This window comes from Hydrogenophaga borbori (assembly GCF_003417535.1).
Lineage (GTDB): Bacteria > Pseudomonadota > Gammaproteobacteria > Burkholderiales > Burkholderiaceae_C > Hydrogenophaga > Hydrogenophaga borbori.
The window spans coordinates 1-56,552 of record NZ_QVLS01000012.1 but is presented as its reverse complement, the minus strand read 5'-3'; the positions used below and the strand labels follow the sequence as shown (position 1 = coordinate 56,552).

At 69.9% G+C, this 56,552-nt stretch carries 50 protein-coding genes (1 of these 50 running past the window's edge); 32 read left to right on the top strand and 18 right to left on the bottom strand.

Annotated features, from left to right (window positions below):
• The 9 genes from DY262_RS17535 to DY262_RS17495 all read left to right on the top strand — a co-directional run.
• On the top strand, positions 1-443 hold the 3' portion of the coding sequence (locus DY262_RS17535) for an ABC transporter ATP-binding protein (protein WP_116960393.1). The gene continues 400 nt to the left of window position 1, outside the view; 443 of the gene's 843 nt are visible here — the last part of the coding sequence; its start codon lies off the left edge, out of view; it ends in the stop codon at positions 441-443.
• 26 nt (positions 444-469) lie between these two features.
• Positions 470-2,971 (top strand): nitrite reductase large subunit NirB, encoded by a 2,502-nt coding sequence (gene nirB, locus DY262_RS17530; RefSeq protein WP_245981080.1) that lies wholly within the window; start codon positions 470-472, stop codon positions 2,969-2,971.
• Positions 2,968-3,363, top strand: a complete 396-nt coding sequence (gene nirD, locus DY262_RS17525; protein ID WP_116960392.1) for a nitrite reductase small subunit NirD — start codon at positions 2,968-2,970, stop codon at positions 3,361-3,363. The genes nirB and nirD overlap by 4 nt, the downstream gene beginning before the upstream one ends.
• Positions 3,360-6,149 (top strand): nitrate reductase, encoded by a 2,790-nt coding sequence (locus tag DY262_RS17520; RefSeq protein ID WP_116960391.1) that lies wholly within the window; start codon positions 3,360-3,362, stop codon positions 6,147-6,149. The genes nirD and DY262_RS17520 overlap by 4 nt, the downstream gene beginning before the upstream one ends.
• A gap of 70 nt (positions 6,150-6,219) precedes the next feature.
• Entirely contained in the window at positions 6,220-7,137 is a 918-nt protein-coding gene (gene ybiB / locus DY262_RS17515) for a DNA-binding protein YbiB (RefSeq protein WP_116960390.1), read from the top strand.
• Complete coding sequence (gene cobA / locus DY262_RS17510) at positions 7,118-7,906, top strand: uroporphyrinogen-III C-methyltransferase (protein ID WP_116960389.1); 789 nt, start codon at positions 7,118-7,120, stop codon at positions 7,904-7,906. The genes ybiB and cobA overlap by 20 nt, the downstream gene beginning before the upstream one ends.
• A gap of 40 nt (positions 7,907-7,946) precedes the next feature.
• Positions 7,947-9,149: a BaiN/RdsA family NAD(P)/FAD-dependent oxidoreductase gene (locus DY262_RS17505; protein ID WP_425459304.1), complete on the top strand. Its 1,203-nt coding sequence runs from the start codon at positions 7,947-7,949 to the stop codon at positions 9,147-9,149.
• A 173-nt stretch (positions 9,150-9,322) separates the two neighbouring features.
• Positions 9,323-9,535, top strand: a complete 213-nt coding sequence (gene rpsU, locus DY262_RS17500) for a 30S ribosomal protein S21 (protein WP_009520186.1) — start codon at positions 9,323-9,325, stop codon at positions 9,533-9,535.
• Between the two features lie 116 nt (positions 9,536-9,651).
• A complete protein-coding gene (locus tag DY262_RS17495; RefSeq protein WP_116960387.1) occupies positions 9,652-10,098 on the top strand; it encodes a GatB/YqeY domain-containing protein in 447 nt (148 codons plus the stop codon).
• A 94-nt stretch (positions 10,099-10,192) separates the two neighbouring features.
• Here DY262_RS17495 and pmbA read toward each other — a convergent pair whose 3' ends face one another.
• Positions 10,193-11,599 carry a metalloprotease PmbA gene (pmbA, locus tag DY262_RS17490; RefSeq protein ID WP_116960386.1) on the bottom strand — a complete coding sequence of 469 codons (1,407 nt, stop codon included), beginning with the start codon at positions 11,597-11,599 and terminating at the stop codon, positions 10,193-10,195.
• 68 nt (positions 11,600-11,667) lie between these two features.
• Here pmbA and yjgA point away from each other — a divergent pair, with 68 nt between their 5' ends.
• The 3 genes from yjgA to DY262_RS17475 are packed head-to-tail and all read left to right on the top strand — an operon-like array spanning position 11,668 to position 13,399.
• Positions 11,668-12,300: a ribosome biogenesis factor YjgA gene (gene yjgA / locus DY262_RS17485; protein ID WP_116960385.1), complete on the top strand. Its 633-nt coding sequence runs from the start codon at positions 11,668-11,670 to the stop codon at positions 12,298-12,300.
• Positions 12,297-12,899, top strand: coding sequence for a molybdopterin adenylyltransferase (gene mog, locus DY262_RS17480; RefSeq protein WP_116960384.1), 603 nt, complete (start codon positions 12,297-12,299; stop codon positions 12,897-12,899). Before yjgA ends, mog begins: the two co-directional genes overlap by 4 nt.
• 23 nt (positions 12,900-12,922) lie before the next feature.
• On the top strand, positions 12,923-13,399 hold the full coding sequence (locus tag DY262_RS17475) for an FKBP-type peptidyl-prolyl cis-trans isomerase (protein ID WP_070397617.1): 477 nt from the start codon (positions 12,923-12,925) through the stop codon (positions 13,397-13,399).
• A 95-nt stretch (positions 13,400-13,494) separates the two neighbouring features.
• Here DY262_RS17475 and cysE read toward each other — a convergent pair whose 3' ends face one another.
• Positions 13,495-14,268: a serine O-acetyltransferase gene (gene cysE / locus DY262_RS17470; protein ID WP_116960383.1), complete on the bottom strand. Its 774-nt coding sequence runs from the start codon at positions 14,266-14,268 to the stop codon at positions 13,495-13,497.
• 28 nt (positions 14,269-14,296) lie between these two features.
• Entirely contained in the window at positions 14,297-15,031 is a 735-nt protein-coding gene (locus DY262_RS17465) for an RNA methyltransferase (protein ID WP_116960382.1), read from the bottom strand.
• 127 nt (positions 15,032-15,158) lie between these two features.
• On the opposite strand from DY262_RS17465, the gene DY262_RS17460 reads away from it, so the two are divergent.
• Positions 15,159-16,091, top strand: coding sequence for an inositol monophosphatase family protein (locus tag DY262_RS17460; RefSeq protein ID WP_116960381.1), 933 nt, complete (start codon positions 15,159-15,161; stop codon positions 16,089-16,091).
• A gap of 3 nt (positions 16,092-16,094) precedes the next feature.
• Here DY262_RS17460 and DY262_RS17455 read toward each other — a convergent pair whose 3' ends face one another.
• Together DY262_RS17455 and DY262_RS17450 are read right to left on the bottom strand one after the other, a co-directional pair.
• Positions 16,095-19,358 (bottom strand): PAS domain-containing protein, encoded by a 3,264-nt coding sequence (locus DY262_RS17455; protein ID WP_116960380.1) that lies wholly within the window; start codon positions 19,356-19,358, stop codon positions 16,095-16,097.
• Between the two features lie 10 nt (positions 19,359-19,368).
• Positions 19,369-20,169, bottom strand: coding sequence for a phosphodiesterase (locus DY262_RS17450; protein ID WP_116960379.1), 801 nt, complete (start codon positions 20,167-20,169; stop codon positions 19,369-19,371).
• Positions 20,170-20,479: 310 nt separating this feature from the next.
• Here DY262_RS17450 and DY262_RS17445 point away from each other — a divergent pair, with 310 nt between their 5' ends.
• The 7 genes from DY262_RS17445 (at position 20,480) to DY262_RS17415 (ending at position 28,281) form a co-directional block, all read left to right on the top strand.
• Positions 20,480-20,953, top strand: coding sequence for a type IV pilin protein (locus DY262_RS17445; protein ID WP_425459303.1), 474 nt, complete (start codon positions 20,480-20,482; stop codon positions 20,951-20,953).
• A 14-nt stretch (positions 20,954-20,967) separates the two neighbouring features.
• On the top strand, positions 20,968-21,474 hold the full coding sequence (locus DY262_RS17440; protein ID WP_116960377.1) for a GspH/FimT family pseudopilin: 507 nt from the start codon (positions 20,968-20,970) through the stop codon (positions 21,472-21,474).
• A 1-nt stretch (position 21,475) separates the two neighbouring features.
• Positions 21,476-21,922 carry a type IV pilus modification protein PilV gene (gene pilV, locus DY262_RS17435; protein WP_116960376.1) on the top strand — a complete coding sequence of 149 codons (447 nt, stop codon included), beginning with the start codon at positions 21,476-21,478 and terminating at the stop codon, positions 21,920-21,922.
• Positions 21,913-23,160, top strand: coding sequence for a PilW family protein (locus DY262_RS17430; protein WP_425459302.1), 1,248 nt, complete (start codon positions 21,913-21,915; stop codon positions 23,158-23,160). Before pilV ends, DY262_RS17430 begins: the two co-directional genes overlap by 10 nt.
• On the top strand, positions 23,160-23,765 hold the full coding sequence (locus tag DY262_RS17425) for a hypothetical protein (protein ID WP_116960374.1): 606 nt from the start codon (positions 23,160-23,162) through the stop codon (positions 23,763-23,765). Before DY262_RS17430 ends, DY262_RS17425 begins: the two co-directional genes overlap by 1 nt.
• A gap of 22 nt (positions 23,766-23,787) precedes the next feature.
• Complete coding sequence (locus DY262_RS17420; RefSeq protein ID WP_116960373.1) at positions 23,788-27,237, top strand: pilus assembly protein; 3,450 nt, start codon at positions 23,788-23,790, stop codon at positions 27,235-27,237.
• Between the two features lie 291 nt (positions 27,238-27,528).
• A complete protein-coding gene (locus DY262_RS17415) occupies positions 27,529-28,281 on the top strand; it encodes a tyrosine-protein phosphatase (protein WP_116960497.1) in 753 nt (250 codons plus the stop codon).
• A 14-nt stretch (positions 28,282-28,295) separates the two neighbouring features.
• Here DY262_RS17415 and DY262_RS17410 read toward each other — a convergent pair whose 3' ends face one another.
• Positions 28,296-29,339 (bottom strand): GlxA family transcriptional regulator, encoded by a 1,044-nt coding sequence (locus DY262_RS17410; RefSeq protein ID WP_116960372.1) that lies wholly within the window; start codon positions 29,337-29,339, stop codon positions 28,296-28,298.
• Positions 29,340-29,443: 104 nt separating this feature from the next.
• Between DY262_RS17410 and DY262_RS17405 the strand changes: the two genes are divergently transcribed.
• Positions 29,444-30,586, top strand: coding sequence for a DJ-1/PfpI family protein (locus tag DY262_RS17405; RefSeq protein ID WP_116960371.1), 1,143 nt, complete (start codon positions 29,444-29,446; stop codon positions 30,584-30,586).
• A 24-nt stretch (positions 30,587-30,610) separates the two neighbouring features.
• On the opposite strand, the gene DY262_RS17400 is transcribed toward DY262_RS17405, so the two are convergent.
• The 3 genes from DY262_RS17400 to DY262_RS17390 are packed head-to-tail and all read right to left on the bottom strand — an operon-like array spanning position 30,611 to position 33,596.
• On the bottom strand, positions 30,611-31,588 hold the full coding sequence (locus DY262_RS17400) for a lysylphosphatidylglycerol synthase domain-containing protein (protein ID WP_116960370.1): 978 nt from the start codon (positions 31,586-31,588) through the stop codon (positions 30,611-30,613).
• Positions 31,585-32,838: a cardiolipin synthase ClsB gene (gene clsB, locus DY262_RS17395; protein ID WP_116960369.1), complete on the bottom strand. Its 1,254-nt coding sequence runs from the start codon at positions 32,836-32,838 to the stop codon at positions 31,585-31,587. The genes DY262_RS17400 and clsB overlap by 4 nt, the downstream gene beginning before the upstream one ends.
• Entirely contained in the window at positions 32,835-33,596 is a 762-nt protein-coding gene (locus DY262_RS17390) for an endonuclease/exonuclease/phosphatase family protein (protein WP_116960368.1), read from the bottom strand. Before DY262_RS17390 ends, clsB begins: the two co-directional genes overlap by 4 nt.
• Positions 33,597-33,903: 307 nt before the next feature.
• Here DY262_RS17390 and mutS point away from each other — a divergent pair, with 307 nt between their 5' ends.
• From mutS to DY262_RS17370, 4 genes are read left to right on the top strand one after another with little or no spacing between them, the layout of a single operon-like run.
• Entirely contained in the window at positions 33,904-36,516 is a 2,613-nt protein-coding gene (gene mutS, locus DY262_RS17385; RefSeq protein WP_116960367.1) for a DNA mismatch repair protein MutS, read from the top strand.
• Positions 36,513-37,340 carry a proteasome-type protease gene (locus DY262_RS17380; RefSeq protein ID WP_116960366.1) on the top strand — a complete coding sequence of 276 codons (828 nt, stop codon included), beginning with the start codon at positions 36,513-36,515 and terminating at the stop codon, positions 37,338-37,340. The genes mutS and DY262_RS17380 overlap by 4 nt, the downstream gene beginning before the upstream one ends.
• A 21-nt stretch (positions 37,341-37,361) precedes the next feature.
• Positions 37,362-38,192, top strand: coding sequence for an alpha/beta fold hydrolase (locus DY262_RS17375; RefSeq protein WP_116960365.1), 831 nt, complete (start codon positions 37,362-37,364; stop codon positions 38,190-38,192).
• Between the two features lie 58 nt (positions 38,193-38,250).
• Positions 38,251-40,209, top strand: coding sequence for a PAS domain S-box protein (locus DY262_RS17370; RefSeq protein ID WP_181936551.1), 1,959 nt, complete (start codon positions 38,251-38,253; stop codon positions 40,207-40,209).
• Between the two features lies 1 nt (position 40,210).
• Here the strand turns inward: DY262_RS17370 and DY262_RS17365 are convergent, their stop codons facing one another.
• The gene (locus DY262_RS17365; RefSeq protein ID WP_116960363.1) at positions 40,211-41,044 is read right to left on the bottom strand and encodes an undecaprenyl-diphosphate phosphatase; all 834 of its coding nucleotides are present in this window, start codon (positions 41,042-41,044) and stop codon (positions 40,211-40,213) included.
• 127 nt (positions 41,045-41,171) lie between these two features.
• Here DY262_RS17365 and DY262_RS17360 point away from each other — a divergent pair, with 127 nt between their 5' ends.
• Entirely contained in the window at positions 41,172-42,566 is a 1,395-nt protein-coding gene (locus DY262_RS17360) for a TAXI family TRAP transporter solute-binding subunit (RefSeq protein WP_245981074.1), read from the top strand.
• Here the strand turns inward: DY262_RS17360 and DY262_RS17355 are convergent.
• From DY262_RS17355 to ettA, 3 genes are all read right to left on the bottom strand, one after another.
• A complete protein-coding gene (locus DY262_RS17355) occupies positions 42,563-44,626 on the bottom strand; it encodes a DUF1631 family protein (RefSeq protein WP_181936550.1) in 2,064 nt (687 codons plus the stop codon). The two genes, DY262_RS17360 and DY262_RS17355, sit on opposite strands and share 4 nt — an antisense overlap.
• A gap of 90 nt (positions 44,627-44,716) precedes the next feature.
• Positions 44,717-45,277: a DUF1415 domain-containing protein gene (locus DY262_RS17350; protein WP_116960361.1), complete on the bottom strand. Its 561-nt coding sequence runs from the start codon at positions 45,275-45,277 to the stop codon at positions 44,717-44,719.
• A complete protein-coding gene (ettA, locus tag DY262_RS17345) occupies positions 45,274-46,935 on the bottom strand; it encodes an energy-dependent translational throttle protein EttA (protein ID WP_070397598.1) in 1,662 nt (553 codons plus the stop codon). The genes DY262_RS17350 and ettA overlap by 4 nt, the downstream gene beginning before the upstream one ends.
• 249 nt (positions 46,936-47,184) lie before the next feature.
• On the opposite strand from ettA, the gene DY262_RS17340 reads away from it, so the two are divergent.
• On the top strand, positions 47,185-48,933 hold the full coding sequence (locus tag DY262_RS17340) for a DEAD/DEAH box helicase (RefSeq protein WP_116960360.1): 1,749 nt from the start codon (positions 47,185-47,187) through the stop codon (positions 48,931-48,933).
• A 128-nt stretch (positions 48,934-49,061) separates the two neighbouring features.
• Here DY262_RS17340 and DY262_RS17335 read toward each other — a convergent pair whose 3' ends face one another.
• Positions 49,062-49,445, bottom strand: a complete 384-nt coding sequence (locus tag DY262_RS17335; protein ID WP_070397596.1) for a cupin domain-containing protein — start codon at positions 49,443-49,445, stop codon at positions 49,062-49,064.
• Positions 49,446-49,537: 92 nt separating this feature from the next.
• Here DY262_RS17335 and DY262_RS17330 point away from each other — a divergent pair, with 92 nt between their 5' ends.
• The 5 genes from DY262_RS17330 to DY262_RS17310 are packed head-to-tail and all read left to right on the top strand — an operon-like array spanning position 49,538 to position 53,698.
• Entirely contained in the window at positions 49,538-50,209 is a 672-nt protein-coding gene (locus DY262_RS17330; protein WP_116960359.1) for a response regulator, read from the top strand.
• The gene (locus DY262_RS17325) at positions 50,206-51,549 is read left to right on the top strand and encodes a sensor histidine kinase (protein WP_116960358.1); all 1,344 of its coding nucleotides are present in this window, start codon (positions 50,206-50,208) and stop codon (positions 51,547-51,549) included. Before DY262_RS17330 ends, DY262_RS17325 begins: the two co-directional genes overlap by 4 nt.
• Before the next feature lie 53 nt (positions 51,550-51,602).
• Positions 51,603-52,535, top strand: coding sequence for a LysR family transcriptional regulator (locus tag DY262_RS17320; RefSeq protein WP_116960357.1), 933 nt, complete (start codon positions 51,603-51,605; stop codon positions 52,533-52,535).
• A gap of 16 nt (positions 52,536-52,551) precedes the next feature.
• Complete coding sequence (locus tag DY262_RS17315) at positions 52,552-53,334, top strand: SDR family NAD(P)-dependent oxidoreductase (protein ID WP_116960356.1); 783 nt, start codon at positions 52,552-52,554, stop codon at positions 53,332-53,334.
• 40 nt (positions 53,335-53,374) lie between these two features.
• Positions 53,375-53,698, top strand: a complete 324-nt coding sequence (locus DY262_RS17310) for a hypothetical protein (RefSeq protein WP_116960355.1) — start codon at positions 53,375-53,377, stop codon at positions 53,696-53,698.
• Between the two features lie 22 nt (positions 53,699-53,720).
• On the opposite strand, the gene DY262_RS17305 is transcribed toward DY262_RS17310, so the two are convergent.
• From DY262_RS17305 to DY262_RS21845, 4 genes are all read right to left on the bottom strand, one after another.
• On the bottom strand, positions 53,721-53,903 hold the full coding sequence (locus DY262_RS17305) for a hypothetical protein (protein ID WP_116960354.1): 183 nt from the start codon (positions 53,901-53,903) through the stop codon (positions 53,721-53,723).
• A gap of 19 nt (positions 53,904-53,922) precedes the next feature.
• The gene (locus DY262_RS21650) at positions 53,923-54,258 is read right to left on the bottom strand and encodes a hypothetical protein (RefSeq protein WP_147326265.1); all 336 of its coding nucleotides are present in this window, start codon (positions 54,256-54,258) and stop codon (positions 53,923-53,925) included.
• A gap of 18 nt (positions 54,259-54,276) precedes the next feature.
• A complete protein-coding gene (locus DY262_RS21645) occupies positions 54,277-54,924 on the bottom strand; it encodes a hypothetical protein (RefSeq protein ID WP_147326264.1) in 648 nt (215 codons plus the stop codon).
• 1 nt (position 54,925) lies between these two features.
• On the bottom strand, positions 54,926-56,552 hold a 1,627-nt coding region (locus DY262_RS21845), incomplete at its 5' end, for a hypothetical protein (protein WP_181936549.1).

The following is a 56,552-nucleotide window of genomic DNA, read 5'->3' as shown; positions in this document are numbered from 1 at the left end:
TGCACCGCCTGCCGGCCGAGATATCGGGCGGCATGAAGCAGCGCGTGGGCATCGCGCGCGCCCTGGCCATGCAGCCCAAGGTGCTGCTGCTCGACGAGCCTTTCGGCGCGCTGGACGCGCTCACGCGCGCGCACCTGCAGGACGAGGTGATGCGCATCCAGGGCGAGCTGCGCAACACGGTGATGATGATCACGCACGACGTGGACGAGGCCGTGCTGCTGTCCGACCGCATCGTGATGATGACCAACGGCCCGGCGGCCACCATCGGCGACATCCTGGACATCGAGCTGGAACGCCCGCGCGATCGCCTCGCGCTGTCCGACGACGCCCGCTACAACCACTACCGCCACGAGGTGCTGAGCTTCCTGCACGAGAAGCAGCGCAAGGTGGAGCCGCTGTCGCGCGGCGCCAAGGCCCGGGCGTCCGAAGCGCTCAGCGCCTGAACGCACCACCAGCCAAGGAGAACCCCATGGACATGCGCGCCCAGCCGCGGCAAAGGATGAAACTGGTGATGGTGGGCAACGGCATGGCCGGCGTGCGCACGCTGGAGGAGCTGCTCAAGCTCGCCCCCGACCTCTACGACATCACGGTGTTCGGCGCCGAGCCGCACCCGAACTACAACCGCATCCTGCTCTCGCCGGTGCTCGCGGGCGAGCAGACGCTGGAGCAGATCGTGCTCAACGATTGGGCCTGGTACCGGGACAACGGCGTCACCCTGCACGCGGGCTGCCAGGTGACCGAAGTGGACCGCGTCAAGCGCCGGGTGCACGCGCGCAACGCCGCGGGCGAAACGCTCAGCGCGCCCTACGACCGCCTGATCCTGGCCACCGGCTCCAAGCCCTTCATCCTGCCCCTCCCGGGCAAGGAGCTCGAGGGCGTGCTGGCCTACCGCGACATCGCCGACACCCAGGCCATGATCGACGCCGCCGCGAAGTACCGGCACGCGGTGGTCATCGGCGGCGGCCTGCTGGGCCTGGAGGCCGCCAACGGGCTGATGAAGCGCGGCATGGCCGTGAGCGTGGTGCATGTGGCGCCCTGGCTCATGGAACGCCAGCTCGACGAGGAGGCCGGCCGCCTGCTGCAGCAATCGCTGCAATCGCGCGGCATGGACTTCCTCATCGGCGCGCAGACGCAGGCGCTCGTCGGCGACCGCGACGGCGGCGCGGGCGGCCGCGTGAAGGCCGTGCGCTTCCAGGACGGCCGCGAGGTCCCCGCCGATCTGGTGGTCATGGCCGTGGGCATCCGCCCCAACACCGCGCTGGCCGAGTCCATGAAGCTGCACGTCGAGCGCGGCATCGTCGTCGGCGACACCCTGCAGACCGTCACCGACCCGCGCATCTACGCCGTGGGCGAGTGCGCCGCGCACCGCGGCATCGCCTACGGGCTGGTGGCGCCGCTGTTCGAGCAGGGCAAGGTGCTGGCCACGCACCTGGCCGAGTTCGGCATCGGCCGCTACACCGGCTCGCTCACCTCCACCAAGCTCAAGGTCACGGGCATCGACCTGTTCTCGGCCGGCCAGTTCATGGGCGGCGAGGGCACCGAGGAGATCGTCATGAGCGACCCCGGCGGCGGCGTCTACAAAAAGCTGGTGATCCGGGACGACAAACTGGTGGGCGCCTGCCTGTACGGCGACACCGTGGACGGCAGCTGGTACTTCAAGCTGCTGCGCGAGGGCCGCAGCGTGGCCGACATCCGCGACAAACTGATGTTCGGCGAATCCAACATCGGCGACACCGGGCACGAAGGCCACCACAAGGCCGCCGCCATGCCGGACACGGCCGAGGTCTGCGGCTGCAACGGCGTCAGCAAGGGCGCCATCTGCAAGGCCATCAAGGACAAGGGCCTGTTCACGCTGGACGAGGTGCGCCGGCACACCAAGGCCAGCGCCAGCTGCGGCTCCTGCACCGGCCTGGTGGAGCAGATCCTGATGGCCACCGCCGGCGGCGACTACTCGGCCGCGCCGAAGCTCAAGGCCCTGTGCGGCTGCACCGAGCACGGCCACCAGGCGGTGCGCGAGGCCATCCGCCACCACAAGTACCTCAGCACCGCCGAGGTCTTCGCCGGCCTGGGCTGGCGCACGCCCAACGGTTGCGCCACCTGCCGCCCGGCCGTGAACTACTACCTCATCAGCACCTGGCCCAAAGAAGCCCGGGACGACCCGCAGAGCCGCTTCATCAACGAGCGCAGCCACGCCAACATCCAGAAGGACGGCACCTACAGCGTGATCCCGCGCATGTGGGGCGGCGAGACCACGGCGGCCGAGCTGCGCCGCATCGCCGACGTGGTGGACAAGTACCGGATCCCCACCGTCAAGGTCACGGGCGGCCAGCGCATCGACCTGCTCGGCGTGAAAAAGGAAGACCTGCCATCGGTCTGGCGCGACCTGGCCATGCCCAGCGGCCACGCCTACGCCAAGGCGCTGCGCACCGTGAAGACCTGCGTGGGCAGCGAGTGGTGCCGCATGGGCACGCAGGACAGCACGCAGATGGGCAAGGACCTGGAGCGCGCCATGTGGCGCATGTACGCGCCGCACAAGGTGAAGTTCGCCGTCAGCGGCTGCCCGCGCAACTGCGCCGAGGCCGGCATCAAGGACGTGGGCATCATCGGCGTGGACTCGGGCTGGGAGATGGTCATCGCCGGCAACGGCGGCATCAAGACCGAGGTGGCGCAGTTCCTGGTCAAGCTCAAGACCGCCGAGGAGGTGCTGGAGTACACCGGCGCCTTCATGCAGCTCTACCGCCTGGAAGGTTGGTACCTGGAGCGCACCGTGCACTACGTGGCGCGCGTGGGCATCGACCACGTCAGGCGGCGCATCCTCGACGACGCCGAGGGCCGCAAAGCGCTGTGGGCCGAGCTGCAGGCCGCGCTCGACGGCGAGCCCGACCCCTGGTTCGAGCACGAGAAGGCCGCGCTGGACACGCGCCAGTTCATTCCCATTCAGCCCCTGACCGTGGAAGGAAGCGCCGCATGAGCCTGCACACCCAATGGACACCGGTGTGCCGTGTCGAGGACATCCCCGTGCTGGGCTCGCGCACCGTGCGCCGCCCCGTGGGCCTGGACGTGGCCGTGTTCCGCGACGCCGCGGGCGGCGTGTTCGCCCTGCTCGACCGCTGCCCCCACAAGGGCGGGCCGCTGAGCCAGGGCATCGTGTTCGACCAGCGCGTGGCCTGCCCGCTGCACAACTGGACCATCGGCCTGGCCGACGGCTGCGCCCAGGCGCCCGATGAAGGCTGCACGCCCCGCTTCGCGGTGCGCGTGGCCGACGGCCTGGTGCACCTGGATGCGCGCGAACTCGCCACGCACGCCACCGACCCCACCCGGCCCGTGGCCGGCCCGCCAACGCGGCGCCGCGAGAGCGCATGACCGACACCCGCTCCACCTGCCCCTACTGCGGCGTGGGCTGCGGGGTGCTCATCGAGAGCGAAGGCGATCGCATCACCGGCGTGCGCGGCGACCCCGAGCACCCGGCCAACGCCGGACGCCTGTGCAGCAAGGGCCAGACCCTTCACCTCACCGCCGCTCCCCACGTGGCGCGCCAGACGCGCCTGCTGCACCCCCAGGTGCGGGCCGCGCGCGGCGCCGCGCCGCAGCGCACCACCTGGGACGAGGCCCTGGACCTGGCCGCGCGCCGCTTCAACGGCGCCATCGCCACGCACGGCCCCGACGCGGTGGGCTTCTACATCAGCGGCCAGTTGCTCACGGAGGACTACTACGCCTTCAACAAGCTCGCCAAGGGGCTGATCGGCACCAACAACATCGACACCAACTCGCGCCTGTGCATGAGCAGCGCCGTCGCCGGCTACAAGCTCACGCTGGGCGCCGACGCGCCGCCGGCCTGCTACGAAGACCTGGACCACGCCGGCTGCGTGTTCATCGCCGGCAGCAACACCGCCTACGCGCACCCGGTGCTGTTCCGCCGCCTGGAAGACGCACGCCGCGCGCGCCCCGGCATGAAGCTGATCGTGGCCGACCCGCGCCGCACCGACACCGCCGAGGCCGCCGACCTGCACCTGCCGCTGCAGCCCGGCAGCGACACCCTGCTGTTCCACGGCCTGCTGCACCTCATGCTGCGGGAAGGCTGGACCGACACCGCCTACATCGCGGCCCACACGCGCGGCTTCGAGGCCCTGGAGGCGCTGGTGCGCGACTGCACGCCGGCGCGCGTGGCCCAGGCCTGCGGCCTGGAGGTGCACGACCTGGTCACCGCCGCGCGCTGGTTCGCCACCGGCGCCAGCGGCGACCCGAAGGCGCGCGGCGCCACGCTCAGCCTGTACTGCCAGGGCCTCAACCAGAGCAGCAGCGGCACCGCCAAGAACGCCGGCCTGATCAACCTGCACCTGGCCACCGGCCAGATCGGCCGCCCGGGCGCCGGACCGTTCAGCCTGACGGGCCAGCCCAACGCCATGGGCGGGCGCGAGGTGGGCGGCCTGGCCAACCTGCTCTCGGCGCACCGCGACCTGGCCGACCCCGCGCACCGCGCCGAGGTGGCCGCGCTGTGGGGCATTCCCTCGGTGCCGGAAAAACCCGGGCTCAGCGCCGTGGAGCTGTTCGAGGCCGCCGCCGACGGCACCGTGAAAGCCCTGTGGATCGCCTGCACCAACCCGGCGCAGTCCATGCCCGACCAACGCACCGTGCGCCGCGCCTTGCAGCGCGCCGAGTTCGTGGTGCTGCAGGAGGCCTTCGCCACCACCGCCACCGCCGGCTTCGCCGACCTGCTGCTGCCCGCCACCACCTGGGGCGAGAAGGACGGCACCGTCACCAACAGCGAGCGGCGCATCAGCCGCGTGCGCGCGGCCGTGCCGCCGCCCGGCGAGGCGCGGCACGACTGGCGCATCGTGGTGGACTTCGCCCGCCGCCTGCGCCCCGGCCATGCGCTCTTTCCCCACGAGACGCCCGAAGCCCTGTGGCGGGAGCACCGCGAGTCCACGCGCGGGCGCGACCTGGACATCACCGGACTGAGCTACGCCAAGCTCGACCGCGACGGCCCCCAGCAGTGGCCGCTGCGCGAAGGCGACACGCAAGGAAAGGCGCGCCTCTACGGCGACGGCGTCTTTCCCACCCCCGACGGCCGCGCCCGCTTCGCCGCCCTGCCCCACCGGCCGCTGGCCGAGCCGCGCGAACCGCGTTACCCCTTCTCGCTCACCACCGGCCGCCTGCGCGACCAGTGGCACGGCATGGGCCGCACCGGCACCCTGGGCCGCCTGTTCGGCCACGTGGCCGAGCCGGCCGTGCAGCTGAACGCCGGCGACATGCAGCGCCTGGCCTTGCGCGACGGCGAGCTGGTGCACGTCACCAGCCGGCGCGGCAGCCTCGTGCTGCCCGCCCAGGCCAGCGGGCAGGTCGCGCCGGCCCAGGCCTTCATCGCCATGCACTGGGGCCCCGAGTACCTGGGCGGGCGCGGCAGCGGTGGCGAGCCGCTGGCCGGTGTCAACGCCCTCACCACCTCGGCCCGCTGCCCCGGCTCCCAACAACCCGAACTCAAGCACGCGGCGGTGAAGGTGCTCAAGGCCGACCTGCCCTGGACCCTGCTGGCCCTGGCCTGGCTGCCCGAGGAGCGCGCCCTGGCCACTCAGGCCGCGCTGCGCGCCCTGATGGCCGAGTTCCCGTTCGCCAGCTGCGTGCCCTTTGGCCGCGAGCGCACCGGCCTGCTGTTTCGCGCCGCCGCGCACGAGCCGGCGCCGCCCGCGCTGCTGGACCGCCTGGAAACCCTGCTGGGCCTGGACACGCCCGAGGCCCTGCGCTACGCCGACCGCCGCCTGGGCCAGCGCCGCTCCGCGCGCCTGCGCCGCACGGACGGCCACGGCGCGCGGCTGGACGCCGTGCTGCTGGCCGGCGACACCCGCGCCGAGGCCTGGCTCAGGCCCCTGCTGCAGGACGACCGGCCCGCCGACGCCTACGGCCGCCGCCTGCTGATGCCCGGCGGCCAGGCCCCGGTGGCCGAGGCCCCGCGCGGGCGGCAGGTCTGCACCTGCCTCAACGTCAGCGACAGCGCCATCCGCGCCTGCCTGGCGCGCATGAGCGACACCCTGGGCAACGACGAGGAACGCCTGGCCCAGCTGCAGACCCAACTGCGCTGCGGCACCCAATGCGGCTCCTGCGTGCCCGAGCTGCGCCGACTGGTGCGCGGGCGCGACACCGCGCCGGCCTGAATCCTGCTCTGGGTACGCAAGGCCTCCATATAACGACAAGTCATCAAGCCTGCCAGACAATCCCCCGACCATGGGCATCAGCCAGTACATCAAGGAGATCGGCCGCGGCAAGGACGGCGCGCGGGCGCTGACGCGCGCGCAGGCCGCCGACCTGATGGGCCAGGTGCTCGACGGCGCCGTGAGCGACCTCGAACTGGGCGGCTTCTGCCTGGCCATGCGCATCAAGGGTGAAACGCCCGAGGAGATGGCCGGCTTCCTGGACGCCACGCACGCGCGGCTGCGCCGCGTGCCGGGGAACGGCCGGCCCATCGTGGTGCTGCCCAGCTACAACGGCGCGCGCAAGCTGCCGCTGCTCACACCGCTGCTGGCCCTGCTGCTGGCGCGCCGGGGCGCGGCGGTGCTGGTGCACGGCACCGCCACCGAAGACCGGCGGGTCACCGCCGAAGCGGTCTTCGCCGCGCTGGGCGTGGCGCCGGGCGCGCCGGCCCAGGCCATCGCGCCCGGCGGCTGCGCCTTCGTGCCCACCGAGGCGCTGCTGCCCGGCCTCAAGCGCCTGCTGGACGTGCGCCGCAGCGTGGGCCTGCGCAACCCGGGCCACAGCCTGGTCAAGCTCATGAACCCGGTGGACGGGCCCGCGCTGATCGTGGGCAGCCACACCCACCCCGAGTACGCCGTCAGCATGGCCGCCACCTTCGCGCTCACCGGCGCGCACGCGCTGCTGCTGCGCGGCACCGAGGGTGAGCCCGTGGCCGACGCCCGACGCCAGCCGCGCATCGAGGCGTTGCGCGACGGCCAGCGCATCGAGCGCATCGCCGCCCAGGACGGCCCGCTCGCCCAACTGCCCGAGCTGCCGGCCATCGAGCCGGCCGCCACCGCCGCCTACACCCGCGCCGTGCTCGACGGCCAGGCCCCCCTGCCCGCGCCCATCGCGCGCCAGGCCGACTGCATCCTTGCCGAGATCCACGCCGATGAACACACCACCGCCTGATTTCCTGCCCGGCACCGTCACGCTCGTGGGCGCCGGCCCGGGCGACCCGGAGCTGCTCACGCTCAAGGCCGTGCGCGCCATCGGCGCGGCCACCGTGCTGCTGGTGGACGACCTCGTCAACGAAGCGGTGCTGGCGCACGCCAGCCCGCAGGCGCGCATCGTGCGCGTGGGCAAGCGCGGCGGCTGCCGCAGCACGCCGCAGGCCTTCATCGACAAGCTCATGCTGATGGCCGCGCGCGAGGGCGAGGTGGTGGTTCGCCTCAAGGGCGGAGACCCCTTCGTCTTCGGCCGTGGCGGCGAGGAGATCGAGCACCTGCAGGCCGAGGGCATCGCGGTGCGGGTGGTCAATGGCATCACCTCGGGGCTGGCGGCCGTCACCGCTCTGGGCGTGCCGCTCACGCACCGCGATCACGCCCACGGCGTGGTCTTCATCACCGGTCACGCCAAGCCTGGAGACGCCGGCACCGATTGGCCCGCCCTGGCCGCCACCGCGCGCGACGCCAAGCTCACCCTGGTCATCTACATGGGCGTGAGCGGCGCGGCGCAGATCGAGCAAGGCCTGCTCGCCGGCCTGCCCGGCGACACGCCGCTGGCGGTGGTGCAGCACGCCAGCCTGCCGCAGCAGCGCCACGCGATCGGCACGCTGGACGACCTGTGCGGCTGCCTGCGGCGCGAGGGCCTGGGCAGCCCCTCGGTGATCGTGGTGGGCGACGTGCTGCGCGGCCTGGCTTCGCTGGCGCGACCCGAGCCGGCCAGCCGCGCCGCCTGACGCGCGGGAAGCGCCGCGCGCGCTGGCTACACTGCCGCGCGTGCAAACCTTCGACGCCATCATCGTCGGCGCCGGCGCCGCCGGCCTGTTCTGCGCCGGCATCGCCGGCCAGCGCGGGCGGCGCGTGCTGCTGATCGACCACAGCCCCAAGATCGCCGAGAAGATCCGCATCTCCGGCGGCGGGCGCGCCAACTTCACCAACCGCGACCTCGACCCGCGCGCGCCGCAGAAGCACTTCGTGGGCGAGAACCCGAACTTCTGCCGCTCGGCGCTCTCGCGCTACACGCCCACCGACTTCATCGGCCTCCTGCAGCGCCACGGCGTCGCCTGGCACGAAAAGCACAAGGGCCAGCTGTTCTGCGACCGCTCGGCCGACGACCTGATCCAGGCGCTGCTGCGCGAGTGCGAGGCCGGCGGCGTCGACCGCTGGCAGCCCTGCGCCGTGCGGGCCGTGCGGCAGGACGGCGACGGCGCCTACGCGCTGGACACCGACCGCGGCCCGGTGCGCGCCCCCAAGCTGGTGGTGGCCACCGGCGGCCTGCCCGTCCCGCAGATCGGCGCCAGCGACTTCGGCCTGCGCCTGGCGGCGCAGTTCGGGCTGCGCGTGATCGAACCGCGCCCCGCCCTGGTGCCGCTGACCTTCGACGGCGCCGCCTGGACACCCTACGCGGGCCTGGCCGGGCTCGCGCTGCCGGTGCGCATCGAGACCGGCGGCAAGAAGGACCGCATGGCCTTCGACGAAGACCTGCTCTTCACCCACCGCGGCCTGTCGGGCCCGGCGGTGCTGCAGATCTCCAGCTACTGGCAGGCCGGCGCGCCGATCCGCCTGAACCTGGCGCCCGACACCGACCTGGGCGCGGCCCTGGGCGATGCCAAGCGCCGATCGCGCAAGCTGCTGGCCAACGAACTGGCCCAGTGGGTGCCCGCCCGCCTGGCCGACGCCTGGGCCGCCCAGGACGGCGACTGGCAGCGCCCCGTGATGGAAACCGCCGACCGCGCCCTGGCCCGCCTGGCCGAGCGCCTGCAGCGCTGGGAACTGGTGCCCACCGGCACCGAGGGCTGGCGCAAGGCCGAGGTCATGCGCGGCGGGGTCGACACCCGCGAGCTGTCCCAGCAGACCCTGGAATCGCGCCAGGCCGGGCTGTTCTTCATCGGCGAGGTGGTGGACGTGACCGGCTGGCTCGGCGGCTACAACTTCCAGTGGGCCTGGGCCTCGGCCCACGCCTGCGCCCAGGCGCTGTGAACCGGCGGCGGACGGCCGGTAGGCAACGCGGCAGAAACGTCTATAATCGCGGGCTTTGCTGGCAAATTCCCGTCGGCCAATACTAGTTTCAGACGGGACACCTCGCAGCCAAGAAGGCCGGGCCTGATCTTCCCCGCCATCCTCTGGCCGCACATTCAGGAATCGATCGATACATGACCACCATCCGTGTCAAAGACAACGAGCCCTTCGACGTGGCTCTGCGTCGCTTCAAGCGCACCATTGAAAAACTCGGCCTGCTGACCGACCTCCGCGCCCGCGAGTTCTACGAGAAGCCCACCGCCGAGCGCAAGCGCAAGAAAGCCGCCGCGGTCAAGCGCCACTTCAAGCGCGTTCGTTCCATGCAGCTGCCCAAGAAGCTGTACTGAACGAAGCCGGTCCGTCCGGCACCGAAAGCCCGCTCCAGGACGCTAGAGCGGGCTTTTTCGTTTTCCTTCCCTCTTTCCTGCGCCGCGCCTGCCCGCAGCGCCACCGGAGCGACACCATGAGCCTCAAAGCCCGCATCACCGACGACATGAAAGCCGCCATGCGCGCCAAGGAAACCGAGCGCCTGGCCACCATCCGCCTGCTGACGGCGGCGATCAAGCAGAAGGAGGTGGACGAGCGCATTGAACTCGACGACGCCGCCGTGGTGGGCGTGATCGACAAGATGGTCAAGCAGCGCAAGGACTCCATCGCCGCCTTCGAACAGGGCCATCGCCCCGACCTGGCGGCCAAGGAAGCCGCCGAGCTGACCGTGCTGCAGGCCTACCTGCCCGAGCGCCTGTCGGCCGAGGCCGTGGCGGCCGAGGTGAAGGCCATCGTGGCGGAACTGGGCGCCAAGGGACCGGGCGACATGGGCAAGGTCATGGGCGCGGTGAAAACGCGCCTGGCGGGCAAGGCCGACATGGGACAGGTCTCGGCGGCGGTGAAGGCGGCGCTGGCCGGTTGACCGCCGCCCGCCAGGATTCGGCCAGGAACGGCCGGGCGATGGCCGCCGAGAACAGGGCGTGGGTGGGCGGCGGGCCGACACCCGCCGGGAAGCGTCAACTGCCGGCGACCTTCATGCGGTTCACCAGCACCGATCCCACCGTCTTGGCGCCGTAGTTGTAGGCGTCCGCGCCCACGGCCTCCACGCCCATGAGCATGTCCTTGAGGTTGCCGGCGATGGTGATCTCCTGCACCGGGTAGGCGATCACGCCGTCCTCGACCCAGTAGCCCGCGGCGCCGCGCGAGTAGTCGCCCGTGACCGGGTTGACGCCCTGGCCCATGAGTTCGGTGACGAACAGGCCACGGCCCAGCTTCCTGAGCATCGCGTCGAGGTCGTCGCCCGCCTTCGTGCGACGGCTGGTCAGCGTGAGGTTGTGCGACCCGCCCGCGTTGCCGGTGGTGCGCATGCCCAGCTTGCGAGCCGAGTAGGTGGACAGGAAGTAGCCCTGCACCACGCCGCCCTCCACCACGCGGCGCGGCGCGGTGCGCACGCCCTCGTCGTCGAACGGCGAGCTGCCCTTGCCGCCGCGCACGAAGGGGTCCTCGTCGATGTCCAGGTGAGCGGCCATGGCCGGCTTGCCCAGGCTGTCGGCCAGGAAGCTGGTCTTGCGGTACAGCGCGCCGCCGCTGGTGGCCTGCACGTAGGCGCCCAGCAGGCCGGCGGCCAGGGGCGATTCGAACAGCACCGGGCACTCGGTGGTGGCGATCTTTCGCGCGCGCAGTCGGGAGAGCGCGCGCTCGGCGGCGTAGCGGCCCACGGCCTCGGGCGTGGCCAGATCCTGCGGCGCGCGCATGGAGCTGTACCAGTAGTCGCGCTGCATCTGCGCGCCCTTGCCGGCGATGGGCGCCACCGACAGGCTGTGGCGCGAGCTGGCGTAACCGCCGCTGAAGGTGCCGTCGCCGCCGCGCTCGCCGCCGCGCAGGTGCGCGCCGAAGAAGTGCGACTGCTGCGCCGAGACGCTGGCGCCTTCGCTGTTGGTGATTTTCTTGCTGGTGGCAAAGGCCGCGGCCTCGCAGGCCAGGGCCAGCTCGGCCGCCTGCTCCGAGGTGATGGCCCAGGGATGGAAGAGGTCCAGGTCGCGCGCGCGGTCGGCCTGCGAGGCCACGTCCTGCGCGTCGGGCAGGCCCGCCACGGGGTCTTCGGCGGTGAAGCGGGCGATGTCGTAGGCGGCCTGCACGGTCTGGCGCACGGCGGCGGCGGAGAAGTCGGAGGTGCTGGCGTTGCCGCGGCGGCGGCCCAGGTAAACCGTGACGCCCAGGGACTTGTCGCGGTTGCGTTCGACGTTTTCCAGCTCGCCCTTGCGCACCGACACGCTCAGGCCAGCGCCCTCGGAGACTTCGGCCGCGGCGTCGGCCGCGCCCAGGGATTTGGCGTGGCCCAGGGCCAGATCGACCAGTTCCTCGAACTGGTGGCGGCTGTACTGGAATCCGGGCAAGGGGGTGTTCGAGGCGGTCTTGGACATGGCGGCCGCTATGATACGGGCCCCTTTGCGAGGCGTCCGCCGCCCCGCACAAGCCCCATCCCTTCCCCATGTCGCGCAAACCCACCCGAGGCTATTTCGTTCGCGGCCACTTCGTTGCCGAGGGCAGCGAGCTCGACCAGGAGCTCAAGCGCGACGCCAAGGGCGGCGAGCTGAGCAAGACCGACCTGAAGAAGCTCAGCGATCGCCTGCAGAACCTGGGCGAGCAACTGCTCACGCTGCGCGGCGACCTGTTCAATCGCCTGGGCCTGGACGACCGCCTGGTCGATTCGCTGGCCGAGGCGCGGCGCATCACCAACTTCGAGGGCCGGCGCCGGCAGATGCAGTACATCGGCAAGCTCATGCGCAAGCTGCCCGACGAGACCATCGCCGCCATCGAGGCCGCCATCGAGGAGCAGCAGCGGCCCTCCGCCGAGGCCACGTTGCAGCTGCACCAGGCCGAACAGTGGCGCGACCGCCTGATCGCCGACGACGGCGCCCTCTCCGACTGGCTGGCCCAGGACGCCGGGGCCGACGTGCAGCAGCTGCGCACCCTCATCCGTCAGGCCCGCAAGGACGCGCAGGCCGTGAAGGAACGGCCCGGCGAGGCGCCACGCCACGGCAAGGCCTACCGAGAAATCTTCCAACACGTCAAGGCCGCGCTGGCGCGCGGCGAAGGCGACGAACCCGGCGACCCAGCATGAGCGAACCCTCTCCCGCGCACGACCCGGTGCGCATCGGCATCGTCTCCATCAGCGACCGCGCCAGCAGCGGCGTCTACCAGGACCAGGGCCTGCCCGCGCTGCAGGACTGGCTGACGCGCGCGCTGAAGAATCCCATCACCTTCGAGGCTCGCCTCATCCCCGACGAACAGGCGCGCATCAGCGAGACGCTCATCGAGCTGGTGGACCTGGGCTGCGCGCTGGTGCTCACCACCGGCGGCACCGGCCCGGCCAAGCGCGACGTGACGCCCGAGGCCACGCTGGCCGTGGCGCACAAGGAAATGCCGGGCTTCGGCGAACAGATGCGCCAGGTGAGCCTGGCCTTCGTGCCCACGGCCATCCTCTCGCGCCAGGTGGCGGTGATCCGCGACGAAACGCTGATCATCAATCTGCCCGGCCAGCCCAAGGCCATCGCCGAAACACTGGAAGGCGCGAAGAACGCCGACGGCTCGGTGCGCGTCAACGGCATCTTCTCGGCCGTGCCCTATTGCATCGACCTCATCGGCGGTCCCTACATCGAAACGCACGACGAAGTGATCAAGGCCTGGCGCCCGAAGAACGCGGCACGCCCCACCCGCTGAAGCCACCACCCGAGGAACCCGCCATGAAAATCGAAAAAGACACCGTTGTCACCGTCACCGCGCGCATCCAGAACGCCCAGGGCAAGGTGCTGGACGAAGGCAAGACCGCGCGCGCCTACCTGCACGGCGGCTACGGCAACACGCTGCACGGCATCGAGGTGGCGCTGGAGGGGCAGGAGAAGGGCTTCGGCACCACCGTCACCCTGCAGCCTTCGCTGGCCTTCGGCGAACGCGACGAGTCCCTGGTCACCAGCATCCCGAAGACGCAGTTCCCGCCCGGCATCAAGGTCGGCGGCCAGCTGGAAGGCTCCGACGAGCAGGGCCGCCGCCACCTCTTCACCGTGAAGAAGATCAAGGGCGACACCGTGCACCTCGACGGCAACCACCCGCTCGCGGGCGAAGACCTGACCATCACTCTGAAGGTGCTGGACGTGCGCGCAGCCTCGCCGGAGGAAATCCAGCACGGCCACGCGCACGGCGCGCACGGTCACCACCACTGACCCGCCCTTCGCCGGCCTGACGGCCGGCGGCCCCGCGGGGGGACGGCGCCTGCGCCCCGGCAAAGCCGGTGCCGCGGCACCGCTGGGTCAGGATTTCACTTGCCCACCAGCTGGTTGAGCTTGTCGGCCTGGAAGTGCTCTTCGCGCTGGGCGTCCTGGGGCACGCAATCGCGCTCGCGCGCCTCGGCCAGTTTCTCGATGGCCTGCCACAGCAGCGCGATCTGGTGTTCCTGGCTGGCGGTGCTGTCGATCAGGCTGCGCATGGCCTGTGACAGCGGGTCGTCTTCCTGCGTGATGCCGTAGGCCGAGAACTTGGGCTTGGCGTCTTCGGTCACGTCGGCGCTCTCGCCCTTCTTGCTGGGGATGATGCGGGCCGGAATGCCCACGGCCGTGGCACCCGCGGGCACGGGCTTGATCACCACCGCGTTGCTGCCGATCTTGGCGCCGTCGCCCACCTCGAAGCCGCCCAGCACCTTGGCGCCCGCACTCACGACCACGTCGCGGCCCAGCGTGGGGTGTCGCTTGGTGCCCTTGTAGAGCGAGGTGCCACCCAGGGTGACGCCCTGGTAGATGGTGCAGCCGTCGCCGATCTCGGCCGTCTCGCCCACGACCGTGCCCATGGCGTGGTCGAAGAACACCCGCTCGCCGATCTTCGCGCCCGGGTGGATTTCGATGCCGGTGAAGAAGCGGCCCAGGTGCGAGATGAAGCGCCCCAGCCACTTGAAGCCACGGTTCCAGCAGCCATGCGCCAGGCGGTGCAGCACCACGGCGTGCAGGCCCGGGTAACACGTCAGCACCTCGAAGGCGCTGCGCGCGGCCGGGTCGCGCTCAAGGATGCATTGGACGTCGGAGCGGAGGCGGTCGAACATGAGACGGGCTGTAACAGGGCCGTGCAGTCTAGCGTTTCGCGCGCTCGGCGGTCTGCAGCATGGCGCGGGCAACACCGCGAAGAATGTGGACTTCTTCGTCGGTGGGTTGCGCGCGGTTGAAGAGTTGTTGCAGGCGCGGCATCAGCTTCTTGGGCGCGGCCGGGTCCAGGAAGTCCACCGCCACCAGGGCCTGCTGCAGGTGCTCGAGCATGCCAGCCACGGCCGCCGCGTCGGCCCCCGGGCGCGCGGCCACGGGCGAGTCGACCGCGAAGCCCCCCAGGGCCTGGCGCCAGTCGTAGGCGATGAGCTGCACCGCGGCCGCCAGGTTAAGCGAGCCATAGCCCGGCGCGGTGGGAATGGACAGGGCCGCGTGGCAGCGGTAGACGTCCTCGTTGGCCATGCCGAAGCGCTCGCTGCCGAACAGGAAGGCCACGCCGGACGGCGGCGCGGTCTCGGCCAGCAGGGCGGCGAAGTGTTCGCGCGGGGCCCGCGTGGGCGGGCCGAAGTCGCGCGGCGTCATGGCGGTGGCGCACAGGTGGGTGATGCCGTCCAGGGCCTCGTCCAAGCTGTCCACCACGCGCGTCTTGGCCAGCACGTCGGTGGCGCCGCTGGCGCGCTGGATCGTCTCCTCCTTGCGCAGCACGTTGGGCCAGCGCGGGCGCACCAGCACCAATTCGTCGAAGCCCATGACCTTGAGGGCGCGCGCGGCGCCGCCGACGTTGCCGGCGTGGCTGGTTTCGATCAAGACGAAGCGGGTTTTCATGCGGGGAACGGCGTTGTGCGCCGGCCTAGTAAAATCGCCCGCCATTGTCGCCGCCCGCATCGCCGGGCCCGGCGCGCCCCCACCCCCTGCTCTTCACCGTTGCGCCGAGGCGCGAAGGTCACAATCCATGTCGTCCAGCTACCACCCCATGCTCAACGTGGCCATCAAGGCCGCGCGCGCCGCCGGCGCCATCATCAACCGCGCCGCGCTCGACGTCGAAGCCGTGCGGGTGACGGCCAAGCAGACCAACGATTTCGTCACCGAGATCGACCACGCGGCCGAAGCCGCGATCATCGAGACCCTGAAAACCGCCTACCCCGGCCACGGGATCTGGGCCGAGGAGTCGGGCCAGCAGCCCGGCAAGGGCCGCGAGAAGGACCATGTGTGGATCATCGATCCGCTGGACGGCACCACCAACTTCATCCACGGCTTTCCGGTCTACTGCGTGAGCATCGCGCTCATGGTGGGCAACCGCATCGAGCAGGCCGTGGTGTACGACCCCACCCGAAACGACCTGTTCTGCGCCACGCGCGGGCGCGGCGCCTACCTGAACGAGCGCCGCATCCGCGTGGCCAAGCGCACCTCGCTGCGCGACTGCCTGCTGTCCACGGGCTTCCCGTTCCGCCCGGGCGACGCCTTCCAGACCTACATGCAGATGCTGGGCGAGGTCATGCCCAAGGCGGCCGGCGTGCGCCGCCCGGGTTCGGCCGCGCTGGACCTGGCCTACGTGGCCGCCGGCTTTTCCGATGGCTTCTTCGAGATGGGCCTGTCGCCCTGGGACGTGGCGGCAGGCGCGCTGCTGGTGACCGAGGCCGGCGGCCTGATCGGCAACTTCACCGGCGAGCCGGACTTCCTGGAACAGAAGGAATGCCTGGCGGCCAACCCCCGCATCTACGGCCAGCTGGTGACCCTGACGGGCAAGTACAGCAAGTTCGCCAGCGCGGGCGACAAGGCCGCGGTGCGCCAGGCCCGTGCGGCGGCGCGCAAGACGGTGGGCAAGCCCGCCGCGGCCGAGGCGGACGTGGCGCCGGACACCGAGGACCCGGCCGAGCGCGAGTAAGCCTCAGGCCCTGGGCAGGCTGAACCAGAAGGTGGCGCCCTGCCCCGGCGCCGACTCGGCCCAGACGCGGCCGCCGTGCCGCTCGACGATGCGCTGGACGATGGCCAGCCCGACCCCCATGCCCGGCACCTCGCTGTTGGCGTGCAGGCGCTGGAACAGGCCGAACAGCTTGGCCGCGCGCGCCATGTCGAAGCCCATGCCGTTGTCGCGCACGAAGTAGGCGTGCAGGGCGGGGTCATGGCCCAGCCACACCCGCGGCTCGGCTTGCTGGCGCGAGTACTTCATGGCGTTGTCCACCAGGTTGCTCAGCACCTGGCGCAGGAGCGTGGCATCCCCCAGGGCCTCGGGCAGCTCGCCCACCTCGATGCGCAGTTGCGGCACCTGCGGCCCCAGCGACTCGGCCACGGCGTGCGCCAGCGCGGTCATGTCCACCGGCCGGGGCTCCAGCTCCACCTGCACCACGCGCAACAGCTCCAGCATGTCGGTGATCATCTGCCCCATGTTGCGCGCCGAGCGCGAAATGCGCAGGAACATCTCGCGCCCGCTCTCGCTCAGTCGCTGCGACTCCTCCTCGGCCAGGATCTGCGCGAAGCCGTTCACCGAACGCAGCGGCGCGCGCAGGTCGTGCGCGATGGAGTACGAAATGGCCTCCATGTCGCGCATGGAGCGCTCCAGTTCGGCGGTGCGCTCGCGCACGCGTTGCTCCAGGCCGGCGTTGAGGGCGCGGATCTGCTCCTGCGCGGCCACGCGCTCGCTGATGTCCAGGTGCGTGCCCGACATGTAGAGCGCGCGGTCCTCGGCGTCGCGCTGGTGCACGCGCCCGCGCGAGTTCACCCAGACCCAGTGGCCGTCCTTGTGGCGCAGGCGCAGGTCGCATTCGTAGTACGGCAAGACCCCCGAGGTGTGGCGCTCGCGCGCCTCGATGGCGCGCGGCAGGTCCTCGGGGTGCACGCGCGATGACCAGGTCGCGTGGTTCACGGGCTCGAGCTCGGCGCGCGTGTAGCCCAGCATCTCGGCCCAGCGGTCGTTGATGCTCATGCTGCCGTCGGCCAGGTTGGTTTCCCAGATGCCGGGCCGCGTGGCCTCCAGCACCCAGGCCAGGCGCTGGCGCTCGCCGCGCAGCGCCTCCTGGGCCTCGATGTAGGAGGTGACGTCGGCGTAGGTGCGCACCAGGCCGCCTTCGGGAAAGCGGAAGGTGTGGATCTCCAGCGTGCGCCCCTCGCGCGTGCGGCGCCAGTACTGCTCGGGCAGGTCGGCGCGCGGGTCGAGCGCCACGTAGCTGCGCGCGCGCGGCTCGACCCAGGTGAACTCGGGCCCGAAATCGCCGCGCCGGGCCTGGTAGGCCACCACATCGTCGTGCAGCGGGCGCTCGCGCATCATCTCGTCGGGCAGGTCCAGCAGCTCCAGGAAGCGCCGGTTGTAGACGCTCACGCGGCCCTCGGTGTCGATCTTCACCAGGCCCTGGGTGATGCTGTCCAGCGTGACCTGCAGCGCGGCACTCTTCTCGGCCAGCAGGGCGCCGGTGGCCTGCAGCTGGGCGCTGGTGCGCAGGCGCTCCCCGTGGTGGCGCCAGGCCAGCACGAGCTGGCGCAGCGCGCCCAGCAGGGGCTGAAGGAAGGCGACGTCGTCGGCGCCGTAGCCGCCGGGCTGGTTGGCCAGGCCCACCATGGCCACCAGGCGGTCGCCCACGGCCAGCGGAATGCCCAGGAAGGCGTTCAGGCTCGGGTGCCCTGCGGGCATGCCGCCCGCGCGCGGGTCGTGGGCCGGGTCGTTGGCGATCACGGTTTCGCCGGTGCGCAGCGCGTGGCCGAACAGGGTGTGCAGGTTGCGGAACTCCATGCCGGCATCCGCATGCGCCGCGAAGGCCAGGCGCGAAGCCTCGTCCCACGAAATGTCGGTCAGGGCGTGGGTGCGCAGGTAGGGCCGGTCCCGCTCGTCGTACTGCACCTCGCCCAGGAAGCCGTAGCCGCTGCCGGTGACGCCAAGGAAGGCGTCGAGCAGGCCCTCGAAGGCGCGGCGCTTGTCCTCGGCCTCGATGAACACCGACTGGGCCTGCGTGATGGCCGAGAGCATGCGGTTGACGCGTTCGCGGCGCAGCGCTTCCTGGCGCGCCTCGGTCACGTCGGTGGCCAGGCCGTGCCAGACCACGCTGCCGTCGGGCTCGCGCTGCGGCGTGCTGTCCAGGCTGAGCCAGCGCAGGCCCAGCGTGGGCAGCAGCACGCGGTAGGTTTCGCGCCAGGGCAGCAGGTGTTGCGCCGAGTAGGCCAGCGTGGCGATCACGCGCGCCCGGTCCTCGGGGTGCAGCACCTGGAACAGCTTGCGCGGCTCGCGCATGAGCGCGGCGGCGTCCTCGTCGAACAGCTCGCGCACCGCCTCGTTGATGTAGCCGAGCGCCGTGCGCCCGTCGGGCGTGAGGCGGGCCTGGTAGAGGATGCCCGGCACGCGCGCGGCGATGTTCTGCAGCAACCGCAGCTGATCGGCCAGCCGTTCGCTGGCCGCGCGCTCGGTGGTGATGTCCTGCACCACGCCGAAGTCGGTCTGCGGGTTGCCCTTGACCAGGGTCTGCCCCATGCGCGTGCGGAACCAGCGCACCTGGCCATCGGGGTGCAGCCAGCGGAAGGCCAGCTCGCGGCCGTCGCTGCGCTCGCGCGCGGCCAGCCAGGCGGCGCGGTCGTCCGGGTGGATGCCGGCGCGCACCTCGGCCCGGGTCAGGCGCTGGCTGCGTGGCCGCCCGGTGATGGCGAACAGGCCCGGCGACCAGAAAACCTCTTCGTCGTCCTCGGCGTTCGTCCAGTGGCCCAGGCGCGCGGTGCTTTCCATCACGCTGTTCAGCTCCACGCGCTGCTGCAGCTCCAGGTTGGTGGCGCGCAGGGCCTGGGCGGTCTGCTCGCGCGCCGCCTCGGCCAGCACCTCGCGGTCGGCCTGGGTGATCTGCACCAGCAGCAGCGCCTCGGGCCGTTCATCCGTCACGGGCAGCAGCACCACGTGCATGCGCACGAGGTGCGGGTCGCCGCCCTTGAAGCGCACCACCGTCGGCGCCAGCGTGCCCGGCACCAGGGCCAGCGCGGCCGTGCGCTCGGCCTCGTCGTTCCAGTGGCCGAGCTCCACCGTGGTGCGCCCTATCGCGTCGCGGCGGGCGATGCCCGACAGCGCCTCCCAGGCCGCGTTGACGTCGATCACCAGGCCGTCGCTCACGCGCGTGACACACGCGGCCACGGGCGAGAGCTGGAACAGCTCCTGGTACGGCAGCGGGGCATCGGCGTCCATGGCGGGCGCCTCAGGCAAAGGGCTGCGTGCCGCCGAAGTCGCCGATCGGCACGGTGTGGCTCACGAGCCGGCCACCGTGCCACAAGTGGAGCTGAAAGGCGGGGGGTTCCATGACGTATCCATCGGCCGACGACTGCAGCAAATTGAGCGCGATCTGGTGCGCCGTGCTGGGGCAGACGCTGGCCACCGTGCCGCCGAAGCGCACCTGGATGCCGCGGTGCAGGTGCCCGCACAGGATGGCCTGCACATGGCCGTGCCGCCGCACGATGGCCTCCAGCGCCTCGGCGCCGTCCAGCAGGCCCATGGCGTCCATGTGACCGATGCCGGTGGCGAACGGCGGGTGGTGCATGGCAACGACGGTGGGTGTCGCGTCCTCGGCCAGGCGCTGGTCGAGCCAGTCGAGCCGGCGCGCACACAAGGCGCCGTGGCCCTGGCGCGGCACCACGGTATCGAGCACCAGCAGGCGCAGCGGGCCCAGGCTGGCCGCGTACTGCCAGAAGCCTGGCAGGCGGGCGGTGTGCGGGCCGGCGCGGCCGCCGAAGGCCTCGGCCAGCGCCTCGCGCTCGTCGTGGTTGCCGGCCACGGGGTACAGGGGCAGGTCGATGGGCGCAAGCAGCTCCAGCAGGTGGGCGTAGGACGCGGCGCCGCCGGTTTCCACCAGATCGCCGGAGAGCAGCAGCGCGTCGGGCCGGGGTTGCAACGCCGCCACGGCCCTCAGGCCGGCGCGCGCCATGGCGTTGGTGTCGACCACGCCGTTGGCCAGTTGGCCCGGCGCGCAGACGTGCAGGTCGGACACCTGGGCGATCAGCATGGGCAGAGCAGCGGGCTCGTGGGTGGGCGGGTGCCGGGCATCCATGCATCATCCACAGGCGTCAGGCGCCCGGCAAGCCTCCGAAACCCGAGGCGTCCCCCTATTGCGGGGGAGGCGCCCAGCCGCCCCCGGCGGCGGGGTGGCCGCTGACGCCTTGGGGCCGCCAGGCGGGGAACGACCAGCGGCCCACAAGGCGGCATGAGGCTGCCGCCATCCGGGGAGCCAAGTCCGCCACTCGTCCGGGTAATCTCGGTACCGCCAATGAGCTAGGCGACCATCTGTAACTGTAAATACTTGTAGGAGTTCCCTCGTGCGCGTCACTTCGCTGTCCCGCCGGCTAGGCCTCGGTCACACGCGGGGTTTCACGTTGATCGAACTCATGATCACCGTGGCGATCGTCGGCATCCTGGGCGCCATCGCTTACCCCTCGTACACCGACTACATCCTGCGCAGCCGGATCGGCGAGGCCACCGGTGACCTCTCGGCCACGCGCGTGCGGCTGGAGCAGTTCTACCAGGACAACCGGAACTACGGTTCCACCGCCGCGGCCTGCGGCGTCGCTCTGCCCAATGCGGCCAACAAGCCCTTCATCTACAGCTGCAATTGGGGTGCCGGCGGCAGCAACCAGAGTTTTCTGCTGCAGGCCACTGGCCGGCCCGGCGGGGCCATGGAGGGCTACGTCTTCACGCTGGACAACAACAACGCTCGCGCTACCACCGCTTTCGTGGGCGCGGCCGGTTTGCCCAGGGCCTGCTGGATTTCCAAGCGGGGGGACACGTGCTGAGACGCAGGGACCGCATGTCGGCCAAGCGCCGCCACCGGGGTTTTACCCTCATCGAATTGCTGATGGTGGTGGTGATTTTTGGCATCGGCGCCTCCCTCGCCGCGCCCAGCTTTGGCACCTTGTTGGGCAACTACCGTGTGCGCGCTGGCTCGGAATCCATCCTGAATGGCCTCTACCTGGCCCGCGCCGAAGCCATCCGCCGCAATTCGCCGGTGAGTTTCACCCTCGGCGCGGCCGGCAGCGGCTGGACCATCGCCCAAGTCGCGCCGGCCACAACGATCCAGACACGCGCAGACGGTGAGTCTCCTGGTGTTGCGACCGCGTCGAGCACGGCCAGCCGCACACTCACGTTTCTGGCCAATGGCATGGTGGACACCACCCCTGCCACACGCCTGGAGCAAGTCACGGTATCCAGCGCGGTGGCGAATACCGAGACACGCCGCATCAATATCTTCGGTGGCGGGCTGATCCGCATGTGCGACCCAGCCGTCGCCACCGCCAACGATCCCCGTCGGTGCTGACATGAAGCGACTCCGCCTATCTCGACAACGGGGCTTCAGCTTGCTGGAAGTGCTGGTTTCGGTGCTGGTTTTTTCGCTGGGCATCCTCGCGCTGGTGTCGCTTCAGGCCGCCTCCCTGCGGATGAGTACCGACGCACGCTACCGTGCCGACGCGGCGTTCCTCGCCGATCAGTTGTTTGCGCGCATGCTCATCTCGTTGCCAGCGGACGCCCCTCAGTTCGCCCACCGCACAGGCGGGACCGCTTGCAATTCCAACGGTGCGGCCGCCACGAACCCTTCGGCGGTGGAATGGCTCGCCGAAGTCAGCGACACCCTGCCAGGCGCCGCGGCCGATCTGCAGCAGATCGAGGTCGCCGCGGGTGGACAGGTCACGGTTCGCTTGTGCTGGCAGCAAGGTGGCGATGCGCCCCGCCAGTTCGTTGTCTCCAACCGGATCCAATGGCAGTGAGACCAGGCCGCATACCTTCATCCCATCACCTCCGCCGGGCTGCGCGCTTGTGCGAGCGAGGAGCGTCGCTGGTTGAATTGATGGTCGCGATGACGATCGGCCTGATCGTGGCGTTGATCGTTGTCGCCACGGTCACTGGCGTCGGCAGCAATCTTCGTAACGTGGGAGCCAACGCCGCGGCTCAAGTGTCGACTCAGGTCGGTCTGGGGCTGATCGACGAGGCGGGACGTTCCGCGGGAGCAGGCTTGTACAGCAACGGCAGCCTCATCTGCCCGACCATCAATGCGTGGTTCAGCGGCGCTACGCGGCTCAATGGCGCCACCTTGATGCCGGCGCGCATCACGGACGGCGGCGCAGACACCGCCTCCGACGTCTTGGTGTTCACTGGCTCCACCGCAGCTGGCCCTCTGTCCAACATGCCTGTGATAGTGAACATGGCCAGCGCCGCCGACACCATCACCGTGAACGACTCGGGCCTGATTGGCGCGAACGACGTGGCGCTCATCGGCGCCCCCGGCCAGAACGTGCCCTGCACCCTCTTTCAGGTAACGGCCGCGCCGGTGGTGATCGCCGCTTGCGCAGGCAATGCCACGAGCTGCAAGCAACTGCCGCGCGGCACAGACCCCAACCTGGGCTACAACCCGCCCGATCTGGCCGTCGCGTTTGCTACGCCCCAGCGCTACGGCTTCACCAATGGGGGTGGCGTGGCCGGCCCCGCCAGCGTGAGTCGCCTCGGTGCTGGGTTCCGGCAAACCGCCTTTCGGATCGAATGCCAGGCGCTGGTGACGTTCAATGCCTTCACGGGCGTTCCCGGCCCTTGCACGTCCAACCCCCTGTCATTCGCCGCCGGCGTCGACGCGCTGGCGTCCGACATCGTGCTCATGCACGCGCAGTACGGCATCAGTGCCACCGGCGCCAGCGACGTGGTGACCGGCTGGGTGGGAGCCAACGCCCCGCCATGGAACAACCCTGGGCCGGCGGACGTCGAGCGTATCAAGGCCATTCGTGTGGTCCTGGTGTCTCGCTCCAAGGAGGCCGCCAGCACGGAGGTCACCGCGGCGACTTGCACCAATGCCGCCGGCGTGGTCAACACTGGCCCATGTTCCTTCCAGGATGCGGCCGCGCCCGTCATCGACCTGTCTGCCACCCCCGTCGCCGGAAGCCTCACCTGGCGCAACTACCGCTACCGCGTGCACCGGGCCGTGATCCCGCTGCGCAACGTGCTCTGGAGCAATTGATGCGCGCGCTCGCTCGACAGCCCCGCGTAGACCAGAGACGCCAGTACGGCAACTCGCTGATCGTCGTTCTGGTGGTGCTGACTTTGCTGGCGCTGGCCGGGTTCGGCGCTATGCGCGCGGCCGACACGGGCAACGTCATTTCGGGCAACTTCGCCTTCCAGCAAGCCTCCACCCATGCTTCGGATCGAGCAGTTACGGATGCCTTGAACAACCTGGCGGGCATTGTGGTCGGAGGCAGCGGCAACGCAGACATCGCCAACCGCTATTCAGCCACACGCAACGTTGCGCTCGATGCCCGCGGTGTGCCGACGGCCATTAACTGGGCGAGCGTGGCCTGCGCGGACGAGACGGGTGCGCTCGTCGCCAACTGCGGCGTCGACGCCGGCAATTTCCGAATCCAGTACTTCATCGAGCGGCTTTGCAACAGCAACCCCAACCTGGCCGATGCCGCCGACATACGCGCTCGCTGCGAATACGAACCCAATGCGGGTGCCGCGGCCGTCGGCACCATCGCGCTGCGCTATCGCGTGATCATTCGCGTACGAGGTCCGCGTGGCACCGAAGGATGGTACGAAGCCCTGATATCGGGCCCCGCCTCCACTTGATTCGATCCCCCAGGGAGCCATCATGAACCGCCCGACCCTATGCCGCCGTCGCTTGCCGGGGCACCATACTTTGGTCGCCTGGACCCATCACCTGGCATTCATGCTGATGGGGAGCGCGTCGCTGTTGTTCTCACTGGGGGCTTCGGCCCAGGCCATCAACGATGTTCCGATGGCCGTGAAGAACAACGTGCCACCGAACTTCATGTTCTTGATCGACAACTCGGGCTCGATGACCAACATCGTGCCCACGGCGCCTTACGACGCCAGCGTCAACTACACCCCCACCAGCAACTGTTCGGGCAATCAGGTATTGGGGGCGGGCGCCGGTGTCGTCATCCAGATCGCCACTGTCAGCGGCGTTCGCCGCTCCTTCATCCGGTACAACGGCACCAACTACCGACATTCGACGCAGACAAGCACCAGCACGTTCGGCAACAACGCCTTTCGCTGCTTCTCCAGGAACGCTGAGTACGACGCCCACCTGCTGGCTTCCAACAACAACAACACCCAGCCGCCCAACTTCCTGCCCTCTAGGTATACCGGCAACTACCTGAATTGGTACTTCGGCACCACCTGCAGCGGTACCCTCCCCTGGAGCGACAGCAAGAAGCCGTTGGGCTCCTGCGGGGGTGCGGTCCAGACCCGCATGGAGATCGCCATCAGTTCGTCCAAGAAGATGGTCGACACGCTGCCGACGCCACCCAGCGCCTCCGCCGACACCGCCACCCGTGTCGGCCTCAGCACGTACTTCAGTGGCAACAACGGCGATGGCGGCACGCTGCTGGTTCCTCTCAAGAACCTGTCATTCAACGACAGCGACAACACCATCACGAACATCGGGCGCACGCCGCTCAAGAATGCGATCGATGCCCTCACACCCGAAGGCAACACCCCACTGGCCGAGAGCCTGGCCGACATCGGGCGTTATCTCGCCACAGGCTACAACGGCAACATTGCCACGGCCAACCAGTCCTCCATCAACATCGACACCTTCTTCAGGCAAGGCGGATCGTCTTCACGCAGTTCCTGTCTGTATTGGCCCAGCACCGGCAACCGCAATGCCTGCAGCAACGGTTCGCTCACGTCGAACAACGCCGCGGAACGGCCGCCCATTACCGAATGGTGTCAACGTTCCTACGTATTCGTGGTGACCGATGGCCGATCCAACCAAGACCTGGCCTTCTCGGGCAACCAGTACCTGCGCGACTACGACCGCGACTGCAGCGGCGCGCTCGCGTCCAACTGCGTGAACAACGGCGCTTCAGGGTCCTATGACCGCAAGATCAACCGCGAGTACGAAGGCGCGGGCTCGGACTACTTCGACGATGTTGCCAAGGCACTGTTTGACATCGACCTGCGGCCGGACATCACCGATCCGCGTCCCGCCTCGGTTCAGCCTCGCAAAAAGAACAATGCACGCACCTACGTCATCGGTTTCGCCGACAGCCAGGTGCAGGACGATCCTTTGCTGATCTCGACCGCCAACCAGGGCGGTGGCAAGTTCATTGGCGCCGCCGACGACGTCGCGCTCGAGGGCGCGCTGCGCGAAGTGGTGACCGACGCCTTCCGGCAGGATGCTGCCTCCGCCGCCGTGGCTGTGGCCAACCCGCAGATCACCATCAGCGACATCAGCTATGCCCCGAGCTACAACTCAGGCACTTGGTACGGTGACGTCGAGGCGTTCAAACTCGATACATCCACCGGCGCCCAGATCAAGCCCGCGATCTGGTCTGCACGCGCCTTGCTCAATGGCCGCTCGCCCAATGCGTCGCTAACCAACGGCCGCAAGATCGCCACCTTCAATGGCACCGTGGGCCGCCCCTTTCAGGCAGGCCAGTTCACCGCCCCCACCTCGCTCACCGCGAACGTCATCAACTACGTGCGTGGCGACCGCTCGCTCGAATCGGCCACCAGTCCCACGGGGCTGCGCGTGCGCGACTGGCTATTGGGCGACATCATCAACGCAGAGCCCGTGGTGATGAACTACACCATCACCAGTGGAGGCTCGACCGAAACCGTCCCCATCGTGTTCCAGGCGGCCAACGACGGGATGCTGCACGCATTCGATGGCCGGGTCGACGCCAGCGTGAGCACCCGCGGTCAGGAACTGTGGGCCTATGTGCCGCGAGCGGTGCATGGCCATCTGGCCGAGCTCGCCGACCCGCTCTACGCGCACCGCTACTACGTGGATGCCACACCAGCGGTGGCACAAGTGACCGGCTTGGGCACCATGACGCGGCTGCTGGTGGGCGGCCTCGGCAAAGGCGGCGGTGCCTACTATGCGCTGGACATCACCAGCTTTCAGGCAGCAGACGAAAGCGCCGTGGCGAGCAAGGTGAAGTGGGAGTTCACCAACCAGAACCTGGGCTACAGCTTCGGCACCCCACTTATCGTGAAGACCACGGCGGGCTGGCGCGTGGTGGTGAGTTCGGGCTACGGCAATGTGACAGGCGGGCCGAATGGCAATGGCGATGGCCGTGGTCGGGTGTGGGTTCTGGATCCGTCCAACGGAGCGATCCTTGCCACCTTCGACACGGGTGTGGGTACAACCGCCAACCCGGCCGGACTCGCGCATCTGTCCAAGCCCGCCAACATCACGCCAGATGCCGACGTACGTTATGTGTATGGCGGTGACTTGCTGGGCAATGTGTGGCGCTTCGACATCGTCGATTTCACCAACTTGCCCGTTAAGGTAGCTGAGTTGCGTGACCCTGCGGGAACTCCTCAACCCATCACCGCCCCCCTCGAAGTCGGTCAGGTGTCGGGGCAGCCGTCCAAGTACTACGTTTACGTTGGCACTGGCCGATATCTGTCGGATACCGATGTGCCCGGCAACGCCGGCGCCACTGCCGTGGCCACGCAGCGCCAATCGATGTACGGCATCATTGACGACACCGCCATCGCCAGCCCGACCACACTCACCAACCTGCGCAACAGCAACCCCTCGACCTGCCCGGCAGGCGGAGGGGATGGGGCCCTGACCTGTCAGCAACTCAGCTTCGACACGACCAGCGGCCGGTACCGCGCCTCGACCAATCCGCTGAGCGCCACCAGCCGAGGCTGGTACCTGGATTTGCCGCCGAGCACGGACACGCGGCTCGCCAATGGCCGGATCATCGGCAAGCCCGCCGTGACCACCGGCGGCACCCTGGCGTTCACGGTGAACGTGCCTACCTCCGCCAAATGCGATCCTGGGGGCTCAAGCTGGTTCTTCCAACTGTCGGCCCAGAATGGCGGCGCCGTGCCCAAGGTAGCCGGTGGCACCGACTACTTCGACGCCGGCATTTTCCTGGGCAACGCACTGGCCAGCCGTGTGGTGGTGATCCAGACCGCGGGCAATGAAGACGGAGACAAGGTGGCGCTGATCCAATTGTCCAACCGCGAGGTCAAGAACTTGCCCATCGGCGAGACCAAGAACCCCGTTGGCGCTCCTGCCACTTGGCGCCGCATCTATTGGCGCCAGCTCAAGTAAACGCGTTCACGGATTCAGCAAGCAGGCCGCCAGTTGGCGGCCTGTCCTTTTTGGCCCTCCCATCTTTTGCCGTGCTTCAAGCCGGTCTCGATCATCCCCGCCCCTTCCATCCCATGAAGCCGCTGCTCCGCGGCCACGGGCTGCGCTGGCGTATCCACCGCGGGGGAACGTGATGCCATGGCCCGTCGCTGCCCACGGAGAAGTGGTGCAGTCGCCCGTCGATGCAGTGCCGCTCCCCCACGAATAACCAGTCCCAACGGTCGCATAATGGCCATCATCCCCGACACCCCCATGACCCCCGACCGCCCCGACACCGCCATCGCGCTGCACGGCGCCTCCAACTTCCGCGACCTCGGCGGCCTGGCCGGCGACGGCGGGCGGCGCGTGCGGCGCGCGCTGGTGTACCGCTCCGACCACCTGGGCCGCCTGAGCGACGAGGACCTGCAGCGCCTGAACGCGCTGGGCGTGTCGCACTGCGTGGATCTGCGCGGCCCCGCCGAATGCCGGGCCCTGCCCAACCGCCTGCCGGGCATCAGCATCGAGCACCTGAGCATCGACCCCACGGTGCTGCGCCGCGTGCGCGAGCGCCAGAAGCAGGGGCAGGCGCTCGGCCGGGCCGAGGCGGTGGCGCTGATGCAGGAGACCTATCAGGACTTTGTGCGCCTGCGCGGCGCCGTCTTCGGCCAATTGCTCGCGCGCATCGCAGGACGCGAGGCACCACTGGTGTTCCACTGCACCGCCGGCAAGGACCGCACCGGCATGGCCGCCGCGCTGCTGCTGGGCGCGCTGGGCGTGCACCGCGACGAGGTGATGGCCGACTACCTGCTCACCAACCGCCTGTACCGGCGCGACACACGCGTGGAAGAGCCCGCGCCGCCCGAGGTGCTGGAGGTGCTGTGGCAGGTGCAGCCCGAATTCCTGCGCACGGCCTGGCGCTGCATCGACGAGGAGTTCGGCGGCCTGGACGCCTACCTGGCCGGGCCGGTGGGGCTGGACGGGGCGGCGCGCGAGCGGCTGCGCGAGCGGCTGCTGGCCGAGGCCTGAAGGGGTACGCGGACTCAGCCGCGCCCCTCGCCCGCGACCGGTTTCGCGCCGCGCCAGGCGCCATGCCGATAGGCCTGCGGCGTGAGGGCGTGCTGGCAGGCAAACGCCCGCTGCAACGCGTCCACCGACCGGAATCCGCTGCGGCTCGCGATGCGTTCCTGGGTCCATTGCGTCTGCACCAGCAGTTGCGCCGCCGCGGCCACGCGGGCCCGCACCACGAAGCGGGCCGGCGTGCAACCGACCTCCGCCGCGAACGCCCGCGCGAAGTGGCGGGCGCTCATGCCCGAGCGGTCAGCCAGCGCCTCCACCGACAAGTCCTCCTGCAGGTGTGTGCCGATCCACGCCACGACCTCGCGCAGGCGCCGGCTGGCCGCCGACTGCGCCTTCAAGGCCGGGCTGAGCTGCGGCTCGCGCGCGCCGCGCAGCAGGGGCAGCGCCAGCGTGCGCGCGATCTCCATCGCCACCGCGTGGCCAAGGTCGTCCTCCACCAAGGCCAGCGCCAGCTCAATGCCCGTGGTGACGCCAGCCGAGGTCCACACCGGCCCATCGCGCACGTAGATGCGTTCGCGCAGCACGCGCGCCTGGGGACGCAGCGCCTGCAGCTGGTCGCAGACGCGCCAGTGGGTGGTGGCCTCGCGGCCGTCGAGCAGGCCGGCGGCGGCCAGCGCGAACGCGCCGCTGCAGACACTGGCGACGCGGCGCGCGCCCCGCGCCTGCCGCGCCAGCCAGGCGCCCACCTGGTGTTCGGCAATGGCCGAGCGGACCGCCGGCTCGTCGCCGCCGCAGACGATCAGCGTGTCGATCGGCATGGGCAAGCGCTCGAATCCCGTGGTGTCGGCCAGGCGCAGGCCGGCATTGGTCAGCACCGTGCGGCCCGAGGGCGATGCGATCTGCAGCCGGTAGCTGCCGGGACGCAGCGCCTCGGCTTTGCTGAACACGCTGGACGGCCCGGCGACGTCGATCGCCTCGACGCCATCGAACACGACGAGCACCAGGTTCCTGGCAGGAATCGCGGCCTCTGTGTCCTTGTCCGTCGCGTGGGAGGTTCGTAGGCTCATGGCATTCAGGAGCTCGAGATGGTCACACCCCTACTCTACTTATCAACGCCGGCCGGCGGGCTCGTGGCCAGGCCGGCCCCAGGCCGCGGTGGCGGCGGCGCGCCATGAAGCACCGGACACTGCTGCGCGCCGTGCTGGCTGTCGGCACCTTGGGCCTGCTGGCCTTCGGGGGCTGGATCGCATCCCTGCCAGCCCCGCCCGCCCCGGCGGCCGCCCCGCCGGTCCCCTCGGCGCAGACCCAGGCCACGCTGGCGGCGCTGGCGCCACCCAAGCGCCCGCGCCCCCTGGTGGCCATCGTCGGTCTCAACGACGCGACCGAGACGACCGACTACCTCATGCCCTACGGCATTCTTCGGCGGTCCGGCGTGGCCGATGTGGTGGCGCTCGCCACCGAGGCCGGTCCGGTGAGGCTCTCCCCCGCGCTGACGGTGGAGGCGGACGCGACGCTTGCGCAGTTCGATGCGCGGCACGCCGATGGCGCCGACTACGTCATCGTGCCCGCGATGAGCCGCGACGACGACCCGAGGGTGCTCGCCTGGATTCGCGCCCAGGCGGCCAAGGGCGCGATCGTCATCGGCGTGTGCGCGGGCGCCAAGGTGGTCGGCGCGGCCGGCCTGCTCGACGGCAAGCGGGCAACGACGCACTGGTACTACCTGGACCAATTGCGCGAGCGAACGCCGTCGATCCGCTACGTGGCGGACCAGCGCTTCGTGGTCGACCAGGGCGTGGCGACCACGACGGGAATCTCGGCCTCCATGCCGATGTCGCTGACGCTGATCGAGGCCATCGCGGGCCGCGACAAGGCCGAGGCCACCGCGCGCGACCTCGGCCTGGCGCAGTGGGACGCGCGCCACCGCAGCGCGGCGTTCCGCTTCACCCGGCCGTTTGCGCTCACGGTCATGGGCAACACCCTCGCCTTCTGGAAGCGCGAAGCGCTGGGCATCGAGCTCGTGCCCGGGGTGGACGAGGTGTCGCTGGCCTTGGTGGCGGACGCCTGGTCGAGAACCTACCGCTCGCGGGCGGTGGCGTTCGCGCCCGCGCCAGGGCCCATCGAAAGCCGCCATGGCCTGCGCATCCGTCCGGATCGCCTGAGCGCGGACTGGCCGGCGCAGCGCTTGCTGCCGGCCATCACCGCCGCTCCCCCAGCGCAGGCCTTGAACGATGCCCTCGCGCGCATCGAGGGCCGCTACGGCGCGAAGACGGCCGAGGTGGTGGCGATGCAACTGGAGCTCCTGCCGTCCCGCTGAGCGCGCTGGCCGACCCACCGGGGCTCAGGGCGGAACGTCCAGCGGTGGCCGCGGCGCGTCGCCGGACCTGGCCGCCGGCCGCCACTCGCTCCACGCATACGCCGGCAGGGCGATCGCCAGCGGCATCAGGTAGTGCGCCGCGCGGTAGGCCAGCACCGCCGCCAGCGCCTCGTTCAGCGGCACCACGCCCGCCAGCGCCGCCGCCACCACCGATTCCAGCACCCCCAGACCCGAGGGCACGTGCGTCAGCGCCCCCGCCACGCCGGCCAGCAGCAGCGCGCCCAACACCAGGGGGTACGGCGCGCGGCCCTGCAGCAGATTCCATAGGCTCAGCGCCATCAGCATCCACACCGTGGCGCCCATTGCCGCCTGCACCAGCGCCACGCGGGCGCCCGCCAGCGGCAGCGTGTGGCCGCGCCAGCGCAGCGCCGTGCGCCGGCCGAACAGGCACAGCGCGTGGTAACCCACGGCCACCAACAGCAGCACGGCGCCCAGCGCGCGCAGCGCGCCCGCGCCCGGGGCCCCTTCGATCCGCAGCGGCGGGGGCGAGCACACCAGCACCGTGCCCAGCACCCAGCACCAGCCGAGCCAGTTGGCGATGAAGCTGTGCGTCACCATCTGTCCCACCGTGCCCGCCGACAGGCCAGCCCGCGTGTACAGGCGCAGCCGCATGCCCACGCCGCCGATCAGCGCGCCGAAGTTGAGGTTGAAGGCGTAGGCGATGGCGGCCACCGTGAGGGTGCGCGCGCGCGTGATGCGCGCGCGCGCCAGCCGGCGCCCGATCAGGTCGTAGCAGGAGAACAGGGTGTGGGCGCACAGGGCCAGCGCCGCGGACACGGACACCACGCCCAGCGGCAGCTCGCGCAGCGAGGCCCACACCCGGGCCCATTCCACCTCGCGCGCCTGTTGCGCCACCAGATAGAGCACCACCGCCGCCAACAGCCAGGGCAGCCAGCGGCGCGCCTGCGGCCACAGGCGCTTGAGGGCCCGGCCCGGGGTCATCGTCCCCCCTGCATGGGGGCGGGCTCCGGTTGAACGGGCACCACGCGTGGCCTCGCATGGTGCGCCCAGCGGGCCCAGGCCGGGAAGCGCCGCAGCGCGTGGAACACCACCAGGCTGCGCAGCACGATCCAGGCGGAGCGCAGCCGGCCCGGTCGCGACAGGCGAACGGGCTCGCAGCTGCGCCGCAGCACCTGGTCCAGCGTGTCGCGCAGCACGGCGGCGAAGGCCTGGTCGCGCACGACCACGTTCGCTTCCAGGTTCAGGCTCAGGCTGGTCGGGTCCAGGTTGCTCGACCCCACCGTGGCCCAGTGGTCGTCGATGACGGCCACCTTGGCGTGCAGCGGGCGCTCGGTGTACTCGTGGATGCGCACCCCCGCGCGCAGCAGGTGTTCGTACAGCAGCATGGTGGCGCGCTGCACCCAGGGCATGTCGGGATTGCCCTGCAGGATGAGGTCCACGCGCACGCCGCGGCGCGCCGCGCGGCGCAGGTCGCGCACCAGGCGGTAGCCCGGGAAGAAGTAGGCGTTGGCGATGAGGATGCGCGAGCGCGCGCTGCGGATGGCGGCCCGGTAATGGCGCTCGATGTCGGTGGTGTGGCGGTCGTTGTCGCGCGTGACGAAGGCGGCCACCGCGCCCTCGTCGGGTCGCGGTGAGTCGTCCGCGTGGCGGCGCTGACGCAAGCGGCGCCAGCGCTGCAGCCACATCTCGCGCGGGGGCTGTGGCGTGTTCAGCTTGGTGCGGCAGTAGGCCTCGATCTGTTCCACCAGCGGCCCTTCCAGGCGCACGGCGTAGTCGAGCTTGGCCTGCGGGTCCAGGCCGATGACGTGGTCGCGCGAGTAGTTGATGCCGCCCACGAAGGCCACGCGCCCGTCGACGACGGCCAGCTTGTTGTGCATGCGCCCCAGCATGTTGATGCGCGCGCCGAAGAGCCGGCGCACCGGCTCGAAGGCGCGCAGCCGCACGCCGGCGTCGAGCAGGCCCTGGGTGAACTCCGCGCCCAGGTCCGGCGACCCCCAGCCATCGACGAGCACATGGACCTCGACGCCGCGTTCGGCGGCGCGCATCAGCGCGGCGCGCAGCTCGCGGCCCACCGAATCGTCAAACCAGATGAAGGTCTCGATCAGCACGGCGTGCTTCGCCGCGTCGATGGCCTGGAACACGCGGGGGTAGTAGTCCTCGCCGCAGCACAGCAGCTCGATGCGATTGCCCGGCAGCCAGCGTGAGTTCATGGAACGGGTGGCCGTGTTCATGCGGCCTCCCCGAGGCGAACCTCCGCCGCCAGCGGCGCGTGGTCGGACAGGCGCGACCAGGGATGGCGCGGCATGGGCAGCGGCCGCACCGAGGCCACGCCACGCACGTATATGCGGTCGAGCCGCAGCAACGGCCAGGCGGCCGGGAAGCTGCACGCGTGCCGGCCCTGGGTCTGGCGGAACACCTCGCTCAGGCCGATGCGCGCGAGCCGCGCGTCCGCGCGCTGGCGCCAGTCGTTGAAGTCGCCCGCCACGATCAGGGGCGCGCCGGGCGGCACCTCGCTGTCGATGACCTCGCGCAGCGCGGCGATCTGCGCCTGGCGATCGCGCTCCAGCAGGCCCAGGTGCACGCACATCAGGTGCAGGGCGGGCAGCGCGCCGTGACTCACCACGCAATGCAGCACACCGCGCTGCGGCATGGTGCGCGGCCCCGAGAGACAGTGGTTGCGGCTCTTGACGATGGGGAAGTGCGAGAGCACGGCGTTGCCGTAGCTGTCGCGCGGCGCCACGGCGTTGCGGCCGTAGGCGTGGTCCTTCCAGATGCTGTCGGCCAGGAACTCGTATTGCGACACCCCGGGGTGCCGCTCATCCGGCTCGCCGCCGCCGCGCACCTCCTGCAGGAAGACCACGTCGCTCTGCACCGCGCGCACGGCTTCGCGCAACTCGTGCAGCACGAAGCGCCTCTTGAAGAAGCTGTACCCCTTGTGGATGTTCACCGTCAGCACACGCAGGCTCCCCCGCTCTCTCTGCACGGGCATTGCACACTCCTTCCAGTCGCGCCCGGCGACGTCTTGTTCGTGAGGCCATCCATGGTGCGCGCGCCGGCCGGGGGCCGGGGCAACCACCGGTAAATGCGCCCCCGGCGCAGCCGGCCGCAGCCTGCCGGCTGATTGACATTTCGGCTGAGGGTGCTAGGCGCCGCATCGGGCGCCGAGGGGACCGCATCGGGCGCCGAGGGGGCCGCGCGGCGCCAGGGGCCCCGGGGCGATCGGCTACAGTGTTCGGCTGTTTTCGCCCGCCTCCCGCTCGCCGACCGTGACCGACTCCCTGGCCGCCCACACCCCCATGATGCAGCAGTACCTGGCCCTCAAGGCCGGGCATCCGCACACGCTGCTCTTCTACCGCATGGGGGACTTCTACGAACTGTTCTACGAGGACGCCGAAAAGGCCGCGCGGCTGCTGGACATCACGCTGACGCAGCGCGGCCAATCGGCCGGCAAGCCGGTGGTCATGGCCGGCGTGCCCTTCCATTCGGTGGACACCTACCTCGCGCGGCTGATCAAGCTCGGCGAGTCGGTCGCCATCTGCGAGCAGGTGGGCGACGTGGCCACGGCCAAGGGGCCGGTGGAGCGCCAGGTGGTGCGCGTGGTCACGCCCGGCACGCTGACCGACGCCGAACTGCTGTCGGACAAGAGCGAGTCCCTGCTGATGGCCGTGCACGCGGGCGCGCGCACGGGCTGCGGCCTGGCCTGGCTGTCGCTCACGCAGGGCATCGTGTTCCTGGCCCAGTGCGCCAGCGACGAACTGGCCGACTGGGTGGCCCGCCTGGCGCCCGGCGAGCTGCTCTACAGCGCCGAGACGACGCCCGCCTTCGAGCAGCGCGTCATGGCCCTGGCCGGGGCGCCCACGCCGCAGGGCGGCAAGCTGGTCACGGTGCTGCGCCCGGCCTGGGCCTTCGACGCCGCGCTGGGCCAGCGCAAGCTGCTCGAGCAGCTGCAGGCCGCCAGCCTGGCCGCCTGGGGCGCCGAGGACCTGGGCGACGCGCACGCCGCCGCCGGCGCCCTGCTCGCCTACGCCGAACACACCCAGGGCCGCGCGCTGGCCCATGTGCGCAGCCTGCAAGTGGCGCGCATCGACGAGCGCATCGACCTGCCACCCAGCACGCGCCGCAACCTCGAGTTGGTGCAGACCTTGCGCGGCGAGAGCAGCCCCACGCTCTTCTCCCTGCTCGACACCTGCGCCAGCGGCATGGGCAGCCGCGCGCTGCGCCAGTGGCTGCTGGAGCCCCGGCGCGACCGCGCCGAGGCGCGCGAACGCCTGGGCGCCATCGGCGTGCTGCGCGCGGGCCCCTGGCAGCGCCTGCGCGAGCGGCTGAAGGGCTGCAGCGACGTCGAGCGCATCACCGCGCGCATCGCGCTGCGACAGGCCAAGCCGCGCGAGCTGGTGGGCCTGGGCCAGACCCTGGGTCGCGCCGGCGAGCTCGCGTCGGCCCTGGCCCCGCTGGGCACCGACGCCCTGCTCGCCCGCCTGGCCACCCATCTGCAGCCGCCCGCCGGCTGCGCCGAGCTGCTGCAGCGCGCCCTGCTGAGCGACCCCTCGGCGCTGGTGCGCGACGGCGGCGTCATCGCCGACGGCTTCGACGCCGAACTCGACGAGCTGCGCGGCTTGCAGCAGAACAGCGACGCCTTCCTCATCGAGTTGGAGGCGCGCGAACGCGCCCGCACCGGCATCGCCAACCTGCGCGTGCAGTTCAACAAGGTGCACGGCTTCTATATCGAGGTCACGCAGGGCCAGCTGGACCGCGTGCCCGACGACTACAAGCGCCGCCAGACGCTCAAGAACGCCGAGCGCTTCATCACGCCCGAGCTCAAGGCCTTCGAGGACAAGGCGCTGTCGGCGCAGGAGCGCGCGCTGGCGCGCGAGAAATGGCTGTACGAAGGCCTGCTCGACAGCCTGCAGGCCTTCATCGACCCGCTCACCACCCTGGCGCGCGCGCTCGCCGCGCTGGACGCGCTGTGCGCGCTCACCGAACGATCGCTCACGCTGAACTGGTGCGCGCCCAGCTTCGGCAGCGAACCGGGCATCGAGATCCGCGGCGGTCGCCACCCGGTGGTGGAAGCCCGCCTGGCCGAGACCGGCGCGGGCGCCTTCATCGCCAACGACACGGTGCTGGGCCCCAAGGCGCGCATGCAGGTCATCACCGGCCCCAACATGGGTGGCAAGAGCACCTACATGCGCCAGGTGGCGGTCATCGCCCTGCTGGCCAGCATGGGCAGCCATGTGCCCGCGCAGTCCTGCCGCCTGGGGCCCATCGACGCCATCCACACCCGCATCGGCGCGGCCGACGACCTGGCCAACGCCCAGTCCACCTTCATGGTGGAGATGACCGAGGCGGCGCAGATCCTGCACACCGCCACGCCCAACAGCCTGGTGCTGATGGACGAGATCGGCCGCGGCACCTCCACCTTCGACGGCCTGGCGCTGGCCGGCGGCATCGCCGCGCACCTGCACGACAAGGCGCGCTGCTTCACGCTGTTCGCCACCCACTACTTCGAACTCACCGAGTTCCCCGCCACGCACCACGCCGCCGTGAACGTGCACGTGAGCGCGGCCGAGGGTGGCAGCAAGGGCATCGTGTTCCTGCACCAGATCGAGCCCGGCCCCGCCAGCCGCAGCTACGGCATCCAGGTGGCCCGGCTGGCGGGCGTGCCCGCCCCGGTGGTGCAGCACGCCCGGCACGCCCTGGCCGCGCTGGAGGCGCACAGCGCCGAACAGCAGACCCAGGTGGACCTGTTCGCGCCGCCACCCGCGGCCGAGGCGCCCGAACCGCACCCGCTGGTGGCCGCCCTGGCCGCCATCGACCCCGACACGCTGAGCCCGCGCGACGCGCTGGACCAGCTCTACCAGCTGAAGAAGCTCGCCCAACACGCCGCCACCGAGGCCGGGAGCCCGTCATGACCTACTGCGTCGCCGTCAAACTCAAGGCCGGCATGGTCTTCCTGTCCGACTCGCGCACCAACGCGGGCCTCGACCAGATCAGCTCGTTCCGCAAGATGATGGTCTACGAGAAGGCCGACGACCGCTTCATGTGCCTGCTGTCGGCGGGCAACCTGAGCATCTCCCAGTCGGTGCGCGAGATGCTGCAGACCGAGCAACTCGACGACCACGAGGGCGGCGAGCCCATCACCATCTGGAACGCGCGCAGCATGTTCGACGCGGCGCGCGTGCTCGGCGCGGCGGTGCGCCACGTGTGGCAGCGCGACGGCGAATCGCTGCAGCGCGCGGGGGTGGACTTCAATGTCTCGCTGATCTTCGGCGGCCAGATCCGCGGCGAGGGCATGCGCCTGTTCCAGGTCTATTCGGCCGGCAACTTCATCGAGGCCACGGCAGAGACGCCCTTCTTCCAGATCGGCGAGTCCAAGTACGGCAAGCCCGTGCTGGACCGCGTGATCACGCCCGAGACGCCGCTGGACGAGGCGGCCAAATGCGCGCTCGTGTCCATGGACTCCACGCTCAAGTCCAACCTGTCGGTGGGCCTGCCGCTGGACATGGCGCTGTACGAGGCCGACACCCTGCGCATCGACAAAATCGTCTGCATCGAAGAGAACAACCCCTACTTCCGCATGGTGCGCAGCACCTGGGGCCGCAAGCTGCGCGAAGCCTTCGACGACATCGAGCACCCCACCTGGGACGGCAGCCAGACCAGTGTGCCGCTGATCTGCGACAGCGAGCGCCTGGGCCCGCTCAAGAAGATCACCAACCCGCGCGAGCGCCTCATCTAAGGCGATGCGAGAGAACCCGGCGTGATCGTCTTCTCCCACGCCAACAGCTTTCCCGCGGGCACCTACCAGGCGCTGTTCCGCTCGCTGCGCGCGCGCGGCCACACCGTGCGCGCGGTGGAGCAGTTCGGCCACGACCCGCGCTACCCGGTCACCAGCAACTGGCCGCACCTGGTGCAGCAGCTCGCCGACTTCGCCGCCGCCGAGGTGGCGCGCACGGGCCAGCCCCCCTGGCTGGTGGGCCATTCGCTCGGCGGCTTCCTCAGCCTCATGTGCGCGGCGCGCCACCCCGAACTGGGCGGCCAGCGCGTGCGCGGCGTGCTGCTGATCGATTCGCCGCTGCTGGGCGGCTGGCGGGCGCGCACGCTGGAGCTGGTCAAGCGCACGCAGCTGGTGGGCTCGGTCTCGCCCGGGCGCATCAGCCGCAAGCGCCGCCAGGCCTGGCCCGACGCGGCCTCCGCGCTGGAGCACCTGCGCCACAAACGCGCCTTCGCGCACTGGGACCCTCAGTGCCTGAGCGACTACATCGAGCACGGCATGCACGACGCCGACACGCCCCAGGGCCCGCAGCGCGTGCTGAATTTCGACCGCGAGGTCGAGACGGCCATCTACAACACACTGCCCCACAACCTGGACCGCCTGCTGCGCCGCCACCCGCTGCGCTGCCCGGTCGGCTTCATCGGCGGCACCCGCTCGCAGGAAATGCAGCAGGTGGGCATGGCCATGACGCGCCGCGTGCTGGGCCGCGGTGGCGAGGCGCGCCAGCGCTTGATCGAAGGCTCGCACCTGTTCCCGATGGAGCGGCCCCAGGAAACGGCCGCCGCCATCGACGAGCTGCTGGCCGCGATGGCCTGAGCGAGGGCGCCGGAGCACCCCCGTATCGCCCCCGATGGTGGAGGCCCCCCATCGATATATGCTCGCCGCCGTGACCACCGACGACGCCCCGCCCGCCGACGCCACCCCCGACACCGCCAGCGCCCGGGCCTTGCGCCGGCTGCGCCTTCTGCTCACCTCCTGGAACCCGCACCGCCACCCCTGGTGGCTGCGCATCGGCGTGGCGGTGCTGCTCACCGCCGCCGCCACCTGGCTGCGCGTGGCACTGGCGCCGGCAGAAAGCGGCGGGCGCTTCGTTACCCTCACGCTGGCGGCCGCGGTCTGCGCGCTCTACGGGGGCTTTCGCATCGGCATGCTCAGCACGCTGCTGGGCATGGCGGCGGTCAACTTCCTCCTGGTGAAGCCTTATTTCAGCTTCGCCATCAGCGACCCCCACGAGGCCTTCTGGCTCAATTTCTGGCACCTGCTCACGCAACTCGTGGTGGTGGGCGCCATCGCGCTGATGCAACGCCAGACGCGCGAGCTCCATGCCAGCATGGAGCAGGCCCGCGCCAGCCACCAGCGCATGCTCGACACCTTCGAGAACAGCGCCACCGGCGTGGTGCACACCCACCCCGACGGCCGCTGGATCCGCATCAACCGCAGCTACTGCGAGCTGCTGGGCTACACGCGCGAGGAACTGGCGCGCACCCACTGGAAGGACTACACCCACCCCGACGACCTGGCGGCCGACCTGGCGCAGATGCAGCGCGTGCTGCGCGGCGAAACCGACCACTACACGATGGAAAAGCGCTACTTCCACAAGCGCGGCCACATCGTCTGGGTGTTGCTGTCGGTCGCCCTGATCCGCAAGGCCGATGGCTCGCCCGATTACGAGATCGCGGTGGTGCAGAACATCACCGAGCGCAAGGCCACCGAGGAGGCCTTGCGCACCAGCGAACGGCTGTTGTCCCAGGCGCAGGAACTGGCCCAGATGGCCGGCTGGCGCTACGACGCGGCGCGGCGCGAGTTCACCTCGCTGGGCAACGCGCACGTGATCATGGGCATTCCACGCTCGGTGTTCAGCGACCTGGACATGGTGGCCGCCACCCACCCCGACGACCGCGAGCGCATGCAGCAGGCCTGGGCCGACGCCTTCCGGCTCGGCCGGCCCTACGACATCCAGTACCAGCTCAACCTCACGGGCGACTGGCGCTGGGTCTCGGTGCGGGCCGAGTTCGAGCGCGACGCCACCGGCCGCGTGACCCACGGCCTGGGCATGTTGCTCGACATCACCGAGCACAAGCGGGCGGAGCTGCAGATCCAGCAGCTCAACGCCTCGCTGGAGGAGCGCATCCGCGAGCGCACCCAGGCCCTGAAAGCCGCGTACGACGAGCTGGAGAGCTACTCCTACGCGGTCGCGCACGACCTGCGCTCGCCGCTGCGCATCATCAACGGCTTCGCCCAGGCCTTGAAGGAAGACAACCCGGCGCTGCCGGCCGAAAGCCACCGCCACCTGGCGCGCATCCGCGAGGCGAGCAAGAAGATGGGCGAGCTCATCGACGGCCTGCTCAAGCTGTCGCAGATGGCGCGCGGCGAACTGCAGCGCGCGCCGGTGGACCTGTCGGCCATCGCCACGCGGCAGCTGCGCGAGCTGGCGGCCACCTCGCCCGAGCGCCAGGTGACGTGGTCGGTGCAGCCGGGCCTGGTGGCCCTGGCCGACGAACCACTGATCGAAGCCCTGCTGCAGAACCTGCTGCACAACGCCTGGAAGTACAGCGCCCAGACCGAGCGGGCGGCCATCCATCTGCACATGCAGGAGCGCGACGGTCGGCGCGAGTTCGTGGTGGCCGACAACGGCGCGGGCTTCGACATGGCGCGCGCGGGCAAGCTGTTCCAGCCCTTCCAGCGGCTGCACCTGCCGCAGGAATTCGCCGGCCTGGGCATCGGCCTGGCCACGGCGCGGCGCATCGTGCTGCGCCACGGCGGCGAGCTGCGCGCCGAGAGCGCGCCGGGCCAGGGCGCGCGCTTCTACTTCACGCTGCAGCCGCAGGCCTGAATCAGGCCGTCCAGTTGATCCAGCCGCCCCAGGCGGTGAGCGCGATCAGCACGCCGAAGGCTATGCGGTACCAGGCGAAGGGCACGAAGGTGTGCGAGGAGACGAAACGCAGCAGCCAGCGCACGCACACCCAGGCCGACAGCCAGGACACGATGAGGCCAGTGGCGAAGAACGGCAGGTCGGCCATGGACAGCAGCTCGCGGTTCTTGTAGAGGTCCAGCGTGGCCGCGCCCAGCAGCACCGGCAGCGCAAGGAAGAAGCTGAACTCGGTCGCCGCGCGCCGGCTGTAACCCACCAGCATGCCCCCGATGATGGTGGCGCCCGAGCGGCTCACGCCCGGCACCAGGGCCGCGCACTGAATCAGGCCGACCTTGAGCGCGTCGCTCCAGCGCACGTCGTCCACGGTGTCCACGCGCACCGGCGCGCCGCGCGCCTGGCGCGCCTCGGCCCAGAGCATGATGAAGCCGCCGACGATGAAGCCGGCCGCCACCACGAAGGGGTGGAACAGCACGCCCTTGATGACACCGATGAACAGGAAACCCAGCACCGCCGCCGGCAGGAAGCCGATCAGCACGTTGGCCGTGAAACGGCGCGCCACCGCGTCGCCCGTGGGCAGGCCGCGCAGGGTGTCGAGGATGCGCTGGGCGTAGACCGAGACGATCGCCAGGATGGCGCCGGTCTGAATGACGACCTCGAAGACCTTGACCTTCTCGCCCGTGAGGCCGAGCAGGTGGCCCGCCAGGATGAGGTGGCCCGTGGAAGAGACGGGCAGAAATTCGGTGAGGCCTTCGACCACGCCCATGAGGGCGGCCTTGATCAGCAGAATCGGGTCCATGCGGTGGGGGTTCGGAGAACGCGGTTGGGCAGCCGGGCATTCTAGGTGGCGCGCCGGCCGCAGCCCGCCGGCGGGAAACAAAGCGCAACCGCCGCCCGCGCGGCCGCGTGCTATGTTCGCGGCCATCATGCCCAAGACCCTGCGCTACACGCTGATTTCGCTCAAGGAGATGCTGCTGTCGGGCAGCCCCATCGTGCTGATCACCATCGCGCTGGTGGCCTTCACCTGGTGGTGGCTCAAGCCCAACCCGCCCACGCGGGTGGTGCTGGCCACCGGGCCGGAGCAAAGCGCCTACGACACCTTTGGCCAGCGCTACGCCGAAGCACTCAAGCGCCACGGCATCACGGTGGAGCTGGTGCGCACCGAAGGCTCGGCCGACAACCTGGACCGGCTGCGCGAAGGCACGGTGGAGCTGGGCTTCGTGCAAGGCGGCACCGCCGACATGGGCTACGACGACGACGAAAGCATCGTCTCCCTGGGCAGCCTGTTCGTGGAGCCGCTCTGGCTGTTCTACCGCGAGGCCGCGGCTCGCAAGCTCGGCCCCAGGGATGGCACGGTGCGCAACCTGGCCGAGCTCAAGGGCTGGCGCGTCAACGTCGGCACGCCGGGCAGCGGCGTGCCGCGCCTGTTCAACCGCCTGCTGGAGGTCAACCGCATCGAACCCGGCCAGATCACGCTGAGCCGGCTGGAGCAGACCCCGGCCACCGTGGCCTTCCTGGACGGCCAGCTCGACGCCGTGGTGTTCGCCTCGGCGCCCGAATCGCTGATGGTGCAGATGCTGCTGCAGACCCCGGGCGTGAAGCTGCTGGACTTCGCCCAGGCCGAGGCCTATTCGCGCCGCTTCGGCTACCTCACGCCGGTGACCATGCCGCAGGGCATGGTGGACCTGGCGCGCAACGTGCCACCGCGCAATGTGCGCCTGGTGGCCTCCACCACCTCGCTGCTGGCGCGCTCGGACACGCACCCCGCCATCCTGCAGCTGTTCGCGCAGACGGCCATGGAGGTGCACAGCGGCGCCGGCTGGTTCAACCGCGCGCGCGAGTACCCCAATCTGGAGCACAGCGAATTCCCCGCGGCGGGCGAGGCCGAGCGCGCCTACAAAGGCGGCCTACCCTTCCTGCAGCGCTACCTGCCGTTCTGGGCGGCCAGCGTCGTCGAGCGCATGTGGCTGGCGCTGGGCCTGATCATCGCGCTGGCGCTGCCGCTCTCGCGCATCGTGCCGCCGCTCTACACCTTTCGCATCCGCTCGCGCGTGTTCCGCTGGTACGCGGAGCTGCGCGAAGTGGAGCAGCGCGCCGAGTCGGGCAGCGCCACGCCCGACGACCTGCTGGAGCAGCTCGACGGCATGGAAGCCAAGGTGGAGAAGGTGGTGGTGCCGCTGTCGTACACCGACGAGCTGTACGCGCTGCGCAACAACATCCACCTGGTGCGCAAGAAACTGCTGCGCCGCCGGGACAGCGGCGGCAGCGACCCCCAGGACGAGGGAACGCCAGCCCGCGCGGCGGCGGATCGCGTCGACTAACGCTTGCCCGAGTTCTTGAGGGCCTGCTGGGCCACCGCGTCCAGCGCCTCGTCGACCACGCTGTGGTCGGCCACCACGCGCAGCTTGTCCTGCTCGATCAGGCGGTCCACGCCGCGGCGCGTCATGGACATGGACTTGCCCGAGGCGGTGCCGAACAGGAACAGCGTGCCGTGCGGGCTGGCCCAGGTGAGCTGCACGCGCAGCGCCTGGCCTTCCTGGTACAGGTCGAACCAGCTGCCCACCGCGAGCGAGGTGGCATCGCGCAACACCATCCCGGCCTTGATGTCGACCCATTCGCGCTGCATGGGCTGCGTGGCCGCGAAGCCGGGCTGCGTGGTCTCGGGCAGCGAGTCGTCGTAGAAGTTGGTGGCCTTCGCCTCGTGCTGGCGCATCCACAGCTCGGCGTCGTCGGGGTTGAACACGCTGGCGTCGACCTCGGTCGGCGCGGGTGCGGCCTCGCTGCTGCGCTGGGTCTTGTAGGCAGCCTCGTGCAGGCCCATGAGGGTCTGGAAGAAGGCCTCGACCTTGTCGCGCGGGTAGTCGATGGCGTCCAGGCCTTCGCGCAGGGTGCGCAGCACCGGCGGGATGATGCGCACCAGGCGCGGCCGGTTCTGGCTGGCCAGCGCCAGCTGGCTGGACCACAGCAGATCGGACAGGATGTCGACGTAGCGCTTGGAGGTGGGGTCGCCGGAGGTGAGCGGCGGGTTGTCGGCCTCGTCGATGCGCGCCTTGGCCACCACCTGCGCCCACACGCCGGTCAGGAAGCGGCGCACCGGGCCCGGCGTCCTGGGGTAATCGGGCCGGGCACGGAATTCGTTGGCGATCTTCTCGGCCAGCAGCTTGCGCTGCTCCACCTTCACCAGGGTCTGCACGGCGCGGCCGCGCGCCTCGCGCTCGCCGCGCGGCACGGCGCGGTCCTCGGACTGGCGCAGCTGGTCGAGCAGCGTGGGGAAGCGATCGGCCAGGTCGGTCTTGCCGGGGCGGCGCAGTTCGTACACCACATGCCGCAGCTCCTGCAGGAAGCCGCTGTAGCCCTCGTCCTGTTCGCTGGTGAAGGCCAGGCTGCGCGCGGTCACGGCATCGAGCAGGCGCCGCGCGGGGTTGTTGCGGTCGGCGAAGAAGCGCGGGTTGCTCGTGGCGAGCTCCAGCAGCGCCGGCTTCATTTCCTGCAGGTGGCCGCGCACCGGCTTGAGCAGGCGCTTGTCGGTGGCGATGCGCTGCATCATCAGCGTCACCACCTCGCCGGCCAGGGCGCGGGTCATGGCGTCGTTGGCGCGGCGCGCGCCCTCGCCGCCTTCGGTGTCGCCCACCAACAGGCGGTGCAGGTGGTCCAGCGTGAGCAGGGCCTCCTGGTCGCTCATCGGGCCTTCGAGCAGGTCCTGGCCCATGAGCTCTTCCTCGACCACGGCGCGCGACTCGGGCGCCATGACGACCGCGTAGCCGGCCGGCTGCACGCCCTGGGCGTTGAGCCAGGCGCTCAGGTGGCGGTAGAGCACGTCGAGCGATTCACCCAGCGGCGTGGCGCCCACGCGCAGCCAGCGGGCGCGCGCGGCGGGCGTCACGTCCAGGCCCTTCAGCGAGGACAGCAGGGTTTCGACGAACACCTGCACGCGCAGCGGGTTGAGCTCGGCGTTGACCACCTTGAAGCCCTGGGCGGTGGACAGGCGCGCGGTGAATTCGTTGAAGGCGTCGTCGGCCGACAGCATGGCCGTCTGCTGGGCGCGGGCGATCTCCACGCGCTCATGCACCTGGTCATCGCCCATGAGTTCGAGTTCGTCCAGGCTGAGCGCGGGCTTGCGCGCCTGCGCGCTCGCGGCCGGGGCCTGCTCCAGCCGGTCGGCCAAGGCGGACAGCCAGTGGCGGGCCACCGCGTCGCGCTGGCGGTGCACCGACTGGTGGGCCTCCAGCAGGGCCTGGCGCTCGTGGACCTGGGTCTGCGCCAGCTCCCGCTCGCGCAGCAGGCCGTGTACGCGGTCGATCCAGGCGGGGATCCATTGCCGGCACTGGTCCAGTGCCTCCTTCAGGCAGAGGTCAAGGGCCGGGAGCGGGGAATTGGGCATGGCAAAAGCATCGACGACGAACGGCGGGGGCATTGTGCCCCGCGAACCATCGTCCCAAAAGGGTGGAAAAGGCCAGCCCGGCCCGGCAATTCAGGCCTTGGTGTCGCCCGGCGCCGACAGCAGCTCGCGCCAGCCCTCAGGCCCGAGGCGGCGCAGGGTTTCCATGTTGCGGGCCACGATGGCGTCCGCGTCGCCGCCCTCGCTGGCCACGGCGCGGGCCACGCTGTCCTCGCGCAGCAGGTGCAGCGTGGGGAACGGCGCGCGGTTGGTGGCGTTCGTGATGTCGTCGGGCTCGGTGCCCTCGAAGCGGTAGTCGGGGTGGAAGCTGGCGACCTGGATCACGCCCTCCAGGTCGTGCTCGGCCACCACCTCGTCGGCAACGCCGAGGAAGTCGTTGAAGACCTCGAAGTCGGGGAACAGCGTGGGGTGGACGATGAGCGTGGTGTCGATCCGCTCGGGCGGCGTGGCCGCGAGCAGCTCGAGCTCGCGGTCCAGGTCGTCGAGCAGCCCGTCGACGTGGCGCGCAGTGCTCACCACGATGCGCACCTGGTTCTTCACCCACACGGCGCGCGCGAACGGGCACAGGTTGAGGCCGATGACGGCCTTCTCGATCCAGTGCCGCGTCGCGGCGACGACCTGCTCTTCGGTCACGCCAGGCTCTTGAAGCGCGGGCGCTTGGGCGCGGCGCCCTCTTCGCCCAGGCGCTGCTTCTTGTCGGCCTCGTACTCCTGGTAGTTGCCGTTGAAGAAGAACCACTGGCTGTCGCCCTCGGCGGCCAGGATGTGCGTACAGATGCGGTCGAGGAACCAGCGGTCGTGGCTCACCACCAGGGCCGAGCCGGCGAACTCCAGCAGTGCCTCTTCCAGCGCGCGCAGGGTTTCCACGTCGAGGTCGTTCGAGGGTTCGTCCAGCAGCAGCACGTTGCCGCCTTCGCTGAGCATCTTGGCCAGGTGCAGCCGGCCGCGCTCGCCGCCCGAGAGGTTCTTCACCAGCTTCTGCTGGTCGCCGCCCGAGAAGTTGAAGCGCCCGCAGTAAGCGCGGCTGGGCATCTGGAACTTGCCCACGGTGATCATGTCCAGGCCGCCGGAGATGTCTTCCCAGACGGTCTTGTCGCCGGCCAGGCCGTCGCGGCTCTGGTCCACGGCGGCGATCTTCACGGTCTGGCCGATCTTGACCTCGCCGCTGTCGGGCTGCTCCTTGCCGGTGATGAGCTTGAACAGCGTGGACTTGCCGGCGCCGTTGGGGCCGATGATGCCGACGATGGCGCCCGCGGGCACCGAGAAGCTCAGGTTGTCGATGAGCAGGCGGTCGCCGTAGCTCTTGCTCACGCCCTTGAACTCGATGACCTCATTGCCCAGGCGGTCGGCCACGGGGATGAAGATCTCGTTGGTCTCGTTGCGCTTCTGGTATTCGACGTCGCTCAGCTCCTCGAAGCGGGCCAGGCGCGCCTTGCTCTTGGCCTGACGGCCCTTGGCGTTGGAGCGCACCCACTTGAGTTCTTCCTTCATGGCCTTGCGGCGCGCGTCCTCGGTGCGCTGTTCCTGCTCGAGGCGGGCTTCCTTCTGCTCCAGCCAGCTGGAGTAGTTGCCCTTGTAGGGAATGCCGTGGCCGCGGTCGAGTTCGAGAATCCACTCGGCGGCGTTGTCGAGGAAGTAGCGGTCGTGGGTGATGGCGACCACGGTGCCGGAGAAGCGCTGCAGGAAGTGCTCCAGCCATTCCACCGACTCGGCGTCCAGGTGGTTGGTGGGCTCGTCGAGCAGCAGCATGTCGGGCTTGGACAGCAGCATGCAGCACAGGGCCACGCGGCGCTTCTCACCACCGGAGAGCAGGCCGATCTTGGCGTCCCAGGGCGGCAGGCGCAGCGCGTCGGCGGCGATCTCGAGCTGGTGCTCGGAGTCGGTGCCGGCGGTGGCGATGATGGCCTCGAGCTGGGCCTGCTCGGCCGCGAGCGCGTCGAAGTCGGCGTTTTCCTCGGCGTAGGCCGCGTACACCTCGTCCAGGCGCTTCTGCGCGGCGCGCACCTCGCCCATGCTGTCTTCCACGGCTTCGCGCACCGTCTGGTCGGGATTGAGCTGGGGCTCCTGGGGCAGGTAGCCGATGCGGATGCCCGGCATCGGGGTCGCTTCGCCTTCGATCTCCTTGTCGAGGCCGGCCATGATCTTGAGCAGCGTGGACTTGCCCGAGCCGTTCAGGCCGAGCACGCCGATCTTGGCGCCCGGGAAAAAGGACAGGGAGATGTCCTTGAGGATCTGTCGCTTGGGCGGCACGATCTTGCCGACCCGGTTCATGGTGAAGACGTACTGAGCCATGGTCTTTCTGTGGGAAATTTGCAGCGCGAGGCGTCGCGCGAAACCACGGATTATCGACCCATGCGACAATACGGCCGTTCGGGCACGTCAGTTGGCCCGACACCAGCTGCCTGCTGGGGCGTGCCTCCCGCGCGGACACCGCCAACTCCCCTTGAAATCCATCGGCCCCGGACTGAGCGGGGCGGCACCCGAGCGGTGCCCCCCGTGTGGCCGATGCCCCAGCGCCCTGGAAGGGCGCAGATTCACATAATGACATTCGAAGAATTGAACCTGGCCCCGGCCATCGTGCAAGCCGTGCACGAGCACGGGTACCACACGCCCACCCCCATCCAGGTGGAGGCCGTTCCGGCCGTGCTGGCGGGCCGCGACCTGCTCGCCGGCGCCCAGACCGGCACCGGCAAGACCGCCGCCTTCACGCTGCCCATGCTGCAGCGCCTCTCCCAGGGCCAGCGCCCGGCCAACCGCTTCGGCGGCATCGGCATCCGCGCCCTGGTGCTCACGCCCACGCGCGAACTCGCCGCCCAGGTCGAGGAATCGGTGCGCGTCTACGGCAAGCACGTGGACCTGTCTTCCACCGTGGTGTTCGGCGGCGTGGGCATGAACCCCCAGATCGATGCCATGAAGCGCGGCGTGGACATCCTGGTGGCCACGCCGGGCCGCCTGCTCGACCTGCAGCAGCAGGGCTTCCTCGACCTGTCGGCCGTGCAGATCCTCGTGCTCGATGAGGCCGACCGCATGCTCGACATGGGCTTCATCCACGACGTGAAGAAGGTGCTGGCCCTGCTGCCCCAGAGCAAGCAGAGCCTGTTGTTCTCCGCCACCTTCAGCGACGAAATCCGCGACCTGGCCCAAGGCCTGCTGAAGGACCCGCAGCACATCCAGGTCACGCCGCGCAACACCACGGTGCAGCGCATCACCCAGGTGATCCACCCGGTGGGCCGGGGCAAGAAGAAGTCGCTGCTGGTGCACATCATCCAGCTGCACAACTGGAGCCAGGTGCTGGTCTTCACCCGCACCAAGTTCGGCGCCAACAACGTGGCCGACTACCTCAACAAGAATGGCATCACGGCCATGGCGCTGCACGGCAACAAGAGCCAGGGCGCGCGCACCCAGGCACTGGCCGGCTTCAAGAGCGGCGAGATCCGTGCCCTGGTGGCCACCGACATCGCCGCGCGCGGCATCGACATCGATGAGCTGCCGCACGTCGTCAACTACGACATCCCCAACATCTGCGAAGACTACGTGCACCGCATCGGCCGCACCGGCCGCGCGGGCCGCGAAGGCCAGGCGGTCAACCTCGTGAGCCTGGACGAAGAAGGTTTCATGATGGAGATCGAGCGCTTCACCAAGCAGCAGATCCCGGTGGAGATGTTCGCCGAGTACATGCCCGAGCCCGGCGAGAAGGCCGAGCCCATCGCCATGGGCCGCCAGACCCTCTGGGGCGGCGCGGGCAAGCCGCCCAGCCGCGACGTGATGGCCGCCGCGGCCAAGGCCGCGCGCCAGGAGATGGTGCAGCGCATCCGCGAGAAGAAGTCCAGCGAAGGTCAGGGCCAGGGCCAAGGCCGCGGTGGCCGCGGCCAGGGCGATGGCCAGCCGCGTGGCCAGGGCCAGGGGCAAAAAGCCAAGGGCCCGCGCCCGCAGGGCAACGGCCAGGGCGGTCAGCACCAAGGCCAGGGTGGCGGCGGTCAGGGCCATGGTCAGCAGCGCCAGCGCCCGCCGCGCGGCGATCGTCCGCCGCGCGCTGAGGGCGAGGAAGGCTACGAGCGCCAGCCGGGCCCCAACGCCCACCTGGGCAGCCTGCGCATCCGCGAGCCGCGCCCGCGCCAGGCCAACCCGAACGGCCAGCCCGACCCGCTGCGCACCGGCATCGACGCCATGCGCACCAGCAACCGGTTCAAAAAGAAGAACAACAACAAGAAGGGTGGCGGTGGCGGCCAGCGCGGCGAAGGCAACGTCGATCCGCTGCGCACCAACTACGGCCGCATCGGCAACAACTAGGCCTCACCCCCGCCGCGCTTCGCGCGCCCCCTCAAGGGGGCGGCACCGGCGGCCCGGCACAGCCGGTTCCGCGGTGTCGCTGGGTTGGAGCACGCGAAACGTGCCCGGTCCGTCTGCCGCGGCCGGCGTCAGGTCTTGACAAAGGCCGTCACCAGCGGCTCATCGCCCAGTTGCCGGCTCCAGTGGCCGTGCACGGCCGGATCGAACGTGGCGCCTGGGGGCAAGGTGTCGGCCGAGTAGAAATGCTCGCCCGGGCCGAACACGCGGCTGCTGCCGTCCTGCAGGCCGATTTCCATGCGTCCGCGCAGCACGATGAGCCACTGCGGCGCGTCCGTGCAATGGAACTGGCTGCGAAACCCCACCGGGCTTTCGCGCAGCACCAGGCCGCTGGCCGGCTGCGGCGCCGACAGGCGGGCGGCGGGCGAGCCGCCGTCCAGCGCCAGCGCTTCTTCGCGAAAGCGCGCGCGGCCGTCGGTGTCGGTGAACAGAATGACGCGGGTGAAGGTGCTCATCGGGACTCCGCAAAGGCCCGGTTTCTACCAGATGCGCCCCCGTCGATTCGGGCCGCGTTTTCGCGCACACTTGGTTCTTTGCCCGCCAAACCATGCGCCTGCTCCTTGCCGAAGACGACACCATGTTGGGCCAGGGCCTTGAAAAAGGCCTGGGCATGGCCGGTTTCACCGTGGATTGGGTGCGCGACGGCCTGGCCGCGCAGGCCGCCTTGCAGGCCGGCGGCCACGAGGTGCTGCTGCTCGACATCGGCCTGCCGCACCAGGATGGCCTGCAGCTGCTGCGCTGGATGCGCGAGCAGCTGCTGGACATCGCGGTGCTGGTGGTGTCGGCGCGCGACGCCGTGAGCGACCGCGTCGCCGGCCTCAACCTGGGCGCCGACGACTACCTCACCAAGCCCTTCGACCTGGACGAACTGGTCGCGCGCGTGCACGCGCTGGCGCGCCGGCGCCATGGCCGCCCGCAGCCCGAGATGCGCCTGGGTGCGCTGGTGCTGAGCCCGCCGCGGCGCGAGGCCACGCTGAACGGCCAGCACCTGGCGCTGTCGCCGCGCGAGTTCGACCTGCTGGCCACCCTGATGGAACGCCCCGGCCACGTGCTCTCGCGCGAACAGCTGGAGCAGCGCATGTACTCCTGGCAGGACGAAGTGCTCAGCAACGCCGTCGAGGTGCACCTGCACCACCTGCGCCGCAAGCTCGGCCCGGCCTGGGTGCGCAACGTGCGCGGCGTGGGCTACAAGCTGGTCGAACCGGTCGACCCCCAATGAGGTCCCTGCGCCAGCGGCTGCTGCTGTGGCAGATCGGCGCGCTGGTGGCCGCCGCCGCGCTGGAAGGCCTCATCACCTACCAGCTGGCCTGGGACGGCTTCAACCGCTCCCGCGACAGCGTGCTGCAATCGATCGCCTACTCGGTGGTCCGCCACGGCCTGCGGCCGCCACCAGGCGCCGCCAGCCCGTCCCCAACCACGGCACCGGACACCCCCGTGGGTCCGGCCCAGGACCTGGGCCACTTCACCACGCAGATCTGGACCGCCCAGGGCCGGCTGGTCTACAGCTCGGTGGTCGGGGGCGGGCCGCCGCTGCAAGCGCCGGGGCTGAACGTGGCGAACTGGAACGGCGAGGACTGGCGGGTCTACACCCTGGCCGAACGCGACCAGATCGTGCAGGTGGCCGTCACCAACGCCGATCGGCTGGCGCGCTTCGGCGAACTCCTGCCCGGCCTGCTCGCGCCGCTGGGCGTCCTGGTGCTGGTGATGTGGCTGCTGATGCAAGCCGCCGTGAACAAGGCCCTGGCGCCGCTGAAGGCCTGGGGCCGCGACCTGCGCCGCCGCGAGGGCGGCGAGCTGCACGCCGTGGGCACCGCGGCGCTGCCCGAGGAGCTGGTGCCGCTGGGCGAAGCGCTCAACCAACTGCTGGCGCGCGTCGAGGCCCTGCTGGGCAGCCAGCGCGCCCTGCTGGCCGACGCGGCGCACGAACTCAACACACCCCTGGCCGCGGTGAAACTGCAGGCCCAGCTGGCGCGGCGCAGCGGCGAGGCCACGCGCACGGCGGCGCTCGACGAACTCGACCGCGGCATCGAACGCGCCACCCACCTGGTGGCGCAGCTGCTGCAGATGGCCCGGCTGGAGCCCGGGGTGCGCGAGCGCGAGCCGCGCCCGCTGCGCCTGGACACGCTGGCCGCCGGGGTGGTGGCCGCGTTCTCGGCGCGCGCCGACCAGCGGGGCATCGACCTGGGCCTGGCGCCCAGCGACGCCGCCTGGGTGGCGGGTGACGAGGAAGACCTGCGCGTGCTGCTGAACAACCTGGTCGACAACGCGCTGCGCCACGCCCCCCGTGGCGGGCGCGTGGACGTGCAGGCACGCACCGAGGGCGGGCGCGTGCGGCTCACGGTGGACGACAACGGCCCCGGCATCCCCGAGGCCGACCGCGAGCGGGCGACGCGCCGTTTCGTGCGCCTGGACGGCTCGACGGCCCCGGGCAGCGGCCTGGGCCTGTCCATCGTCGCGCGCGTCGTGGCGCAGCACGGCGGCGCACTCACCCTCGCCGAGCGCGAGGGCGGTGGACTGAGCGTGCGCGTCGAGCTGCCCGCCGCGCCCGAGTCGCGTTAAACTGTTTCTGTTTTCGCAACAATTAAAGGCCTGTAGGGCCAGACAACGATCCCATGGACCGATTGCATTCCATGCGCGCCTTCCAACGGGTGGTCGACGAAGGCGGCTTCGCGGCCGCCGCGCGCGCACTGGACCTCTCCCCCGCCGTCGTCACGCGCCTGGTGGCCGACCTCGAGGAACACCTGGGCACCCGCCTGCTGCACCGGACCACGCGCCGCGTCTCGCTCACCGAGGCCGGCGAGGTCTACCTGGAGCGCGTGCGCCAGATCCTGCTCGACCTGGAGGAAGCCAGTGCGCTCGTGAGCTCGCAAACGCAGGAGCTGGCCGGCGTGCTGCGCGTGCTGGCGCCGCCCGTGCTGGCCATGCACGTGCTCGCGCCCATGCTCGCGGGCTTTCGCCAGGCCTACCCCAAGATCCGGCTCGACATCGAGGTCGAATCCCACCGCGAGCCACCGGTGGAGGACTACGACATCACCCTCATCGGCGCCGACGCCAGCTTCGACGCCAACGTCATCGCGCGCAAGGTGGTCAGCACCGAAGGCATCCTGCTGGCCTCGCCCGCCTACCTGGCGCGGCGCGGCCACCCCCAGCGCCCGGAAGACCTGGCGCAGCACGACCTGCTGCGGCTCAAGCCGGCGGCCGGGCGCTCGCGCAAATGGCGCCTGCTCAACGCCAACGAAGGCGACCGCGCGGTGGAGGTGGACGCCCAGCCCGTGGTCTGGGCCAACCACAACGACACCCTGATCCACGCCGCGCTGGACGGCGCGGGCATCACCGCCACCTCGGTGGAGCTGGCCGCGCCGCTGCTGGCCGACGGCGACCTGGTGCGCGTGCTCAGCCCCTGGATCACCAACCGCCTGACCATGTACGCCGCCCTGCCCAGCCGCAAGTTCGTGCCCCGGCGCACGCAGGTCTTCCTCGACCACCTCATCGAACAGACGCGCGCGCGCGTCGACCAGGCCCTGGCCACCTGCATGGCCTGCTGATGACGGAGACACACCCATGACCGACCCGAACGCCATCCACTTCGGCCACCACGACCGCGTCGTCATCGTCACCGGCGGCGCCCAGGGCATCGGCGCGGCCTGCGCGCGCCGCTTCGCGCGCGAGGGCGCGCGGGTGGTCATCGCCGACGTGGCGCGCGCGCCCGGCGAAGCGCTGGCGAGCGAACTCAACGGGCGCTTCGTCGCCTGCGACGTGGGCGACAAGGCGCAGGTGGACGGGCTGGTGGCCCAGGTGCTCGACGAGGCCGGCCGCATCGACGTGCTGGTGAACAACGCCGGCATCTTCAAGGCCGCCGACTTCCTGGAGATCAGCGAAGCCGACTTCGACGCCGTGCTGCGGGTCAACCTCAAAGGCGCCTTCCTGGTGGCGCAGGCCGTGGCGCGCGCCATGGTGCGCGGCGGCGTGCGCGGCGCCATCGTGCACATGAGCTCCGTCAACGGCGTCATGGCCATCCCCAGCATCGCCAGCTACAACGTCAGCAAGGGCGGCATCAACCAGCTCACGCGCGTGATGGCGCTGGCCCTGGCCGACCACGGCATCCGCGTGAACGCGGTGGCGCCGGGCACCATCGCCACCGAACTGGCGGCCCAGGCCGTGCTCACCAGCGACGACGCGCGCCGCAAGATCCTCAGCCGAACCCCCATGAAGCGCCTGGGCGAACCCGAGGAAGTGGCCGACGTGGTGGCCTGGCTCGCGAGCGACGCCGCGGGCTACGTGACGGGCGAGATCGTCACGGTGGATGGGGGGCGGATGGCGCTGAACTACACGGTGCCGGTGTAGTGTCTGGCCGTCACAACCGCCCACCCCTGCGAGGTCCCCGATGAAGCGCTTGCCGTTCTTGATCGCCTTGGCCGGCGCCGGCCTCATGGCCACCGTGGGCGCCGCCCCAGCCCAGGCCTCGTCGACCCCACCCAAGCGCACGCCCCCGCCGGCGTCCCGCCAGGCCGCGCCGCCGCCGGCGGCCGAGGCCCCGCGCGGCGACACGCCCGTGCACAAGTTCTTCCAGTCCTGGGGACGCGGCATGGACAAGGCCGGCGAGGCCCTCGACAAGGTGCCCAAGCCCGACAAGCGCTGGCCGGGCAAGGCCAATACCCAGCGCCCCCCGGACACCTCGCCGAAAGGCGATCCGTACAGCAGTCCGTGAAAGGTGCAGCGCGCCCGAGCGCTCAATTGAGGAAAGGGAAGGCCAAATCCACGCCCGCGCGCTCGGCTTCTTCGGCCCAGATGCGCTTGCTGGTGGCCCGTGGGATTTGTAGGGTGGTGTAGAGGAAGGACTCCACTTCGACGCAGTAGTCGTTCTCTTCTTCAGCCCTGCCGGCCTTGTGGGCGGCGAACGAGGCGCGCAGCATCTGGCGCAGATGGAATTCGTCAGACCCCTCGCCGATGCCGCCGACGGCGTTGCCTTGGTATACGCGAGTGAAGATGACAGCGGAATGGGATTGGGTGTCCCCGGTAGATGGTGAAAGAGCTGCCTTCGTACTCTCCGGTGATCGTGCCGTCCTTGAATGGCTTGAATCCTTGGTCCGTTCGCAGATAGATGCCGCGCGGTTCGAACAGCAACACCGGCTTGCCCTTTGCATTCTTGTAGGGCTCTGTATCGCCTGAGGTGATCGCATCGCACCAGTCATCGCCGTCGACGTCCACCCAGGTCACGTCGACGGCGTCCTCCTTGGGCATGGGCGTGAGTGCGTCGATGTGGCGCATTCTGGGCAACCGCCCCAATCACTTTCTGGACCGATCGCAACGCTGGCCCACGGTCGAGTAATAGAAGGCAATGACCGTGTCGCGGGTCGCGTCGTCGGCTTTCTTGAAGGCATCGACTTCGGTGTCCCAGCGGTACACGCTGCTGTATTCAGCACACCCCAGTTTGACCAATTCCTCTCCAAGATCGTTGCCGCTTTTCAGACCAAGTACATAAGGAGCACCACCAGATTTCCCATACACCAGTGATACGTTAGTTAGATCCACTTGGTACGTTGGCCATATCGTCGGTTCAAGCGCACTAATTTCTTCACTCCAAGACTTCTTTCCTCGAAGGGGCGAATTCCAGCGCGTACGCGTGGCTAACATCAACATGTCCTCCAGCCAATACGATGCCATCTGTGAGTTCAACGGATATGGAATGGCCCAGGCAAAATCACACCAACCATCACCGTTGAAGTCTGCCACAAGGGGCTCATACCAATGGGTTCGAATCGCCTCCCTGGATTCTTTTCCACGCTCGGCTTTCAGTGCAGGGCGTTTGATCAAAGACATCCTGCACAGAGGGGCTTCATTGCTCAAATTCAACTTCAAATTCTGCGCATGCGCGGCCACTGTGACCGTTAGGCAGGCGATCATCGATATCGAAAGAATCTGTTTTCTTTTCATATCACTTGAGGTTGAGAGGTTGCATCCGAAGGCCTGCGGTGTTCTTCAATTCGTCGCCACAGCGCAATGATCGCCAGTCGCCTCGTCCAACACTTCGACTAAACTCGTCTGCGTAATTTTTCACCCACGAAGGCAAGTCCATGGCTGGTGCGGTAATGCGGCGAACGTTACCCCAGTTGTGCATTGCAGCCACTCGCTGCGCCAAGTCATCTTCGACCGTCCTTTGACGGATCATGTGTTCATCTGTTCCCGGTGCTTCAGTATTCAGAAATTGCCCTGCAAGCGAGGGCGCCTCCACAATTTTTGATAGATTATTTTTCAGGAAAATTTTTGACACGAAGTTGTACTCATCTTGACTGGAGTACAACCACATCAGCCAAGTGCCAAAACTTGTCTGTCCATCACCATCAACCATTCGAATAACGGCCTCCGAAGCAAAGGCATTTTTTCCTTCAGCCTCCGTCCGAGCCCGGCCTTCAGGAGTGAAGCCCAACATGTCAACATACTCTCGTTGATTCAGTCCTGTGTCGTGCTGAAACTGAGTTTGCTGCCTGGTTGTCAGTGACTCCCAGATGTGTTGGGCCTGTTGAAAACTCAGACCCGTTCCGAAATCCATTCGAACCTTTGAAAATGAGCGCGCCGCCACGGCGGCACGCCCATTCGCGATCCTCACCATATCCAGCATGGTCCCCATGGCCCCATTGGGCAGCCGCACCGGCTGATCCAGGCGCAACTGGTGGCGCTGCTGCGCGTTCAAGTCCTTGGCAACCGTTGTGAGCGTTCTCAGAAACGTCTCCACCACGAACTGCGTGCGGCCATAGCTGGCGTAGTACTCGTGCCCGTTGATCTTGATGGCGGTGTTGCTGCGGCAGCCGTTGTTGGCTGAGCAGTCCTTGTAGATGGCGGACGTCGCGGGAGATTCCTGCAGCTCCGCTGCGGCTTCGTACTTGTTGATGCGCCGCCGCTCCTCGTCGTTGGCATACGCCACGGGCAAGGTCGTGGGGCGGTTGCAGTTGAGGATGCGTTGAGCGTTGGCTTGGGGGCCACTCATGCCCGCCAGCGCGGCTTCCTTGTCGCGATCGACGTGGATGTCCGCCTCCCCTGGCGCGAAGCGAATCGGCGGCAGCAGCGCCGCGCGCGATGGACACGATCGCCCAAAGACCTGCTCCCGATCGGTCTGGATGTAGCTGGCGATCAGCGCCGTGGCGTCGTCGTCGCTCATGTTGTCGATGGTGAATTCGGGGATGCTGATGAGCGCCTCGCCGTAGTGCTGGAAGAAGTCCGCCGCCATGGGGTTGTCCGCGCCGCCCCAGGCGCTGGCGGCTTGCCCGCCGCCCAGGAAGTTGCCTCCGACGTCCACGAGCAAGGCGCTGGCCGCCTGCGCGTACTCATTGCGCTTCTGGCCCAGCGCACTGGCGTCCCCGCCGCCCTGCACGTCGTCGACGATGAAGGCCCAGCGCGCCTTGACGAAGCCCTGGTCGATGCCCAGTGCCTTGCCTTTGGCGTCGGTGGTGATGGCGAAGTAGCGGATGCGCGCCGCGCCATCGGGATCGAAGTACGCGTCGGGGCGCCCGCCCGCGTAGGCGTAGAGGTCCAGCAGCAGGCCCGCGGGCAGATCGTTGATGGCG

Excerpts from the sequence above, each read along its gene's own strand:
- DY262_RS17365 (WP_116960363.1), bottom strand. The coding sequence starts at position 41,044 with ATGGACCCGATTCTGCTGATCAAGGCCGCCCTCATGGGCGTGGTCGAA.
- DY262_RS17405 (WP_116960371.1), top strand. The coding sequence starts at position 29,444 with ATGAAGCACCGGACACTGCTGCGCGCCGTGCTGGCTGTCGGCACCTTG.
- DY262_RS17425 (WP_116960374.1), top strand. The coding sequence starts at position 23,160 with ATGCGCGCGCTCGCTCGACAGCCCCGCGTAGACCAGAGACGCCAGTAC.
- DY262_RS21650 (WP_147326265.1), bottom strand. The coding sequence starts at position 54,258 with ATGCGCCACATCGACGCACTCACGCCCATGCCCAAGGAGGACGCCGTC.
- DY262_RS17390 (WP_116960368.1), bottom strand. The coding sequence starts at position 33,596 with ATGCCCGTGCAGAGAGAGCGGGGGAGCCTGCGTGTGCTGACGGTGAAC.
- DY262_RS17370 (WP_181936551.1), top strand. The coding sequence starts at position 38,251 with ATGCTCGCCGCCGTGACCACCGACGACGCCCCGCCCGCCGACGCCACC.
- DY262_RS17305 (WP_116960354.1), bottom strand. The coding sequence starts at position 53,903 with ATGCTGCGCGCCTCGTTCGCCGCCCACAAGGCCGGCAGGGCTGAAGAA.
- DY262_RS17410 (WP_116960372.1), bottom strand. The coding sequence starts at position 29,339 with ATGAGCCTACGAACCTCCCACGCGACGGACAAGGACACAGAGGCCGCG.
- rpsU (WP_009520186.1), top strand. The coding sequence starts at position 9,323 with ATGACCACCATCCGTGTCAAAGACAACGAGCCCTTCGACGTGGCTCTG.
- DY262_RS21645 (WP_147326264.1), bottom strand. The coding sequence starts at position 54,924 with ATGAAAAGAAAACAGATTCTTTCGATATCGATGATCGCCTGCCTAACG.
- DY262_RS17475 (WP_070397617.1), top strand. The coding sequence starts at position 12,923 with ATGAAAATCGAAAAAGACACCGTTGTCACCGTCACCGCGCGCATCCAG.
- DY262_RS17360 (WP_245981074.1), top strand. The coding sequence starts at position 41,172 with ATGCCCAAGACCCTGCGCTACACGCTGATTTCGCTCAAGGAGATGCTG.
- mog (WP_116960384.1), top strand. The coding sequence starts at position 12,297 with ATGAGCGAACCCTCTCCCGCGCACGACCCGGTGCGCATCGGCATCGTC.
- DY262_RS17440 (WP_116960377.1), top strand. The coding sequence starts at position 20,968 with ATGTCGGCCAAGCGCCGCCACCGGGGTTTTACCCTCATCGAATTGCTG.
- clsB (WP_116960369.1), bottom strand. The coding sequence starts at position 32,838 with ATGAACACGGCCACCCGTTCCATGAACTCACGCTGGCTGCCGGGCAAT.
- DY262_RS17335 (WP_070397596.1), bottom strand. The coding sequence starts at position 49,445 with ATGAGCACCTTCACCCGCGTCATTCTGTTCACCGACACCGACGGCCGC.
- DY262_RS17420 (WP_116960373.1), top strand. The coding sequence starts at position 23,788 with ATGAACCGCCCGACCCTATGCCGCCGTCGCTTGCCGGGGCACCATACT.
- DY262_RS17430 (WP_425459302.1), top strand. The coding sequence starts at position 21,913 with ATGGCAGTGAGACCAGGCCGCATACCTTCATCCCATCACCTCCGCCGG.
- nirD (WP_116960392.1), top strand. The coding sequence starts at position 2,968 with ATGAGCCTGCACACCCAATGGACACCGGTGTGCCGTGTCGAGGACATC.
- ybiB (WP_116960390.1), top strand. The coding sequence starts at position 6,220 with ATGGGCATCAGCCAGTACATCAAGGAGATCGGCCGCGGCAAGGACGGC.
- DY262_RS17330 (WP_116960359.1), top strand. The coding sequence starts at position 49,538 with ATGCGCCTGCTCCTTGCCGAAGACGACACCATGTTGGGCCAGGGCCTT.
- cysE (WP_116960383.1), bottom strand. The coding sequence starts at position 14,268 with ATGTTCGACCGCCTCCGCTCCGACGTCCAATGCATCCTTGAGCGCGAC.
- DY262_RS17355 (WP_181936550.1), bottom strand. The coding sequence starts at position 44,626 with ATGCCCAATTCCCCGCTCCCGGCCCTTGACCTCTGCCTGAAGGAGGCA.
- pilV (WP_116960376.1), top strand. The coding sequence starts at position 21,476 with ATGAAGCGACTCCGCCTATCTCGACAACGGGGCTTCAGCTTGCTGGAA.
- DY262_RS17315 (WP_116960356.1), top strand. The coding sequence starts at position 52,552 with ATGACCGACCCGAACGCCATCCACTTCGGCCACCACGACCGCGTCGTC.
- mutS (WP_116960367.1), top strand. The coding sequence starts at position 33,904 with ATGATGCAGCAGTACCTGGCCCTCAAGGCCGGGCATCCGCACACGCTG.
- DY262_RS17320 (WP_116960357.1), top strand. The coding sequence starts at position 51,603 with ATGGACCGATTGCATTCCATGCGCGCCTTCCAACGGGTGGTCGACGAA.
- DY262_RS17455 (WP_116960380.1), bottom strand. The coding sequence starts at position 19,358 with ATGGACGCCGATGCCCCGCTGCCGTACCAGGAGCTGTTCCAGCTCTCG.
- DY262_RS17465 (WP_116960382.1), bottom strand. The coding sequence starts at position 15,031 with ATGAAAACCCGCTTCGTCTTGATCGAAACCAGCCACGCCGGCAACGTC.
- DY262_RS17450 (WP_116960379.1), bottom strand. The coding sequence starts at position 20,169 with ATGCTGATCGCCCAGGTGTCCGACCTGCACGTCTGCGCGCCGGGCCAA.
- DY262_RS17340 (WP_116960360.1), top strand. The coding sequence starts at position 47,185 with ATGACATTCGAAGAATTGAACCTGGCCCCGGCCATCGTGCAAGCCGTG.
- DY262_RS17325 (WP_116960358.1), top strand. The coding sequence starts at position 50,206 with ATGAGGTCCCTGCGCCAGCGGCTGCTGCTGTGGCAGATCGGCGCGCTG.
- yjgA (WP_116960385.1), top strand. The coding sequence starts at position 11,668 with ATGTCGCGCAAACCCACCCGAGGCTATTTCGTTCGCGGCCACTTCGTT.
- DY262_RS17400 (WP_116960370.1), bottom strand. The coding sequence starts at position 31,588 with ATGACCCCGGGCCGGGCCCTCAAGCGCCTGTGGCCGCAGGCGCGCCGC.
- DY262_RS17380 (WP_116960366.1), top strand. The coding sequence starts at position 36,513 with ATGACCTACTGCGTCGCCGTCAAACTCAAGGCCGGCATGGTCTTCCTG.
- DY262_RS17310 (WP_116960355.1), top strand. The coding sequence starts at position 53,375 with ATGAAGCGCTTGCCGTTCTTGATCGCCTTGGCCGGCGCCGGCCTCATG.
- pmbA (WP_116960386.1), bottom strand. The coding sequence starts at position 11,599 with ATGTCCAAGACCGCCTCGAACACCCCCTTGCCCGGATTCCAGTACAGC.
- DY262_RS17460 (WP_116960381.1), top strand. The coding sequence starts at position 15,159 with ATGTCGTCCAGCTACCACCCCATGCTCAACGTGGCCATCAAGGCCGCG.
- DY262_RS17415 (WP_116960497.1), top strand. The coding sequence starts at position 27,529 with ATGACCCCCGACCGCCCCGACACCGCCATCGCGCTGCACGGCGCCTCC.
- DY262_RS17520 (WP_116960391.1), top strand. The coding sequence starts at position 3,360 with ATGACCGACACCCGCTCCACCTGCCCCTACTGCGGCGTGGGCTGCGGG.
- nirB (WP_245981080.1), top strand. The coding sequence starts at position 470 with ATGGACATGCGCGCCCAGCCGCGGCAAAGGATGAAACTGGTGATGGTG.
- ettA (WP_070397598.1), bottom strand. The coding sequence starts at position 46,935 with ATGGCTCAGTACGTCTTCACCATGAACCGGGTCGGCAAGATCGTGCCG.
- DY262_RS17495 (WP_116960387.1), top strand. The coding sequence starts at position 9,652 with ATGAGCCTCAAAGCCCGCATCACCGACGACATGAAAGCCGCCATGCGC.
- cobA (WP_116960389.1), top strand. The coding sequence starts at position 7,118 with ATGAACACACCACCGCCTGATTTCCTGCCCGGCACCGTCACGCTCGTG.